This is a genomic window from Pseudomonas sp. HMWF032 (assembly GCF_003060885.1).
Lineage (GTDB): Bacteria > Pseudomonadota > Gammaproteobacteria > Pseudomonadales > Pseudomonadaceae > Aquipseudomonas.
In genome coordinates this window covers 511,012-559,010 of the sequence record NZ_QAIG01000005.1, presented here as the reverse complement: position 1 = coordinate 559,010, position 47,999 = coordinate 511,012, and the positions used below count along the sequence as shown (strand labels likewise).

General features: G+C 60.7%; 42 protein-coding genes and 1 riboswitch. Of the genes, 8 read left to right on the top strand and 34 right to left on the bottom strand.

From position 1 onward, the window contains the following. Positions 1-33: 33 nt before the first annotated feature. The 10 genes from DBR00_RS05350 to thiC form a co-directional block, all read right to left on the bottom strand. Positions 34-744, bottom strand: a complete 711-nt coding sequence (locus DBR00_RS05350; protein WP_108485775.1) for a membrane integrity-associated transporter subunit PqiC — start codon at positions 742-744, stop codon at positions 34-36. Positions 745-887: 143 nt separating this feature from the next. Beyond that, positions 888-3,146, bottom strand: coding sequence for a DNA topoisomerase IV subunit A (gene parC / locus DBR00_RS05345; protein WP_108485776.1), 2,259 nt, complete (start codon positions 3,144-3,146; stop codon positions 888-890). 7 nt (positions 3,147-3,153) lie between these two features. Beyond that, positions 3,154-3,678 (bottom strand): TIGR02281 family clan AA aspartic protease, encoded by a 525-nt coding sequence (locus DBR00_RS05340; RefSeq protein WP_108485777.1) that lies wholly within the window; start codon positions 3,676-3,678, stop codon positions 3,154-3,156. After that, positions 3,675-4,658, bottom strand: a complete 984-nt coding sequence (locus DBR00_RS05335) for an esterase-like activity of phytase family protein (RefSeq protein ID WP_108485778.1) — start codon at positions 4,656-4,658, stop codon at positions 3,675-3,677. Before DBR00_RS05335 ends, DBR00_RS05340 begins: the two co-directional genes overlap by 4 nt. After that, positions 4,658-6,556: a DNA topoisomerase IV subunit B gene (parE, locus tag DBR00_RS05330; RefSeq protein WP_108485779.1), complete on the bottom strand. Its 1,899-nt coding sequence runs from the start codon at positions 6,554-6,556 to the stop codon at positions 4,658-4,660. Before parE ends, DBR00_RS05335 begins: the two co-directional genes overlap by 1 nt. A 15-nt stretch (positions 6,557-6,571) precedes the next feature. Next, positions 6,572-7,183: a YqiA/YcfP family alpha/beta fold hydrolase gene (locus tag DBR00_RS05325; protein WP_108485780.1), complete on the bottom strand. Its 612-nt coding sequence runs from the start codon at positions 7,181-7,183 to the stop codon at positions 6,572-6,574. Positions 7,184-7,224: 41 nt separating this feature from the next. Then, on the bottom strand, positions 7,225-8,046 hold the full coding sequence (gene cpdA / locus DBR00_RS05320) for a 3',5'-cyclic-AMP phosphodiesterase (RefSeq protein WP_108485781.1): 822 nt from the start codon (positions 8,044-8,046) through the stop codon (positions 7,225-7,227). A gap of 171 nt (positions 8,047-8,217) precedes the next feature. After that, positions 8,218-8,682, bottom strand: coding sequence for a DUF1249 domain-containing protein (locus DBR00_RS05315; protein WP_108485782.1), 465 nt, complete (start codon positions 8,680-8,682; stop codon positions 8,218-8,220). Further along, on the bottom strand, positions 8,673-9,272 hold the full coding sequence (locus tag DBR00_RS05310; RefSeq protein WP_108485783.1) for an NUDIX domain-containing protein: 600 nt from the start codon (positions 9,270-9,272) through the stop codon (positions 8,673-8,675). Before DBR00_RS05310 ends, DBR00_RS05315 begins: the two co-directional genes overlap by 10 nt. A gap of 89 nt (positions 9,273-9,361) precedes the next feature. Further along, positions 9,362-11,245, bottom strand: coding sequence for a phosphomethylpyrimidine synthase ThiC (gene thiC / locus DBR00_RS05305; RefSeq protein WP_108485784.1), 1,884 nt, complete (start codon positions 11,243-11,245; stop codon positions 9,362-9,364). A 97-nt stretch (positions 11,246-11,342) separates the two neighbouring features. Continuing rightward, positions 11,343-11,449: riboswitch (TPP riboswitch) on the bottom strand. Positions 11,450-11,669: 220 nt separating this feature from the next. Between thiC and DBR00_RS05300 the strand changes: the two genes are divergently transcribed. Next, positions 11,670-13,112: a TolC family outer membrane protein gene (locus DBR00_RS05300; RefSeq protein WP_108485785.1), complete on the top strand. Its 1,443-nt coding sequence runs from the start codon at positions 11,670-11,672 to the stop codon at positions 13,110-13,112. 233 nt (positions 13,113-13,345) lie between these two features. Continuing rightward, entirely contained in the window at positions 13,346-13,945 is a 600-nt protein-coding gene (locus tag DBR00_RS05295) for a short chain dehydrogenase (RefSeq protein WP_108485786.1), read from the top strand. A gap of 168 nt (positions 13,946-14,113) precedes the next feature. On the opposite strand, the gene waaA is transcribed toward DBR00_RS05295, so the two are convergent. Next, positions 14,114-15,406, bottom strand: a complete 1,293-nt coding sequence (waaA, locus tag DBR00_RS05290; protein WP_108485788.1) for a lipid IV(A) 3-deoxy-D-manno-octulosonic acid transferase — start codon at positions 15,404-15,406, stop codon at positions 14,114-14,116. Positions 15,407-15,460: 54 nt separating this feature from the next. Beyond that, complete coding sequence (locus DBR00_RS05285; RefSeq protein ID WP_108538023.1) at positions 15,461-16,345, bottom strand: LysR family transcriptional regulator; 885 nt, start codon at positions 16,343-16,345, stop codon at positions 15,461-15,463. 87 nt (positions 16,346-16,432) lie between these two features. Here DBR00_RS05285 and DBR00_RS05280 point away from each other — a divergent pair, with 87 nt between their 5' ends. The 4 genes from DBR00_RS05280 (at position 16,433) to DBR00_RS05265 (ending at position 19,990) form a co-directional block, all read left to right on the top strand. After that, on the top strand, positions 16,433-16,765 hold the full coding sequence (locus DBR00_RS05280) for a multidrug efflux SMR transporter (RefSeq protein WP_108485816.1): 333 nt from the start codon (positions 16,433-16,435) through the stop codon (positions 16,763-16,765). Between the two features lie 289 nt (positions 16,766-17,054). Next, complete coding sequence (locus DBR00_RS05275; protein WP_108485815.1) at positions 17,055-18,227, top strand: FAD-dependent oxidoreductase; 1,173 nt, start codon at positions 17,055-17,057, stop codon at positions 18,225-18,227. After that, positions 18,227-19,045 (top strand): aldo/keto reductase, encoded by an 819-nt coding sequence (locus tag DBR00_RS05270; RefSeq protein ID WP_108485814.1) that lies wholly within the window; start codon positions 18,227-18,229, stop codon positions 19,043-19,045. The genes DBR00_RS05275 and DBR00_RS05270 overlap by 1 nt, the downstream gene beginning before the upstream one ends. A gap of 69 nt (positions 19,046-19,114) precedes the next feature. Further along, positions 19,115-19,990 (top strand): metal ABC transporter ATPase, encoded by an 876-nt coding sequence (locus tag DBR00_RS05265; protein WP_108485813.1) that lies wholly within the window; start codon positions 19,115-19,117, stop codon positions 19,988-19,990. 144 nt (positions 19,991-20,134) lie between these two features. Here the strand turns inward: DBR00_RS05265 and DBR00_RS05260 are convergent, their stop codons facing one another. The 7 genes from DBR00_RS05260 to DBR00_RS05230 form a co-directional block, all read right to left on the bottom strand. After that, entirely contained in the window at positions 20,135-21,343 is a 1,209-nt protein-coding gene (locus DBR00_RS05260; RefSeq protein ID WP_108485812.1) for an acyl-CoA dehydrogenase family protein, read from the bottom strand. 12 nt (positions 21,344-21,355) lie between these two features. After that, positions 21,356-22,639 (bottom strand): acyl-CoA dehydrogenase family protein, encoded by a 1,284-nt coding sequence (locus DBR00_RS05255; protein WP_108485811.1) that lies wholly within the window; start codon positions 22,637-22,639, stop codon positions 21,356-21,358. 110 nt (positions 22,640-22,749) lie between these two features. After that, positions 22,750-24,171, bottom strand: coding sequence for a bifunctional D-glycero-beta-D-manno-heptose-7-phosphate kinase/D-glycero-beta-D-manno-heptose 1-phosphate adenylyltransferase HldE (hldE, locus tag DBR00_RS05250; RefSeq protein ID WP_108485810.1), 1,422 nt, complete (start codon positions 24,169-24,171; stop codon positions 22,750-22,752). A gap of 64 nt (positions 24,172-24,235) precedes the next feature. After that, positions 24,236-25,636 carry a PIG-L deacetylase family protein gene (locus tag DBR00_RS05245; RefSeq protein ID WP_108485809.1) on the bottom strand — a complete coding sequence of 467 codons (1,401 nt, stop codon included), beginning with the start codon at positions 25,634-25,636 and terminating at the stop codon, positions 24,236-24,238. Positions 25,637-25,638: 2 nt separating this feature from the next. Further along, positions 25,639-26,535, bottom strand: a complete 897-nt coding sequence (locus DBR00_RS05240; RefSeq protein WP_108485808.1) for a GNAT family N-acetyltransferase — start codon at positions 26,533-26,535, stop codon at positions 25,639-25,641. Beyond that, the gene (gene msbA, locus DBR00_RS05235; RefSeq protein WP_108485807.1) at positions 26,535-28,373 is read right to left on the bottom strand and encodes a lipid A export permease/ATP-binding protein MsbA; all 1,839 of its coding nucleotides are present in this window, start codon (positions 28,371-28,373) and stop codon (positions 26,535-26,537) included. Before msbA ends, DBR00_RS05240 begins: the two co-directional genes overlap by 1 nt. Positions 28,374-28,376: 3 nt before the next feature. After that, entirely contained in the window at positions 28,377-29,534 is a 1,158-nt protein-coding gene (locus DBR00_RS05230; RefSeq protein ID WP_158271546.1) for an O-antigen ligase, read from the bottom strand. Positions 29,535-29,642: 108 nt separating this feature from the next. On the opposite strand from DBR00_RS05230, the gene DBR00_RS05225 reads away from it, so the two are divergent. Then, complete coding sequence (locus DBR00_RS05225) at positions 29,643-30,719, top strand: hypothetical protein (protein ID WP_108485805.1); 1,077 nt, start codon at positions 29,643-29,645, stop codon at positions 30,717-30,719. Positions 30,720-30,731: 12 nt separating this feature from the next. Further along, on the top strand, positions 30,732-31,343 hold the full coding sequence (locus DBR00_RS05220; RefSeq protein WP_108485804.1) for a toluene tolerance protein: 612 nt from the start codon (positions 30,732-30,734) through the stop codon (positions 31,341-31,343). Here the strand turns inward: DBR00_RS05220 and DBR00_RS05215 are convergent. From DBR00_RS05215 to glnE, 15 genes are all read right to left on the bottom strand, one after another. Next, on the bottom strand, positions 31,340-32,437 hold the full coding sequence (locus tag DBR00_RS05215) for a glycosyltransferase (RefSeq protein WP_146180667.1): 1,098 nt from the start codon (positions 32,435-32,437) through the stop codon (positions 31,340-31,342). The two genes, DBR00_RS05220 and DBR00_RS05215, sit on opposite strands and share 4 nt — an antisense overlap. Positions 32,438-32,462: 25 nt before the next feature. Further along, positions 32,463-33,425 (bottom strand): glycosyltransferase, encoded by a 963-nt coding sequence (locus DBR00_RS05210; RefSeq protein ID WP_108485802.1) that lies wholly within the window; start codon positions 33,423-33,425, stop codon positions 32,463-32,465. Between the two features lie 120 nt (positions 33,426-33,545). Further along, entirely contained in the window at positions 33,546-34,586 is a 1,041-nt protein-coding gene (locus tag DBR00_RS05205) for a hypothetical protein (RefSeq protein WP_108485801.1), read from the bottom strand. Then, the gene (locus DBR00_RS05200; protein WP_108485800.1) at positions 34,573-35,715 is read right to left on the bottom strand and encodes a glycosyltransferase; all 1,143 of its coding nucleotides are present in this window, start codon (positions 35,713-35,715) and stop codon (positions 34,573-34,575) included. The genes DBR00_RS05205 and DBR00_RS05200 overlap by 14 nt, the downstream gene beginning before the upstream one ends. Beyond that, positions 35,702-37,456, bottom strand: a complete 1,755-nt coding sequence (locus tag DBR00_RS05195; protein WP_108485799.1) for a carbamoyltransferase — start codon at positions 37,454-37,456, stop codon at positions 35,702-35,704. Before DBR00_RS05195 ends, DBR00_RS05200 begins: the two co-directional genes overlap by 14 nt. 14 nt (positions 37,457-37,470) lie before the next feature. Beyond that, a complete protein-coding gene (locus DBR00_RS05190) occupies positions 37,471-38,931 on the bottom strand; it encodes a lipopolysaccharide kinase InaA family protein (RefSeq protein WP_108485798.1) in 1,461 nt (486 codons plus the stop codon). Next, positions 38,931-39,674, bottom strand: a complete 744-nt coding sequence (locus tag DBR00_RS05185) for a lipopolysaccharide kinase InaA family protein (protein WP_108485797.1) — start codon at positions 39,672-39,674, stop codon at positions 38,931-38,933. The genes DBR00_RS05190 and DBR00_RS05185 overlap by 1 nt, the downstream gene beginning before the upstream one ends. Then, positions 39,671-40,405 carry a lipopolysaccharide kinase InaA family protein gene (locus DBR00_RS05180; RefSeq protein ID WP_108485796.1) on the bottom strand — a complete coding sequence of 245 codons (735 nt, stop codon included), beginning with the start codon at positions 40,403-40,405 and terminating at the stop codon, positions 39,671-39,673. Before DBR00_RS05180 ends, DBR00_RS05185 begins: the two co-directional genes overlap by 4 nt. Then, positions 40,402-41,367 carry a glycosyltransferase family 9 protein gene (locus tag DBR00_RS05175; RefSeq protein ID WP_108485795.1) on the bottom strand — a complete coding sequence of 322 codons (966 nt, stop codon included), beginning with the start codon at positions 41,365-41,367 and terminating at the stop codon, positions 40,402-40,404. The genes DBR00_RS05180 and DBR00_RS05175 overlap by 4 nt, the downstream gene beginning before the upstream one ends. Then, a complete protein-coding gene (gene rfaP, locus DBR00_RS05170) occupies positions 41,368-42,174 on the bottom strand; it encodes a lipopolysaccharide core heptose(I) kinase RfaP (RefSeq protein ID WP_108485794.1) in 807 nt (268 codons plus the stop codon). Then, a complete protein-coding gene (locus DBR00_RS05165; RefSeq protein WP_108485793.1) occupies positions 42,171-43,292 on the bottom strand; it encodes a glycosyltransferase family 4 protein in 1,122 nt (373 codons plus the stop codon). Before DBR00_RS05165 ends, rfaP begins: the two co-directional genes overlap by 4 nt. After that, positions 43,292-44,293: a lipopolysaccharide heptosyltransferase I gene (waaC, locus tag DBR00_RS05160; RefSeq protein ID WP_108485792.1), complete on the bottom strand. Its 1,002-nt coding sequence runs from the start codon at positions 44,291-44,293 to the stop codon at positions 43,292-43,294. The genes DBR00_RS05165 and waaC overlap by 1 nt, the downstream gene beginning before the upstream one ends. A gap of 1 nt (position 44,294) precedes the next feature. After that, positions 44,295-45,329, bottom strand: coding sequence for a lipopolysaccharide heptosyltransferase II (gene waaF / locus DBR00_RS05155; RefSeq protein WP_108485791.1), 1,035 nt, complete (start codon positions 45,327-45,329; stop codon positions 44,295-44,297). Between the two features lie 204 nt (positions 45,330-45,533). Continuing rightward, complete coding sequence (ilvE, locus tag DBR00_RS05150) at positions 45,534-46,457, bottom strand: branched-chain-amino-acid transaminase (RefSeq protein WP_108485790.1); 924 nt, start codon at positions 46,455-46,457, stop codon at positions 45,534-45,536. Positions 46,458-46,541: 84 nt separating this feature from the next. After that, positions 46,542-47,999: bifunctional [glutamate--ammonia ligase]-adenylyl-L-tyrosine phosphorylase/[glutamate--ammonia-ligase] adenylyltransferase (gene glnE, locus DBR00_RS20905; protein ID WP_256582929.1), on the bottom strand; the 1,458-nt coding region annotated here is incomplete at its 5' end.

Sequence of the window (47,999 nt, the reverse complement as noted above, 5' to 3'; positions counted from 1 at the left end):
CCCGCCGATCGGCGGGCTTTTTATGGGTAGGCTCTAGAAACGGAATACTTCGCCTTCACCACGAATCGGTTCAGCCACTGGAATCTGCGGCACATCCGAGGGCACCACCGGCTTGGCCGGTGCCGGCTTGCGCGCCGGAGCGGGTGTCGCCGGCACAACGGGCCTATTGTGAGTATTCACCGCCACAGCCAACTGCTCGACCAGTTGTTGCAGCACTCGACTCTGCGCTCGCACCTGATCCACGATGCTGCCACTGTGCGCCTCCTCCAGACGCACCAAGCGGCCATCAAGCAGCTTGCCGTCAGCGCCCGCCAGTCGCCACTGCGCCTCCAGCACAGCCGGGCGTTGCGGGCCAGAATCCAGACGGGTAATCGACAAGCCCAGACGCACCTGCGGGACAAACCCGGCGGTGGCCGGTGCCAGCACCAGACGCTGGCTGTCAAGGCGCGAGGCTAACTGACGCAGCACTTGTTGATCAATTTCAGCCGCCAGGCTACCCGCCCAACGCGCGTCTTCGGATGCAGTCAAACTGCCATCCATCTGACGCTGCAACAGCGCCTCACGCTGCAGATAGTCGGCAATCACCACCGGCCCGATCAGCACAGCAATGCCCTGCTCAGCCGCCGGCACGCGGATATTGCCACTGTCCAACTGGTACAGCGGCGTTTGCTGATGACGGGTACAACCGGCCAGGCCGAGCACCCCCGCCAGCAACAGAATTGCGGGGAAACGCAGTGCAGTCATCTCACTCATCCAGCCGGCAAGACCACCGGCGTGCATACCTATTAAGTGCCGGCGGGTCGCTTACCACGATCCGCCTTGCGGCTGCGTATCATCCTTGAAAGCCGCTCGCGACTCCAGCGCGGCACTGTAGCGGCATGCATCCGCTAGCCCTGAACCTCGACCAGCAGGCTGTCGACGCGCTGGAAACCACGCGGCAGCTTGTTGCCACGTCGACCGCGCTCACCCTTGTAATGCTCGAGGTCGTCAGCCTTGAGCGATAAGGTGCGCTTGCCGGCTTGCAACACCAACGTGGCACCGCTGGGCAGCACGGCCAGGTCGGTGAGGTACTCCTCGCGGCTGGCCACGCGCTCACCGGGAATGCCGATGATCTTGTTGCCTTTACCCTTGCCCAGTTGCGGCAGGTCGCGCACCGGGAACAACAGCAGACGACCTTCGGTGGTAACCGCCGCCAACCAGTCCTCTTCACGATTACCCAGCGGTTTCGGCGGCACCACTTGGGCGCCGGCCGGCAGGCTGAGCAAGGCCTTGCCGGCCTTGTTCTTGGCCTGCAGGTCTTCGCCCTTGACCACAAAACCGTAGCCGGCGTCAGAAGCGATCACGTAAAGCGCGCTGTCATCCGGCAACAGCACACATTCGAAGGTCGCCCCCGGCGGTGGCGTCAGGCGGCCCGTCAGCGGCTCACCCTGGCCACGAGCGGACGGCAAGGTATGCGCCGCCAGTGAGTAACTGCGCCCTGTGGAGTCGATAAACACGGCGTATTGGTTCGACCGGCCAGGAGCAGCGACTTTGAAGCCGTCACCCGCTTTATACGACAAGCCGGTGGCATCAATGTCATGGCCCTTGGCACAGCGCACCCAGCCTTTCTCGGACACCACCACGGTGACAGGCTCAGTCGGCAACAGTTCGGTTTCGGAGAGCGCACGGGCTTCAGCGCGGGCAACGATCGGCGAACGACGGTCATCGCCATAGGTTTCAGCGTCCTTGATGATTTCGTCACGCACCAGCTTTTTCAGCTTGGTTTCACTGCCAAGCAGGGCCAGCAGCTTGGCGCGCTCCTTGGCCAGCTCGTCCTGCTCGCCACGGATTTTCATCTCTTCCAGACGCGCCAGCTGGCGCAGGCGGGTATCGAGAATATAGTCGGCCTGCACATCGGTCAGGCCAAACCGCGCCATCAGCACAGGCTTGGGCTGATCTTCGGTGCGGATGATATGAATCACTTCATCCAGATTGAGGAAGGCCACCAACAAACCTTCCAACAGGTGCAAGCGTTTCTCCACCTTGTCCAGGCGGAACTGCAGGCGTCGGCGTACGGTGTTGACGCGATACTCCAGCCATTCGCGCAGCAGCTGGCGCAGGTTCTTCACCTGCGGCTTGCCATCCAGACCAATCACGTTGGTGTTGACCCGGTAGCTGGACTCCAGCTCGGTGGTGGCAAACAGGTGGGTCATCAGCTCATCGGCATCCACGCGGTTGGAGCGCGGGATGATGACGATACGGCACGGGTGCTCGTGGTCCGACTCATCGCGCAGGTCGGCGACCATCGGCAGTTTCTTGGCCTGCATCTGCGCGGCAATCTGCTCCAGCACCTTGGCCCCGGACACCTGATGCGGCAGCGCGGTGACCACGATGTCACCGTCCTCGATGCGGTACACGGCGCGCATGCGCACCGAGCCACGACCGGTTTCGTAAATTTTCAGCAGGTCGCTGCGCGGGGTGATGACTTCAGCCTCGGTGGGGAAATCCGGACCAAGCACGTGCTCGCAGAGCTGCTCGACCGTGGCATCGGGTTGATCCAGCAAGCGCACACACGCCGCCGCCACTTCGCGCAGGTTATGCGGCGGCACATCAGTGGCCATGCCCACGGCGATGCCAGTGGTGCCGTTGAGCAGCAGGTTGGGCAGGCGCGCCGGCAGCGTCGCCGGTTCATTCAGGGTGCCGTCGAAGTTCGGCACCCAGTCCACGGTGCCCTGGCCCAATTCGGTGAGCAGCACCTCCGAGTAACGCGACAACCGCGCCTCGGTGTAGCGCATCGCAGCAAAGGATTTCGGATCATCCGGCGCGCCCCAGTTGCCCTGGCCATCGACCAGGGTGTAGCGGTAGCTGAACGGCTGCGCCATCAGCACCATGGCCTCGTAGCAAGCGCTGTCGCCATGCGGGTGGAACTTGCCGAGCACATCACCGACAGTACGCGCCGATTTCTTGTGCTTGGAGTCGGCATCCAGACCCAGCTCGCTCATCGCGTAAATGATGCGTCGCTGCACGGGTTTGAGGCCATCACCAATATGTGGCAGGGCGCGGTCCATGATCACGTACATGGAGTAATTGAGGTAAGCCTGCTCGGTAAAGTCGGCAAGAGAACGGCGTTCAACGCCGTCCAGGCTCAAATCGAGGGGTTCGCTCATGCGTGCCTCATTGCAAAGTGGATTGGCGCAGCATCAAGGTGCCGCCGCGCTGGGTAAATTCGAGTTGTTTAAGGGCACTCATGCCCAGTAATACGTCATCGCCGCCCATGCCGGGGGCAATCAAAGCCTCTACGTCAGTCAGCACGATATCGCCCAGTTCCAGCCGGGCCAGACGGGTACGGTGCGCCGTAGCACGGCCATTGGCGGTGCTGATGGTGATCGCCGCTCCGGCTTGCAGACCTAGACGCTTCGCCACTGCAGTGGGCACCGCTACCTGAGAGGCACCGGTGTCGAGGAGAAAGGTCACGGCCTCACCGTTGATCTTGCCGCCAGCCATGTAATGCCCCTGCCGGCCGCTGGCCAGGTTCACTTCGACATAACCATTGCCATGCAGCGACTCAGGGGTACGGTTCGGGTTGCGGCGAGCCTCTTCCCAGTCGGCAAAGAACTGGGTGGCCAACAGCAAGGCAGCCCCCCAGGCCAGCACTAGCATCACTCGGCCGGCGCGCTTGCCCGCAGGCCGTTCACTCACGGCTTGCTGCCCCAGCCGCCTTTCGGCGCGGCAAACCGCCAGATGATCGGCCGCGACTCACCGTCGGCACGGCTGAAGCGGCCGTTGTCGACACCTATCCAGGCACTGTCCTGATCCACCCACAGCGCTTCGGCCAAACCATAGGACGGCGAATAGCGCCGCTCTGGAGTCAGCGCCTCGGCGGCAAACGACCAGCACTTCTCAGCCTGGCCATTGCTCAGGCTACGCCGACAGATACGGTGCGCCTGACGCTCAAGGGTGAAGAGTTTTTCGTTATGGAAGGCCAGCCCGGAAAAATCCCGCGGCTGTTCCTTGCCACCCAGCTGCTCAGGCCCCGCCTCACTGCCGGTCTCGTTGAACAACACACAACCGCCGGTGCAGCGCCAGATAGCCCGCTGCTTGTGCACCACCAAAAGGCCGCGGCGCATGCGCTCAGCAGCCAGGTACAGGCGCTCACCTGGCGGATCAACGGCAAGCCCTTCAAACAGCGAATTGTGATGCAGCAACATGCCGCTGGCCCGCGCCTGGCGCACCAGCCCCTGGGGCAGCTTGAGCCAGTTCGGCTCACCCACCACCGGTAATTGCAAAACGGCAGCATGGGTTTCACTGACCAGGTAGCGATTGCCCGCAGCGTCGCAACTCAGGCCTTCGAAATCCAGCTCGCCACCGCGCACCCGAGCGGCCAGCCAGCTACGCATGCGCAACCCCCAAGGCAACTGGGACTCCGGAGGTGGCGGTGCGACAAAGGGGTCAGCGGTGGCTTGCCACTGCGTAGCGTGCTCCGCGAGACGGTATATCTGCCGGTCATCACGGTCGGACACCGCCCACAGGACGCCGTCGCACCAGGCCAGCCCCGAGAGGTTTCCGCCACTGACGCCCTGCACCGGCCGCTCGTTGAGCAGCTGCAGCTCTTCCAACGCCGCAGCAGCACTCAGCAATGGCGCACACAGCAGCAGGCATGCAGCCAGCAGGCGCTGCATCAGAGCAGCACCTCGGCCAGGTTGCCCTTGGACTCCAGCCAGGACTTGCGGTCGCCGGCGCGCTTCTTGGCCAGCAGCATGTCCATCATTTCCTGAGTGCCGGGGTAATCTTCCAGGGTCAGTTGCACCAGACGCCGGGTGTTCGGGTCCATGGTGGTTTCGCGCAGCTGTGGCGGATTCATTTCACCCAGGCCTTTAAAGCGCGTGACCTGCGGCTTGCCACGGCGTTTTTCGGCCACCAGACGATCGAGGATGCCATCGCGCTCACCGTCATCAAGGGCATAGAAAATTTCCTTGCCGAGATCGATGCGGTACAGCGGCGGCATGGCCACGTAGACGTGCCCAGCATCCACCAGCGGGCGGAAGTGGCGGACAAACAAGGCGCACAGCAAGGTGGCGATGTGCAGGCCGTCGGAGTCGGCGTCGGCAAGAATACAGATCTTGCCGTAGCGCAGCTGGGTCAGATCGTTGGAGCCGGGATCGATGCCGATGGCCACGGCGATGTCGTGCACCTCCTGACTGGCCAGCACTTCGCTGCCATCCACTTCCCAGGTATTCAGGATCTTCCCGCGCAGCGGCATGATCGCCTGGAATTCCTTATCCCGCGCCTGCTTGGCCGAGCCGCCGGCCGAGTCACCTTCGACCAGAAACAGCTCAGAGCGCATCGGGTCTTGCCCGGCGCAATCCGCCAATTTACCGGGCAGTGCCGGCCCTTGGGTGATGCGTTTGCGCTCAACCTTTTTGCCGGCTTTTAGGCGACGGTTGGCGTTGCTGATCGCCAGTTCGGCGAGCTGCTGACCCACCTCGGGATGCGCGTTGAGCCACAGGCTGAAGGCATCTTTGACCACGCCGGAGACGAACGCGGCCGCCTCACGCGACGACAGGCGCTCCTTGGTCTGCCCGGAGAACTGCGCGTCCTGCATCTTCATCGACAGGACGAAGGCAATGCGCTCCCAGATGTCCTCCGGGGCAAGCTTAACGCCACGCGGCAGCAGGCTGCGGAACTCGCAAAACTCGCGCATGGCATCCAGTAAGCCCTGACGCAGGCCATTCACGTGGGTGCCCCCTTGCGCGGTGGGAATCAGGTTGACGTAACTCTCCTGCACCGCGTCGCCGCCTTCCGGCAGCCACAGCAGCGCCCAGTCCACCGCTTCTTTATTACCGGCCAGCGCGCCGCAGAATGGCTCGTCGGGCAGGCGCTGAAATTCCGTGACCGCATCCACCAGGTAAGAGCGCAGACCGTCTTCGTACAGCCACTCGACTTTCTCGCCACTGGATTTGTCTTCAAAACTGACGGCCAGCCCCGGACACAATACGGCCTTGGCCTTGAGCACATGCTTGAGGCGGCTGACGGAGAACTTGAAAGAGTCGAAATACTTGGCGTCCGGCCAGAAATGCACGCTGGTGCCGGTGTTGCGCTTGCCCACCGTGCCGACCACGGCCAGGTCGCTGGCTTTGAAACCGTCGGCAAAACTCATCTGGTATTCATTGCCATCCCGCTTGACCGTGACGATCACACGGGTCGACAGCGCGTTGACCACACTGATCCCCACGCCATGCAGGCCGCCGGAGAACTGATAGTTCTTGTTACTGAACTTGCCGCCGGCATGCAGTTTGGTGAGGATCAGCTCAACGCCCGGTACGCCCTCTTCCGGGTGGATATCCACCGGCATGCCGCGACCGTCGTCGAGCACTTCCAGCGAGTTGTCCTCGTGCAGGATCACCTGAATCGATTTGGCATGCCCGGCCAGCGCCTCGTCAACGCTGTTGTCGATGACTTCCTGCGCCAGGTGGTTAGGCCGGCTGGTGTCGGTGTACATGCCCGGGCGCTTGCGCACCGGGTCGAGGCCGGAAAGGACTTCGATGGCATCGGCGTTGTAGGTGTTCTGCTGGGCCATGGGGTCTCTTGATCGTCAATTGAGAGCGGAAAAGTCGATATCCTGCCACAGATGGCGTGGAATACCGGCGAAAGCAAAGAGCATCGGCAAGCGTTCGGCAAAGCCCTGAAAACCATGGTTGCCGCCCGCCTGAATACGCAGAGCCGCCTGCCGGTAGTAACATTCGGCATCCCGGTAATCGAGGGTTTCGTCAGCGGTCTGCAGCCACACCTGGTAGCGCGCGGGGTCCTGCAGGACGGCAACCTCCAGCTCAGCCAGAGCGGCGACGTGATCGTGAGTCAGCTCCCAGGTTTCAGCGCTGTAATGGTTCGTCTGCGCACCCAGATAGCCATCGAAACGCAGATGCGGGCGCACGGCAGGATTGATAAGCAACGCCGGTAATCCATGGCGCTCGGCCAGATGGGTGGCATAGTAGCCGCCCAGCGAGCTGCCAACCAGCACAGGCCGTCCCAGTTCGGCAATCAGGGCTTCGAGCTGGCCAATGGCTTGTCGTGGGTGGTGATGCAGAGCCGGCACCCGCAGATGCGCGGCCAGCCCCAACTGGCTCATGGCACGCTGCAAAAGGCTGGCTTTGAGCGATGCAGGCGAGCTGTTGAGTCCGTGTATATAGAGAATGGATGTGGTCATGGGCGCGAGGCTAACCGGTTAGCCGAGCAGCTGCAAAGGGCTTAGTAGCCCTTGATGGTGTAATCGATTTCGAACTTGATCCCGGTAACCCGCGAGACCCCGGTTTCCAGACGACCGTCATCGAACAGGCGTAACCAGCGATAGCCAGGTGCCGTGGTATCCACCTGAAACTCCTCGCTGCCCGGCGCGAACTGCACGCAGGTGGATGGCGAAGCCAGCAAGCGTATGGCACCACGCTGCAGGTCAAGCTCCTGATGAATATGCCCCCAGAGCACCGCGCGCGCCTGGCTGAAACGCTCCAGCACGGCAAACAGGGCATCCGGGTTGCGCAGGCCGATGGGCTCCATCCACTTGCAACCGATGGACACCGGGTGGTGATGCAGGCAGATCAGGTGATGGCGCTCTGGCGCCTCGCTCAGTGCGCGCTCCAGCAAGGCCAGTTGCTGCTCACTGAGATAGCCGGGCACGGCACCGGGGATCGATGAATCGAGCATGATCACGCGCCAGTTGCCCAGATCAACCACCGGCTCCAGCAGGTCACGGCCAACGCAGGCAGCCTGCATGGCTGGCACTTCATCATGATTGCCAGGAAACCAGCGCGCGGGGGCCGGAATAACCGAGGTAAGCTCACGGAAGCGCTGGTAGGACGCCGTGCTGCCGTCCTGCGAGAGGTCGCCACTGGCCAGGACCAAGTCGATCTGCGGCTGTTCCTGCAGCACTCGCTCGATCACCCGCTGCAGACTGTCCTGGGTATCCATACCCAACAGCTTGCCTGCCGCATCGGCAAACAGATGGCTATCGGATAACTGCACCAGCAGTACCGAGCGATCAACAGCTGTGGTTCTAGTCGGCACGCCCGGCAAGACCTTCTCCTTGAACGGAATGCATGAATTATGGTGGTTAGCCCTACGGGCGGTAAACCCGTGAAAGGGGAATAGATCACAGAACGCCTGTTGTAAATCTGGCGCATGCTTTAACGCAGGCACGAGAGATCAGTGCACCGCAGGCTAGTCGCCGACAGCCGCCCGATACATCTAGCGAACCGGCTCCAGCTCATGCCCACACGCCAGGCAGTGACTCAACCACTCGCCAAGAAACAGATTGAGTTGAGTCTTCTCATCGGGCTGGTGCATGGCTTCGTTGGGGTAGGGATAGATCCCGCGAAAACGCCGAGCGCGCTGCGCACCAACCACTTCCGCCATCCGCGCATCGTGGTACACGCGCACTTCCAGCTGCGGCACGGGCAACCAGGGCAGGCTATGCTCCTGGCGCACAGAGAGGGTCGAGGTGTATGGGCAGCTTTCCAACACCTGCAAGGCCAGCACACCTAACTGTTGCTCCCCCTGACTCAGCGCCACGCGCCGCAGCTGCTGCGGTGCATCAGCCCCGTCGCGCATGGCTGGCAGGAGCTGCATCAGACGCGCGTAGTTAGCTTCGCAAGCCGCCTGCAGCTCGACCAGATCGACCCGATAGCGCTCGCGCAGCAGATTCATGACCACAGCCCGCGGACTTCGCTGCGGTTCAGCGCCAGCCATTGCAAGGCAATGATGCTCGCCGCATTGTCGATACGACCGGACTTCAGTGCATCCAGAGCGTCCTCCAGTGGCAAGACATGCACGCGAATATCCTCACCCTCCTCCGCCAGTCCATATACGCCACCGGCACCGTCACTGTCACAACGGCCAATAAACAGATGTACGCGCTCATCCGAACCACCGGGTGAGGGGTAGTACTGAGTGATCGGCCACAGCGAAGTCAGCTGCAAATTGGCCTCCTCGATGGCTTCGCGGCGGGCGACCTCTTCGGGCTTTTCGTCTTTGTCGATCAACCCAGCCACCAGCTCCAACAGCCAGGGATTGGCGCTCTTGTCCAACGCCCCAACACGGAACTGCTCAATCAGCACCACGCAATCGCGCTGCGGATCATAAGGCAGTACGCACACGGCATCGTGGCGCACGAACAGCTCGCGGGTAAGCGCAGGCCCCATACCGCCGGCAAACTGGCGATGGCGCAAACGCAGCCGATCGAGCTTATAGAACCCGCTAAAACAGGCCTCACGCGCGATCACTTCGACATCTTCTCGTTGCATAACGCCCCCCGTAATTAGCAGAAACGGGCCCGAAGGCCCGTCCTGGTTACGCTCATACTGCTACGCAAAACTGCCTAGCAAAAGCCCCTTCACACTTTCTGATACAGCTGGCTGCCCTGCGCCTTGAACTCCTGCGCCTTGGCCTGCATGCCCGCTTCGACTTCCAGGTCGACAGCGGCGATGCGCTGTTCTTCAGCATAGACGCGAACTTCCTGGGTGATCTTCATCGAACAGAATTTCGGCCCGCACATGGAGCAGAAGTGTGCCACCTTGGCCGAGTCTTTGGGCAGCGTTTCGTCGTGATAGCTGCGCGCGGTGTCCGGGTCGAGGCCGAGGTTGAACTGGTCTTCCCAGCGGAATTCAAAGCGCGCCTTGCTCAAGGCATTGTCGCGAATCTGCGCGCCCGGATGACCTTTGGCCAAGTCGGCCGCGTGGGCGGCAATCTTGTAGGTGATGATGCCGGTCTTCACGTCATCCTTGTTCGGCAGGCCCAGGTGCTCCTTGGGCGTGACGTAGCAGAGCATGGCGCAACCGAACCAGCCGATCATCGCCGCACCGATGCCGCTGGTGATGTGGTCGTAACCCGGGGCGATGTCGGTGGTCAGCGGGCCAAGGGTGTAGAACGGCGCCTCGTCACAGCACTCCAGCTGCTTGTCCATGTTCTCCTTGATCAGCTGCATCGGCACGTGACCGGGGCCTTCGATCATGGTCTGTACGTCATGCTTCCAGGCGATCTTGGTCAACTCGCCGAGGGTTTCCAGCTCACCGAACTGCGCTTCGTCGTTGGCGTCGGCAATCGAGCCCGGACGCAGGCCATCGCCCAGCGAGAAGCTGACGTCGTAGGCCTTCATGATTTCGCAGATTTCCTCGAAATGGGTGTAGAGGAAATTCTCTTTGTGGTGCGCCAGGCACCACTTGGCCATGATCGAGCCGCCACGGGAAACGATGCCGGTGACGCGCTTGGCGGTCATCGGCACATAACGCAGTAGCACGCCGGCATGGATGGTGAAGTAGTCCACGCCTTGCTCGGCCTGCTCGATCAGGGTGTCGCGGAACAGCTCCCAGGTCAGGTCTTCGGCAACGCCATTGACCTTTTCCAGCGCCTGGTAGATCGGCACGGTGCCAATCGGCACCGGCGAGTTGCGGATGATCCACTCGCGGGTTTCGTGAATGTGCTTGCCGGTGGACAGGTCCATCACCGTGTCCGACCCCCAGCGGATGCCCCAGGTCAGCTTGGCCACTTCTTCTTCAATCGAAGAACCCAGGGCGGAGTTGCCGATATTGCCGTTGATCTTCACCAGGAAGTTACGGCCGATGATCATCGGTTCCAACTCGGTGTGATTGATGTTGGCCGGGATGATAGCGCGGCCACGGGCGATTTCTTCGCGAACGAATTCGGCGGTGATTTCCTTGGGAATACTCGCGCCGAAGCTGTGCCCGGCATGCTGCTCTTTGAGCAGACCGGCGGCACGAGCTTCCTGCAGTTTGAGGTTCTCGCGGATGGCGACATATTCCATTTCCGGGGTGATGATGCCCTGGCGCGCGTAGTGCATCTGGCTGACGTTCTTACCCGCCTTGGCGCGGCGCGGGTTGCGCACGTGGGCAAAGCGCATGGCCGTCAGTTCAGGACTGGCCAGACGCTCCTGACCGAAGTGCGAGCTCAGGCCGGCGAGCAGCTCGGTGTCACCACGATCATCAATCCATGCCGAACGCACATCAGGCAGACCTTGGCGCACATCAATGGTGACATTCGGGTCGGTGTACGGGCCGGAGGTGTCATAGACCAGCACAGGCGCATTGATCTCCCCGCCGAAGTCAGTGGGGGTGACATCCAGGCTGATTTCGCGCATCGGCACGCGAATGTCCGGGCGCGAACCCTGGACATAGATCTTCTGTGAACGCGGGAAGGGTTGGATGGATTGCTGATCGACCTGAGCACTTTCACTCAGGTTCTTTTGTTGTTGTGCACTCATCGGCGGGCTCTCTCCAGGGCTGAATGTCGGAGCGAACCTGTAAGAAACGAGCGGCGCATGGCGCACCTTGGGCGGTGCCAGAGGCTCGCCAGAGGACGGGCGAGCACATCTTGTTCCCTACGCAGGCCTTAACCTGATCAGGTTCAACGGGATCCGGCAGCTGCCAATCTCAGCCCCGCAATTGGGGCACCCCGACAAGAACGCGGCCAGTCTAATCAACCCCAGCCAATAAAACCAACTCGGGAGTCAATTTCTCATGACCCATGCGTTGGAAAGTGACGAATGCAGCCGCCACAAATAACCCGACACATAGAACACGCCATGGATTGTTGCAATCTACACTCATTCAGCTCCAGACAAATCTTGACCCCCTCGGCAGCGCCCCTTAGCCTTGCCGATTACCGCCAAAATCAGGATCACCCTCATGTTGCGCAGACTCTCTCTGGCTCTCGCTGTGGCCGCCGCGTCCAACGGAATGGCCTGGGCTGCTGAACAAGCCCCGCTGTCCACCAAAACTGACCTGGTCACGGTTTACCAGGAAGCCGCCGCCAATAATGCCGACCTGGCCGCCGCCCGCGCCGATTATGAAGCGCGCAGCGAAGTGGTCCCCCAGGCCCGCGCCGGCCTGCTGCCCAACCTGTCTGCTGGCGCCAACCTGAGCGACACTCGTACCCAGGTCGACTCGCCGGCCAATACCAGCTCGCGCAGTGGTACCGTGTACCAGGCCAACCTCAGCCAGCCGCTGTTCCGTGCGGATCGCTGGTTCCAGTTGCAGGCGGCCAAAGCCAGCAACGAACAAGCTGTACTGGAGCTGTCGGCCACCGAACAGAACCTGATACTGCAGAGCGCTGAAGCCTACTTCGCAGTACTGCGCGCCCAGGACAACCTGGCCTCGACCAAGGCCGAAGAAGCCGCCTTCAAGCGCCAACTGGACCAAGCCAATGAGCGTTTTGATGTCGGCCTGTCGGATAAGACCGATGTGCTGGAAGCCCAGGCCGGTTTCGACACCGCACGTGCCAACCGCATCATCGCCCTGCGTCAGGTGGACGATGCCTTCCAGGCCCTGACCACCCTGACCAACCGTGACTTCAGCGCCTTGGAAGGTCTTGTACACAGCCTGCCTATCCTGGCGCCTACACCCAATGATGCCAAAGCCTGGGTCGATACAGCTGCCGCACAGAACCTCAACCTGCAGGCCAGCAACTACGCCGTCGACGCCGCCGAAGAAACTCTGCGCCAGCGCAAGTCCGGCCATGCGCCGACCCTGGATGCCGTTGCCAGCTACCAGAAGGGTGACAACGACAGCCTCGGTTTCAGCAACAATGCCGCTACCATCAACCGCTTCAGCGGCGACGTTGAGCAACGCTCGATTGGCCTGCAACTGAATATCCCGCTTTACAGCGGCGGCCTGACCAGCTCACAGGTGCGCGAGTCCTACCAGCGCCTGAGCCAGACCGAACAACAGCGTGAAAGCCTGCGCCGTCAGGTGGTGCAGAACACCCGCAACCTGCACCGCGCGGTGAACACCGACGTGGAAACCGTACAGGCACGCAAACAGTCGATCATCTCCAACCAGAGCGCGCTGGAAGCCACCGAAATCGGCTACCAGGTCGGTACGCGTAACATCGTTGACGTGCTGGATGCCCAGCGCCAGCTGTACAGTTCGGTGCGCAACTACAACAACGCGCGCTACGACTACATCCTCAACAACCTGCGCTTGAAGCAAGCCGCCGGTACCCTCAGCCCGGACGACCTGGCTGCACTGGAGCAGTACCTGAAATCCGACTACAACCCGGACGAAGACTTCCTCCCGCCGGACCTGGCCAAAGCCGCCGAAGCGCAACTGCGCAGCAACTCGCAGTACTGAGTTGAGTGACACGAAAAGCCCTGCGGGTTCTGCCCGCAGGGCTTTTTATTGGCCGCATGTTCTTCAATGCACGTCGTGACGCAAGCCCGCAAACATTTGCACAATTCACGTGTCTCAATCGTTGCCAACGACAACCGAGGTAAACAGTCATGGCAGGACGCTTGCCTGCGCCTCTCTGGCGGCTCGTTCTAGACTGCACACACTGAACCCTCTTCCTGCAACAGGAGCAGCACATGAACGTTATATTGCTGGGTGCCAGCGGCACACTTGGAAAGGCCATCGCCCATGAACTGCAGGCGCGCCACACGATCATCCGCGTGGGCCACAGCAGCGGCGAGTTTCAGGTGGACATCACCCAACCCGACTCGATCCGTCGCTTGTTTGAGCAAACCGGCCCGTTCGACGCGTTGGTCAGCGCCACCGGCAAGCTGCACTTCGGGGCATTCAGCGAGATGAGTGCCGAACACTATGCCATCGGCTTGCAGGACAAGCTGATGGGGCAGGTCAATCTGGTGTTGATAGGCCGCGAATACGCCAACGATGGCGCGTCCTTTACACTGACATCGGGCATTTTGAGTGACGACCCGATTCGTTTCGGCAGCTCGGCCAGCATGGTCAACGCCGCGATTGATGGCTTTGTGCGCGGCGCGGCGATCGAACTGCCACGCGGGTTACGGATCAACAGCGTCAGCCCGACGGTGGTCGAAGAGTCACTCTCAAGCTACGGCCCTTATTTCAGAGGCTTTAAGCCGGTACCGGCGGCCATTGCAGCGCTGGCGTATGCGAAAAGTGTTGAGGGCGCACAAACCGGGCAGGTCTACCGCGCGTACTGAGACGCTGCGAGCCGTGCACTCGCCGTTGCCCCACTCAACAGCAGCGCAACCTGTGGGAGTCGCTTAAGCGGCGACACATAAAGAATCCCCGTAGGTTGGTGTTGAGCGCAGCGAAGCCCAACGACAGTTGACTCCGTCGCGGCTGAAGCCCCTCCCAGGGCGCTGGCATCAGGGCTGAGGGTTGATCAACCGCCCCAAGCCCGCCAGCAGCCGCGCCAATGCGCCTTGGTTGGCCTGCATCACCGCCAGCCCTGCGCTACGCATGGCCTGCGCCGTCTCGGGCTCGCGCCAGAGGTGCGCGATGCGCTGCGCCAAACCGTCAGCATCGGCCGTCTCGCTCAGGGCGCCCGCCGCGCGCAACTGCGCGGCGATCTCCAGAAAGTTGAACAGGTGCGGGCCGCTGAGCACCGGTTTACCCAGCGCGGCCGGCTCCAGCAGGTTGTGCCCGCCATTGGCGACCAGGCTGCCGCCGACAAAAGCGATATCGGCCAGCGCGTAAAGAAACAGCAACTCGCCCATGGTGTCGCCGAGCAGCACCTGATCCGCCGCCTGTACGGCCTCGTCCGTTGAGCGACGCCGCGTAACAAAGCCTTGCCGCTGACACAGGTCAAACACCGCATTGAAACGCTCAGGATGGCGCGGCACCAGAATCAGTAATGCATCAGGGTGTTGCTCAAGCAACTGACGATGGGCGGCGAGGATGATTTCATCTTCACCGGCATGGGTGCTGGCCGCGATCCAAACTGGGCGTCGTGTGGCCTGCCACTGCTCACGCAAGGCAGCTGCACGGGTCAGCAGGGCCGGATCAATGCTCAGATCAAATTTGATCGAACCCGTGACTTCAACACACTCAGGCCGCGCACCGAGACTGCGAAAGCGCTCAGCCTCCACTGCCGTTTGCACGGCAATCAAATCCAACTCGGCCAGCATCGGCGCCGTCAGTTTGGCGAAGCGCGCATAGCCGCGTGCCGAACGCTCGGACAGCCGCGCATTGGCCAACGCCACAGGGATGCCACGTGTGGCGCACTGGTGAATATGGTTGGGCCACAGTTCGGTTTCCATGATCACCGCCAACCTGGGTTGCACGCGATCGAGAAAACGCGCGGCGGCCCAAGGCAGGTCATACGGCAAGTAGCAATGCTGCACGCGACCGGCGTACTCCAGGCCGCCGAACATGGCTTGAATGCGCTCCGAACCGGTCGGCGTCATGCAGGTGATGGTGATCGGCAACTGCGGGTAGCGCGCCAGCAGCTCACGTACCAGTGGCGCAGCGGCAATGCTCTCGCCCACCGACACGGCGTGCAGCCAGATACCGCCGCGTTTGAACATCGGTAAGCCGAACGCGAAGCGCTCGCCAATACGCTTGGCATAGGCCGGCGCTTGCCAGGCACGCCACGCCAAGCGGCCGGCCACCAGCGGTAGACCGAGATGAAACAGCAGGGTGTAGAGGTGTCTATTCATGGCGCGCAGCTTATGCACTTTGGCCACTATCGTCGAGCCAGGCGCAGGTTCGACTCACGCTGTGACCTGCAGATGCCGGGCAAAACAATCGGCCAGCCACAAGGCCGCCGGGCCTAACGCTTCATCGCGGCGACAGACCAATTCGACCACCAGCGGTGGCGGCGTCCAGTCGCTGCTCAGTTCCACCAGCTGGTTCTGATACGTCGGGTACTGCACCACATGGCGCGGCAGCCAGGCCCACCCCAGGTTACGCATCAACAATTCCGCCATGGTGTAGAAACTGTCGGTACGCCACACCGATGGGCTGATTTGCTCACCGCCCGGATAGTGACTGTCTTGCGGGGTCATCAGCAGTTGCCGGTGACGGGCCAGCTCACGCCGATCCACATGCCCCATACTCGCCAATGCATGCCCGGCCCCACACACGGTAACCATCTCGATGGTGCCCAAGCGCTGACGCTCCAGCGCATCGGGCATGTGTTCGTGGTGGAACAGCAAGCCGAGGTCGGCGCGGTGTTCCAGCAGCTTGCGCGCCACATCGCCCTGAGCACCGCTGGCCAACTGCACCTCCAGCAGCGGAAAGTGCTGCGCCAGTGCTTCCAGGCTGTCGAGCACCGGCTGGTAAGGCATGGCTTCATCCTGCGCCAGACGCAGGCGCACCTCCTCCCCACGCACCAAACCCAATGCGCGCCCCTCCAGCCGTTGGCACTGGCGCAACACCTCGCGAGCCTCCTCCAGCATGGCCATACCGGCTTCAGTCAGGCGTGGCTGGCGGCCACTGCTGCGCTCAAACAGGCGCACGCCCAAGTCTGTCTCCAGCAAGGCAATCGCATTGCTCACGGCCGATTGCGCACGCTGCATCTGTCGCCCCACGGCGGAGAACGACTGGCCCTCGGCCACGCTGACAAACAGGCGAATCTGCTCCAGGCTCCACTGCATAACCCATCTCCATTCCAGATAGGTAATCACTTTATCCCATCCGCCAGAGCACTAGAATTACCGCCAGACCACCAAGGAGGCCATATCATGGGCGGCTATCTCTATCTCGCTATTGCCATCACTGCCGAAGTCATCGCCACTACCTCGATGAAGGCCCTGGATGGCTTCAACAAACCCCTGCCCCTGCTGCTGGTCGTGGTCGGCTACGCCATTTCGTTCTGGATGCTCAGTCTGGTGGTGAAGACCATCCCGGTCGGCGTCGCGTACGCGGTGTGGGCGGGCATGGGCATTGTGCTGGTAAGCATCGCCGCCGTATTCCTCTACCAGCAGCGCCTGGATCTGCCGGCCATGCTGGGCATGGGCCTGATCGTCAGCGGCGTGGTGGTGATTCAGGTGTTCTCGCAAAGCGCCGGCCACTGAAAAGCAGCCCAACACATCTGCTGCGCGTCGGCCCTGCTGCGTTAAAAACAGGCTCAGCAAGCCGCTTGCGGCTAACGCGCCTTAGCGCGGCCCCAAGGACGAATGCAACGCGTCATGCTCATTTACACCCGTAAACTCCACCTCCTCACCTGTTTTGACCAGCCGGAGGCTGTTACCTAGCGCAGTGCCTTGCATGGCTCTAGCTCGCGAGACGTTGAGCAGGTTCAGAGGTAAGGCGCTAGCGCGGACGGGTTATACTGCGCACCTGTTTTCCCGGTGAGACACCTGCATGTCCCAGGCATTAAGCACTGATGTTTTGATCGTCGGCGGCGGTATCGCCGGCCTTTGGCTGAACGCGCGCCTGCGCCGCCAGGGTTTCGCCACGCTGCTGGTGGAAAGCGCCCAGCTTGGCGGCGGGCAGAGTGTGAAATCCCAGGGCATCATCCACGGCGGCGCCAAATACGCCCTGCATGGCGCACTGACAGGCGCCTCCGAAGCGATTGCCGACATGCCGCGGCGCTGGCGTGAAGCCCTGGCCGGTAACGGCGAGCTGGACCTCTCGGGCGTGCGCCTGCTGTCCGATGCCCACTACCTGTGGTCGCCCGGCAGCCTGGCCGGCAATATCACCAGCTTCTTTGCCAGCAAGGCCGTGCGCGGCCGGGTCGATCAGGTCAAGGGCGAGCAGCTGCCACCCGCCCTGCAACACCCCACATTCAAAGGCAAGGTTTACCGCCTGGCTGAGCTGGTATTGGATGTGCCGAGCCTGATCAGCCGCCTGAGCGAGCTGGCTGGTGATGGTTTGCTGGCCGCCGAGCGCATTGAGCCGCTGCAGGAAAATGGCGAACTGATAGGCCTGCGCATCGATGGCCGCGAGATTCGCGCACAGCGCATCATCCTCAGCGCCGGGCGCGGCAATGCCGAGCTACTTAGCGCCCTCGGCCTGACTCAGCCGGCCCAGCAATTGCGCCCGCTGCATATGGCGCTGGTCAAAGGCCCGACACTCAAACCGCTGTACGCCCACTGCCTGGGCGGCGGGCCGAAGCCGCGCGTGACCATCACCACCCACCTGGCGGCCGATGGCCAGTGGGTCTGGTACCTGGGGGGCGATCTGGCCGAAGCCGATGGCGTGGCCCGCGATGAAGCGGCGCAGATCAAGGCCGCGCAGAAAGAACTCGGCGAGCTGCTGCCCTGGGTCGACCTGTCCGCCGCGCAATGGGCGACGCTGCGGGTGGAGCGTGCCGAGCCAGCGCAATCCGGCCTGGTGCGCCCGGACAACGCCTTCTTGCATGAGCAAGGCAACCTGATGGTGGGCTGGCCAACCAAACTGGCCCTGGCGCCGGACTTTGCCGACCGCGTACTGTCCGCCCTCAATCGTGACGGCATTCAGCCGCACACCCATGCAGCGCTGCCTGCCCTGCCGCGCCCGAGCGTCGCACCAGCCGTCTGGGAGGAGTTGTTCTGATGCATCCCCTGCAGAGCCTGCACACCCTGCACCGCCCACTGGGCAACACCGGCCTGCGGGTTTCACCACTGGGTCTGGGCACGGTCAAACTGGGCCGTGATCAAGGCGTGAAGTACCCAACCGGCTTCACCATCCCCGATGACACCGCCGCCCGAACCCTGCTGGCTCAGGCCCGTGATTTGGGCATCAACCTGATCGACACTGCGCCAGCCTACGGCACCAGCGAAACCCGCCTCGGCCCGCTGCTGCGCGGCCAGCGCCACGATTGGGTGATCGTCAGCAAGGTCGGTGAAGAGTTCGACAACGGCCAGTCGCATTTTGATTTCAGCCCGGCGCACACCCGCCGCTCGGTGGAACGCAGCCTCACGCGCCTGGAGACGGACTTTATCGACCTCGTGCTGGTGCATTCCGACGGCAACGATGTGGCCATCCTGCGTGACAGCGGCGTGTACGAAACCCTGGCCGAACTGAAACGCGAGGGCAAAATTCGCGGTTTCGGCCTCTCAGGCAAAACCGTCGAGGGCGGCCTACTGGCCCTGGCCACGGGTGATTGCGCCATGGTCACCTACAACCTCAATGAGCAAGGCGAACGCGCTGTGCTGGACTACGCCGCACAACAGGGCAAAGGTATTTTGATTAAAAAAGCCCTGGCCAGCGGTCATGCCTGCCTAGCCCCCGGTATTGACCCCGTGCGCGCCAGTTTCGAGCTGATCTTCAGCCACCCGGCCGCGTGCAGTGCAATCATCGGCACCATCAACCCGCAGCACCTGGCGCATAACGTCGCCACGGCCGCCGCTGTAATTCAGGATATTGCCTGACAGGTCTTACCCGCCGATCTGTGCCAAGCTCTCAGGCCATGCCCACGCCGAAACCCGCGAGGAGTTGCCATGCCGCGCACCCTGATTCGCAAAGACCCCAGCCGCTTCAAGACCCTGCAACTGTTTGTTGAAGCCAGCCCGGAAGGCCTGAGTTACCAGGGTCTGGGCATGCCGCTGAACTTTGCGCAGATGCTGGAAAAGCGCCGCCCAGTGGCGGTGGCCGACAGCCAGCGCTTTGCCGTGGAACTGGCCAATCTGGGCGTTTCGGTGCGTTTAACCCTTTGCTGGCAAGGCCGCGAATACTGGGTGCTGGTGCGCCAGCGCCGGGCAGATCGTGGCGATGTGGTGCTCAAGCTGATTTCCGGTTATGTACCGGCCCACGAACTCAACCTGCCACTGCTCACCGCGATCCAGGAAGTGGCCGAAGAATGCCTGCTGGAAACCCCGGAAGGCTGGCTTAGCGGACGCTTTGGCGACACTTGGCTGCCCACGCCCTACCAGAGCAGCTTGCGCTACCGGGAAAACGCGCACTTCAGCCTCAGCCCGCAGCAAGGCGCGACCCGCACCGTGCAATGCGGCAGCCTGAAACTGCTCGAGCGCCCGCACGCCTATGTGCACCTGCCCACCGCCTCCTTACAGCTGGTGTATGACCTGCGCCTGGAGCTGCCCAAAGCGGCACGCGAATTGAGTTTGCTGCATGTAGATGAATGCCTGGAGCAAGGCACCCTCGTCGCCCGGCTTAACCGTGAACGACCCGACCTGTTCCTGCTGGCACTCGACCAAGGCCGCCCGACAGCCGAACTGCTGACCCTCACCCAGGGTGAACTCTCAGCGGCCAGTACACGCGGCCTGTGGCTGGCCGAAAGCTTTGCCCCACAAGACGGCTGGCTGGTGCGCGATGAACGCATCCGCTGGAAAGAGTGGCTAAGCCTGCAAGGCATGTGAATGCAGCTGCGGATGCCATCCGCAACGGGCCAATCCGCAGAGTGGATGACGCTCATTTCATCCACCACAGCCACGCAATCGGTGGATGGGTGAAGCGCCTTCCACCCTGCAACGGCAGCCCGTAGCCCGGATGCAATCCGGGGGTTACTTCAACTCGCTAGAGCTTTTGCCCAGCAAACGTCGGGCGACGATCAACAATTGGATCTGCTGGGTGCCTTCGAAGATGTCGAGAATCTTCGAGTCGCGCGCCCATTTCTCCAGCAACTCATCCTCGCCGTAACCCAGCGCACCGGCCAGTTCGACGCATTTCAACGTCACCTCGTTGGCCACCCGCCCGGCCTTGGCCTTGGCGATGGAGGCTTCCTTGGAGTTGGGCAGTTTGTTGTCGGCCATCCAGGCGGCTTTCATCGTCAACAGGCGCGCGGCTTCCCATTCGGCCTCCAGACGATACAGCGTCGCTTCGGCATGGCTGACGCTGAGCAGCGGCGTGCGGTAATCCAGCGTGCAGACTTTCTTCAGCAGTTCGCGGGTGCGATCCAGCGAGGCCTTGGCTACGCCCACCGCCATACCAGCGACCAGCGGGCGGGTGTTGTCGAAGGTTTCCATCACCCCGGCAAAGCCCTTTTGCACGTCGATTTCCGGGTTGCCGAGCAGGTTGGCCGCTGGCACGCGGCAATCGCTGAAGCTGATCGCGGCGGTGTCCGACGCCTTGATGCCGAGCTTCTTTTCCAGCCGCGTCACGCTCATGCCCGGCGTGCCGTGCTCCACCACAAAAGACTTGATCGCTGCGCGGCCGAGGCTTTTATCCAGCGTGGCCCACACCACCACCGAGTCGGCACGCGCGCCGGAGGTGACGTAGATCTTCTCGCCGTTAAGCACGTAGTGATCGCCGTCCTTGATCGCCGTGGTGCGGATCGCCGCCGAGTCCGAGCCGCAGCCCGGCTCGGTAATCGCCATGGCCGCCCAGGTGCCGCTAAAGCGCGCCAGTTGTTCATCGTTGGCCACCGCCGCAATCGCGGCGTTGCCCAAGCCCTGACGCGGCATCGCCAGCAACAAGCCAACATCGCCCCAGCACAGTTCCATCACCCCGAGCAGGGCGGACAGATTGCCGCCATTCTTGATGCCTTCCTGCTGCTCACGGGCTGCGCCACGCTTGCTGGCGGAAGTGGCGCCAATGGCGTCCGGCGAGCCGGCGTTCATGCCATCGAGCAGCGCCGCGAGCAGGCCCAGCTCCTTGGGGTAGGCGTGTTCGGCCTTGTCGTATTTACGTGAAATCGGCCGGAAATAGTTTTCCGCCACCTGATGGGCCTGATTAACCAGGCCACGGAATTTCTTGGGGGTTTCTAAGTTCATGGTGATGTGCCCTTAGAGCTGTAAGCCGCCGGCCATAACTGCCAGCGCACGCAAATCGCGGTACCAGCGCTCGGCTGGATGTTCTTTGGTAAAGCCGTGGCCGCCGAGCAACTGCACAGCGTCGGTGCCGATTTTCATGGCCTTTTCGCTGCACAGCAGGCGTGCCAGATAGGCTTCGCGCTGGAACGGCAAACCCTGCTCAGCCCGCGAACACGCGCGCCAAACCATCAGGCGCATGGCGTCGAGTTCCACCGCCATGTCCGCGACCATAAAGGCCACGCCCTGACGATGGCTGATCGGCTCGCCGAAGGCCACGCGCTCGTTGCAATACGGCACCACATAGTCCAGCGCCGCCTGCGCTGTGCCCACGGCCAATGCACACCAGGCCAGCCCGGCATAATCGAGAAAGCTCTGATAATTAAACGACTCAGCAGCCAATCGCGCCTCAACCGGCACCTTCACGCCATTAAGCCGCACGCGCGCCGTGCTGCCGGCCTTGAGGCCCATGGCCGGTTGCGGGCTGCGTTGCAGGCCCTTGGCCCCGGCCTCAACCATAAACAGCGCCGGTCCATCGGCCGCGTGCGCCGCGACGATCAGCTGGCTGGCATCCATACCACGCAACACCAGGCACTTCTCACCGCTAAGGACGTAATGCTTGCCACGCTTACGCGCACGGGTCGCCAGCTTCTGCGGATCAAACAGCGGCGTCGGTTCATTCACCGCAATGGCCATCACCGGCGCAGGCTCCTCACCGACAAAGGCCGGCAACCAGCGCGCCTGCTGCGCCGCATTGCCCCAACGGCGAATGCAGTTGGCCGCTGACAAGGGCACCAACAAGGCCGCAGCCAAGGACAAATCGCCCTTGCCCAGCGCCTCGGCAATCAGCGCATTGCTCAGGGTGGTGCGCTCACCGGCCATGCCACCCTGCGCTTCAGTCACTGCGTAATGGGTCAGCCCTAACTCGTGCGCCTGGTTGAGCAACGCCGCCGGTAGCGCGGCCTGTTCATCGGCATCGTGGGCGAGCGGGCGCAGCACTTCACTGGCGAAGGCTTCGAGCATCTCCACCAGCATCTGCTGCTCATCAGACAGGGACAGATCGAACAAGGCATCCGGGTCAGCCGGGCGCGGCAACTTGGCCACGTTGCCCGCACGCTGCGCCGCCGCACGAAAGCTTGCACGGCTGCCGGTGTAGATCAGTTTTTCGAAGGGTTTGCGCAGCTTTAAACGGTCCGGCCAGTCAGCCTGGGCGACTCGATTCAGCACTGCCAGGGCACGGCCCTGTACGTCGGAACTCATGGCATCTCACTCCATACGGGGGATGCCACGGATCATGCGCGCGGTCAGGGCAAGCGCCTATGACCGCGCCGACGCGCTTGACTGGCAAAGCAGCCAGTCAGTGTGCAGGGTTACTTGCTGCGGATCTTCTCGACAATCGCGGTGGTCGAGCTGTTTTCCACCAACCCCAGCACGCGCACTTCGCCGCCGTAGGCGCGGACAATATCGCCGCCGACTACGCCTTCAATACCGTAATCGCCGCCTTTGACCAACACGTCCGGCTTGACCGCGCGAATGAGATTCTCCGGAGTGTCTTCGCCAAAGCTCACCACCCAATCCACCGCGCCCAGCCCCGCCAGCACGGCCATACGCCGATCCACGGCGTTGATCGGCCGACCCGGCCCTTTCAGGCGGCTGACCGACGCGTCGTCATTCACCGCCAGCACCAGTCGATCGCCTTGCGCGCGCGCCTGTTCCAGATAGGTGACATGGCCGGCATGCAGGATGTCGAAGCAGCCATTGGTGAAGACAATCTTCTCGCCATGGGCGCGGGCGTCTTCGATGGCCAGCAGCAGTTGATCCAAGCTCAGCACACCACGCTCGGAGCCGGCATCACGCTGGATCGCGCGGCGCAGTTCCGGCGCGCTGATCGCGGCAGTACCTAGCTTACCGACCACAATACCGGCAGCCAGATTGGCTAAAGCGACGGCATTTGGCAGCTCTTCGCCCGCCGCCAGGCTGGCCGCCAAGGTGGAAATCACCGTATCACCGGCACCGGTCACATCGAATACTTCACGGGCACGCGCCGGCAGGTGCAGCGCCGGGTGCGCGGGGCGTAGCAAGGTCATGCCGTGTTCGCCACGGGTCACCAGCAGCGCGCCCAGCTCCAGCTCCGCCATCAAGGCCGCGCCCTTGGCCACCAATTCGGCCTCGTCACGGCAATGGCCGACGATGGTTTCGAACTCGTGCAGGTTCGGTGTAATCAGGCTGGCGCCACGGTAGATGGAGAAGTCCTTACCCTTGGGATCGGCCAGCACGGCAATGCCTTTGCGGCGCGCCAGTTGCACCAATGCCTGATGGTTCTGCAGCGCGCCTTTGCCGTAATCCGAGAGAATCAGCACCTTGATGCCGTCCAACTGCGCTTCGACGCTGGCGGCCAAGGCGGCGCTGTCGGTGCGGAACGGCTCTTCGAAATCCATGCGCAAAAGCTGCTGATGACGGCTCATCACACGCAGTTTGACGATGGTCGGCTGGTCTTTAATCGTCTGAAAGAAGGTCTTTACGCCGACTGCCTGCAGGCTGTTGCGCAGGCTCTCAGCGGCTTCATCCTGTCCAGTAACTCCGACCAATGTGGCCGGCGCGCCGAGGGCGGCGATGTTCAAGGCAACGTTGGCCGCACCGCCGGGGCGGTCTTCGATTTGCTCGACCTTGACCACGGGCACCGGTGCTTCGGGAGATATCCGCGAGGTGCCGCCATGCCAATAACGATCGAGCATGACATCGCCCACCACCAGAACGGCGGCCTGGTCGAAACGCGGCATGGACACTTTCATAAACACTCCAGAAACGGCAGAACAGATTGCCGGGGATCATAACATTGGCAGGCCACTGCGCTGGCTAACCGCCGAGCGTGCGCACCCAGAACAGTTCATGGCGGCGCACCGCCTTGCGGAAGAATTCATCTTCACCGGTGGCCGGCCAGCGCCGCCCAACCAACACATACTGAATCCAGCGGCGGATACGCCGTTTAAGCGGCAACGGGCCTTGTAAATCGTGCTGCATGGCCAGCGCCATGGCTTTATCCAGTTGTTGCGCAGCATCCAGGCACGGGCTCCACAGCCCATCAGCCGGTAGCGCCTCAATGGCCGGCGGCAACGCGATGCCAAAACCCGCCGGCCCCATGGGCCAGCGGTCGTTGTCGTGCAGGTGGTTGGCATACAGCAGCAGGGTTTTCGGCTTCCAGCCACTAAGCTCAATCGCGTCTAGCAGCGCTTGGGTGCTGGCAACGTGGTCGCTGTGCGGGTCCAATTGCGGATGCGGGGTGACAACAACCTCGGGCTGATAGTGCTCAAGCGCAGCCACCAGATCCGCCAGCAGATTGCGCCAGCTGGGCACGCCATCGGCATCACCGGGCAACGGCAGGGCATTGTTCCCCCGCACGCTACGAACATCCGTTTCACCGGACTCCCGCGAACCGAACGCCTGCTCAGGCTGCGCCTGCATCGCCGGTAGCTGCAGGCAGTAATAGCCCAGCTGCAGGCACTGGCTTTGCGGCACACCGCCCCACAGCGGCACCGCCAGGCTGTCCCAGGCGCGCAAACGGCCCTTGAGCTGCGCGGCAGCCGCTTGCTCCAGCCCGAGGGCTTGATAAGCCTCGGCTTCGATTTCGCCCTGCGTGAGGGTCAGGATACTGACCTCGCGCGCCCGGCTGTACAGGCCAAAGGCGGCCAGTTCGGCGTCGTCGGCGTGCGGCGCGATAACCATCAGGCGCTGCTCGGCGTAGTCCGGGTTGCGCTGCGCATGGAGCGTGACATGCGGATCAAGGCGGCAAAACCGGCCACGCAGCGACAACTTGCCCCGCGCCAATAGGTCGCCCTGCCCAGACAGATTCAGGTAGCGCCGCCCGTTCACACCGCGCTCAAAATCCTGACGGTCGTTGCCGATCAGCACATAAGGATCAAACCAACGGCCCAACCAATTGGCGTTTATCTGCACCTGCAGAATCAGGGTATCCGCCACCCCAAATTCGCCGTCCAGCCTCACGCAACCGGCATCAATACGACCGTTAATGGCGCGGACCGACGGCGCAAAGGCGTAGCTGTAGTCATCACAAGGCGCATAAAACAGGTGATCGGCAAACCAGGCCTCATGGGCGACCCAGCCGAGCAATAAGAGGAGCGGCACCCACCACCAGGCGACCAGAACGCCGACGAGCGCCAAGACAATAAGAGCCAACAGCAAGGCAATACGCTTTTGTCGGCGATGGCGTTTGAGCAGGATCTGTTTGCGGACCGACATGTTCAAACCTGATAAACCGCAACGCGGTTACACCAGCGGTCTTTGTATTCGCGGTCAGCCCTGCCAAAGGAATAGCGCAACGGCTTGCCCAGCGCACGCGCCTCGCTCCAGGCAGTCTGCGTATTGATAAAGCTCAACACGCTGCCAGGGCTGAACTCGCGGTTTTGCGGGTCCACGCCGCCATTGATGTATTCCAAGCTGACCCACTGCGGCGCTTCGACGCGGTACAACACTTGAATCGCCACGGGTTGATCACTCAGGTAGATCAGCGAGCCGGTCATAAAGTCGCGCATCAGGCTGAACACCTCCGCCAAATGCGCCTTGCCGGTGGCCTCAAAACCCCAGCGACGCTGGAACAGATCGGCATAAATCAGCGCCTGCTCGGCAGCACAAAGCTCGAGCATGGGCCGAATCACCCCGCCGGCCTCTTCCAGTAACCGCTGCTCACGGCGCTGGTTGTAGCGAAATTTCTTGCTGTATTCCTCAGGTTCACGGGCCAGAGCCAACCCTTCGGGCTGCTCACGCAGGGTGCTGATCGCATCGGCATTGAGCCTGGAAATATACCGACCGCGATGGCGCAGCGGGACGCTGACCGAGGGCGCTGCCGGAAGAATCAACTCGGCATTGCCAAGGTCGAACAGGCCGCGCTTGCCCTGCTGCTTGAGCACATCCTTGGACAGCGCCAGATGCCGTCCCCAGGTCGGAATCGCCGCCTGCAACTCGCCACCCGCGAACCAGCCGAGATAACGCACCGGCAGGCCCGCTAAGCCCGCCAGCCGCTCGACCACCTGCGGATGCGTGGCCACACTGCCGCCAAAACGTTGCCAGGCGGCGGCGTACTCAGATGCCTCGATGACCGTCCAGCCTCGCTCGCGCCAAGCGCGCCAATGACTGAGCATCAGGCACTCGGCTCAGCATGCAGGTCAGCATCATCCGCAAAATCGCGGGCATGCAGACGCGCGTAGTAACCGTTGAGCGCTAATAACTGCACATGGGTGCCGCGCTCAACAATTTCGCCTTGCTCCATGACCAGAATCAGGTCAGCTTTCTCGATCGTACTCAAGCGATGGGCAATCACGATGGTGGTGCGCCCCTCAACCACCTTGTCCAGTGCGGCTTGAATATGCCGTTCGGACTCGGTGTCCAGCGCCGAAGTGGCTTCATCGAGAATCAACAACGGCGCATCTTTGAGCAGCGCACGAGCAATTGCCAAGCGTTGACGCTGGCCACCCGAGAGCAGCACACCGTTCTCGCCCACCAGCGTGTCGTAGCCCTGTGGCATCTTCTCGATAAACTCGGCAGCGTAAGCGTCCTCAGCGGCACGCTTGACAGCCTCCAAGGGCGCCTCGATCAAATCGCCATACGCAATATTGTTGCGCACGGTGTCATTGAACAACGTGACATGCTGGGTCACCAGAGCAATATGGCGACGCAGATTACGCAGCCTGTACTCCTCTACATCCAGGTCATCGAGCAGAATTTGGCCTTGCTCATGGTGGTAGAAACGCGGAATCAGACTCGCCAGCGTGGATTTGCCGCTGCCCGAACGCCCCACAAGCGCCACCATCTGACCGGGTTCGGCAACAAAAGAAATATTGTTGAGCACCGGCTTTTCACTGGTCGGATACTGGAAGCTGAGATTGCTGACCTGCAGACGCCCAGTGACTCGCTCACGCTCCTGAATGCCTACATCGACCTCCGAGGGCTCATCCAACTGCTCGAAAATACTCTCGGCACCGGCCACCCCTTTCTGGATAGTCGAACTGACCTCCGACAGCTGACGAATCGGCTTCGGCAAAAGACCAGCCAGCGTGATGTACGCAACTAAATCGCCCGCACTGGCATCACCGCGCAACAACAGAACCAGGAACATCAACACGGCCATGGCGCTGTAGATCACCAATTGCAGCGAAGGGGTGTAGACCGCACCTGTTTTAACCATTTTCAGCTGCTTGAGGCGATTATCCTCACTGGCGGCCTGGAACCGTTGCTGCTCATAACGTTCGCCGCCAAAACTACGGACGACTCGATAGCCCTGAATGGTTTCCGAAGCCACATGAGTGACATCCCCCATCGCCACTTGGATCTTCTTGCTTTGTTTACGAAATTTCTTGCTGGTGCTGGATACCATTAGTCCAATGATCGGCAATATCGCAACCATGACCAACGTCAGCTTCCAGTTCATCCATAGCAAGGTTGCAAAGAGAAAGACCACCGTCATTCCCTCACGCACCACCACTTTGATGGCATCCGTAGCAGCACCAGTGACCATGGTTACGTTGTAAGTAATTCTGGAAATCAGGTGACCTGAGTTATGGCTATCGAAATAGCGATTGGGCAACGTCAGAAGATTATTGAACAACGCGATACGCAGGTCTTGAACCAGCCCCATGGAAACTTTTGCGAGGTAAAAGTTGCCGAGAAACGAACCAATGCCCTGCCAGAGTGCGATAAGCACAATAAGCAGGGGAACAGCCTGCAGCAATTTAAGCTCTGCAAGCCAAGGGGCATGTGCCTGCACCCACGGAACCCCGGCAAAAAGCCCAACATTCGAATTATTGAGGCCATCCACGAAGAACTTCAGGATGTAACCAAGCATTGGCTGAGTGGAGGCGAAGATCAGAAATCCGAAGATACTGATCAAAAACATACCGATGTACGGCTTAACGTATCCCAGTAACCGAAGGTATATTTTCAGACTGCTTGGCTGGGCCACGTCATCTCTCACATCACTCATGAATCAGCTCACTTCAATACAGGCGGGCCGCAGTCTAGCATTCTGCGGTTGTGCGATGAGAGCAAGCGTGAGGGCCAGAGGAAGCCAGACGACAAACCACTCAGCCCTTGGAGTCCCCCATAGACTGGCCGCATCGAACTGAAGTGCCGCCAGCGACACAACCAAGGTCCCGAATACCAGCCGCCCTTCGGCGGAGAAGCGGCGCTGCCAAACAGTGTGAAAGGCACTCAACCACAAGCTGATCCACAAAACCACGCCAGGAAAACCCAACTCAACAGCAACATGGGTGAAGCCATTGTGTGTGTGATCGAACCCCTCGGGATAGTTGAACGTGACAACCCGATAATCCGTACCGACGCCTAACCCGAGTAAGGGATTTTGCATAAACATATCGAGACTGGCCTGGAAAATTTCTGGCCGATACGAAAAACCACGCGCGAGAATCAACGGCGCGAACAATTCATAAGCCCCCCAGCAGACAAGTATGATTGCTGCGCTACCGCCCCACACTGCGCGCCCGCCACGAAGTAAGAGCAAGGCAAAAATACCCGCGACTAACGCCAGCGTAGCCCCGCGACTCTGGCCTAACAGAATAAACATTAGAGCAGACAGCATCAGCGCCCCCCATAGAAGGCTCTGCCAGATGCCAGAAGGTTTAAACCGTGCGCCCCAAATCACCACAAGCGCCATCACATAGGCACCAAGAATTGGATGCCCCACCTGCCCGATGCCATAAAGCCGAGCAGTGAGTGGCTGCATATCGCGGATATAAAAGAGGCAGATACTCGCTAAACACGCAAGAGCCAAGCCTACAAAGGCAACAGCCAACCCTTGCCAGATCCGCTCAGGGTGCTGAGAAGACAATAACGCCAGAGAAACAAGAAAAAGCCCTACATAAAAAACACGTTTCAATTCTCGCAGCGGCTCATCCGCACCAGTCCACAAGGTACTCAGCGCAGCCCAGCCCAAGAAAAGCAATAAAAACGAACAGAACACCCGACTGCTGCACCATATATCAAGCAAACGTCGATGAAAGATAAACATTGCCAGAATGCCCGGCAGCCAGAGCAAGGCTACTAACGCTTGCTGATAAATCTTATTGCTCGGTGCCCATGCAATCCCCATTAGAAACCACAAATAGCCACAGGTTATCAGCAACATTATTCCTGTCGCCTGCATTCTCAACATCAACATCTACTCCCAACGCCCGTGCACACAGCGGGCGGCTCAGCCTGAAAAAGGGGTATTCTATGCTTTATCTACCATTCGATGCCTGACGCAATGAAGAGCACGCCACAACTTGTCTATCTCGCCTTCGGCACAGACATCTATCAACGCGAGGCGGTTTTCAGCATCGTCAGTGCACTCGCCCACTCAACCGCTCACACAGACGCTCGCCAGTTCGATATCCAAGTGTTCACCGACGACCCTCAGTTTTACGCAAAACTGCCGGTCACCACGCACGTCATAGATCCGACCTGGGATGGCCCTCATCACTACCATTTCAGAATCAAGCATGCTGCATTGCTTAGCGTACTCAATGAGTATGAAAAAGCTGTGCTGATTGACACGGACACGTTCTTCCGAGCGTCACCGGATATATTGCTGGCACGCGTTACCGGTGGTCGCCTGCTCTGCAATGCTATCGGGGCACCGCTGGGAGAATCACCATCGCTTCCAAGCCAGTCAATCGCCCACATCAGACAGGTTGGGCTTTTGGAAGCAAGCTTACGCCAAACAAACTCTGGGGTGATCGGCCTGACCACGGCCGACAAGGGCATTCTTGAACACTCCATTAGATTGATGGATGACCTGCGCCCTCTAGCTCCGGAACTCTACACGCTGGAGGAGCTTTGCTTGGCTCTGGCAGCACATGGCACGCTGCAACTCGGCGCCTGCACCGACCTCATACACCACTACTGGAGCCGCAAGGCTCAGTTCAGAGCCAAGATCCAAGCATGGCACACTAAACACCACGGTGAACCGCTAAGCACAGCCGCACGCGCAGATGTACTACTTGTGAATGATCGCTTACCACGACCACCACAACCTTACCGGGGCTGGCAAAAAGCGGTGACGGCTCTAATCGCCAAAGAACGCAGACAATTTATACGAGAGCTGCTTTATGGGTGCCATGACTACTCAAACGAGTTTGATCGCGCCTGCGCCACCGCTTGGTGGGACAAAGCATTAGTCAATATTGAGGAGCGACTGGGAAAACCGCTTAGCGCCGAACAAATGACGCTATGGCTGGCTGATCCGTTGTTGAAGCTGTTGGCAGGCCGCCACTACCCCACCCTGCACGCCCATCTGCTTGGCCGCCTCACCTCCAAGCAAGTCGTATAAGGCAAAGGACACATGATGCTCAGCACGAAACACCTGAACGATAGCGCATTGGCAACACTGACCGCTGACGCGAAAGTGCTCGAAGAAGACAGCCTGGGACCCAAGGTTTATCGCCTCGCCAACGGCCACTTCCTCAAGCTTTTCCGGCGCAAACGCTTGATTTCCTCAGCCCTGCTCAGGCCGTATTCCGTACGTTTCTATCAAAACGCAGAACGCTTGGCTGACCTAGGCATTCCAACGCTAACGCCTATCACGCTGTACACCTTTGCGGAAAAGCAGCTCAGTGCCGTTCTCTATACACCGCTTCCAGGCCAGACGCTCAAGGAGCTGTACCTGCAGAATCCCGAAAGTTTTATCACGCGCCTGCCGGCTCTCTGTGACTTCATCCGCGAGCTTCACAGAAAAGGGATTTACTTCCGCTCACTCCACTTGGGCAACATCGTGCTGACCCCACAAAACACCTTGGGACTAATTGATGTTGCCGATCTGGCCTTTCACCGTCGATCGCTGTCAAAAGCCAAAGCGGCACGCAACCTCAAGCACTTTGCCCGCCTGTTGCGGCAAATGGAGATTGCCGGACGCTTTCCCATGGCCGAGCTATCGGCTGCGGTTTTAGCAGACTAACGCGCAAGCAAGCCCTGATAAAACGCCCCGAAGCGCGTCCAAACACCGTCGGCATCCAAGCCCGCACGCTGCACATCAGCCAGTGCAGCGAGGTCTTCTTTCAGCACAGTATTGAGCGCATCGCGCCACGCCTCAGCAGCGCATGGCAAAAGCCCTGCAGCACCATTGAGCTGTTCACGAAAGACCGCTAAATCGTTCGCCAAAACTGGTACGCCTGCAATCACCGCCTCAGGCAAGACCAACCCTAACCCTTCCTGCTCCGATGGAATGCATATCAAATCAAAGGCCGAGTACAGTCGGGGGGCTTCGGCATGATGACCGGTCAAATGAACCTGCCTGAGCACACCCAACTTTTCAGCAAGGGCTGTCAATTGCTGGCGCTCAACCCCTTCTCCGACAATCACAAGACGATCCTCGGGGTTGTTCAGGAGCCAACCCGCGGTAGCAGTCAGCAGATGGCTAAAGCCTTTTTCTGGCACCAAGCGACCCACCGCGCCAATGGTTCGCCCGGCGCCTGGCGGAATTCCAAGGGCTCGCTGCGCGATTTCTCTCGCCAAAAGCGAGGATCGAAATGCCACGGGCTCAATCGCTACACGCCCGCTCAACACCTTTAACCCGACCTGCGCTTCAAGCTCAGCGGCCAACGTGGCCGAAACCGCAACCAGATCCAGACGATCCGCAGGAAAGCCTCTCAAGAGAGCAATCTGTGCCGCTTTCAGCCGTTTCGAACCATGAAACATCACTACCGCTCGTGTAGCGGTCAGCTTTGCCAACAAGGGGAGAATGAACGCTGCCACACCAATGCCGTCAATAAGCACCACGCGGGGCGGTTGCTGCATCAGTCGCTTAGCCAGTCGCCGCCGATCCAATACACGCTGGAGCGCCCCAAATAGTCCAGCACCTTTGATTCGAGCAGAAGAAAGATCTAGCGAGGTAACGCGCCCAACGTCAGACAAAGGCGCGGCATCTCCCGACTGCAATAACAACGTCTCTATAACCTCATCGGGCTCACACAACTGAAGAATCTGACGATGAACCTTGTGAACGGATACGAAGGCTGCACCACCACTCCACATAACGTTTAGAACGCTCACGTTCACTCCTTGGCAGGGCAGGCACTCAGATCAAATTCATTCGAGCCAGCAGGCGAGGCAACCACGGCAACGTTTTTTGAGCACGTAATGAAGGGCGCATGGCGTCGGTGATTGCATGCCCTAGCGCTGCAAAACTGTAACGCTGCTCAACTAGAGCCCTACCAGCCTCAGCAATCGCCTGTGCTTTTTCCAGATCAGCGCGCAATATGCCAAGCTTTTCACGCAGTTCAGGAATATCGCGGTAAAGCACGAGGTTCTGCATATCGACAAACCCCAACGCCGCATTTTCTTCGGCACCCTGGTCATAGGCGAGCAATACACACCCCACGGCCATCGCCTCAAAGTTCTTGATCATGTATTCACCCATCCCGACATCAGCGCTTACGAAGAAGCGGATACGGTTGAGTGTGTCGTTATATTCCTGGCCTGATCGCGTCTTGGTAACCAACAGGTTCTCGACACTCGCCAACTCATCCAGCAGCGCCTTGCGCCCGCTATACGCCACGCTCTTGGTGCTACCAATAAAGGCCAACTCGATATCACGCGCCAGACCTTGATAGGTCATCAGGCCCTGGTCGTAGCCTTTGGGTACGAAAACAGCATCGAACCCCTCCGCACTTAGACGCTGGCTGACCTGGGCACCGGAGCTGATGATGCGCACCCAGGGCATACGCCGGTAGTGGGCGCTGAACTTCCCCGTGTATTTGCACGGAATATAGTTCTGGTAGGCGTCGTGCTCGAGAATCACTAGGTTGGGCAAGGTGCGAATGAAGCGCCACTGGCGCATCTCTTTCTTGAAGCGCAGGAAGAAAAGAACCCTGTCGTAGCGGGACAGATCAACGTGTTCGCGGAAATAGCGCTTCAGATTGGCCTGCTCATCGCTACTCAGCCAACGAATGTCGCAGCTGTCGCATGACGCGGCGATGCCGTCATACAGCCTGTCTAATATTGCACGCTGCTCGGCTTGGACCAGAAAAAGCACGTTCACTGACACACCTCAAAAACGGTACCCATAATCGCCTATGAGAACAGCGCAATAGCTGCCCCGAAGCATCTATACAGCGAGCAACCGCAACGAAGGCAGAAGCAGAGCCTGTCGTCGAATCCGCTAGAGCGTCCCATCTGGTAGCTGCAACAGCTCGGCCAAACGCTGCTTATGCCGCCGGCTGAGTACTTTACTCCAGGGTTGATGGCTCAGCGCGTCGCCTTTGGCTAAGACTTTTCGCCTTAGCTCCTCGGCGTATCCACAACCGCAGGCCTCAGCATAAGGATCGGCGCGCATTACAGCGGCGTAATACGCCAGCTTGGCAAGCGAACGGGCTGTGCCAGGAACCAATAAACTTCTCATGCGATAGTCGAGACGCTGCCACCAGGCTGGCCTGGGTTTAGAGGTCGGCACCTCGCGCACCGCCTCTACGGCCTGCGCAGAAAATGCCTCTCCATAGCGCTGAAAAAACGCAGCGATCATGTGGCGCCAGTAATTCTTACCCGAGAAGTAATGCATGACTACACCTTGCGCCTGCGCAGGTCGGCCCAAGTGCCTGGCAGCTACACCCACGGCAAATTGCTCGATCACATGGATCTTGGGGACCATCGGATGCAGTACATCGATCAAGGCCAGAGTCGCATTCATCAGGTGTGACGCCTCGACCTGAAAGCCCAGAACACCCGAATTGATCAGCAACATCTGCTGATCAACACCATGATGTTCTGCCAGGTATGGCGCCAGGACGTCATGCATCACATCGCCCTTGTACTCTTTCCAGACACCTTCAATTTCGTCGACCAGCCAGGATGACCCCGCGAGACGCTCGAACAGCTTAAGCGGAGAAGCCAGAAAGAAAGTATCGGTATCAATGAATATGCTTTGATCTGCGTACGCCAGCGCATCACGAATAGCCGCCGCCTTGCGTCGGTGCAGATATGCTGCAGGCCCCGTCCAGCTCGCCAAGGTTGCTGCATCAAGCGTGATCAGATCGACGGGCCAACCGCTGAACTGTGCCGGCTCATCGGTGTAAAGCAAAATTCGCGGACACTCGCCACGTGCGTGATGCAAGGCGGAAAGGATGCTGAACTTGGCCTCACGGTGATACTCAGGCTTGCCCCCATACACGAGGTAAACAAGCTGCTTAGGCTCACGACTGACCATTACCGGCCTCCTGCACGATGCGACTCACACCAGGCCATGACCAGAAATGCGTGCGCGCAATCTCATCCGTAAAACCGGCCTTTACGCGTTCGGTACCAAGCGCGCCAAGCCTGCCCACGGCAGCAGACCGCAGTCGAGCGGCCAGCACAGTGTGACCACCCAGCGCGAACAATGCCGCAGACTCGCCGACCACCTCAGGCGCGCCACCACAATCCGTAGCCAGAACCTGCACATCGGCCGCCATAGCCTCCAGTAACACCATCCCAAATGGTTCGTGATCTGAAGTCAGGGCAAACACATCAAACGCTTTGAAATAGTTACGCCCATTGGCCACTTGACCGAGAAAGCGCACCGACGCGTCCACACCCAGCTCGCGGGCAAGCGCTTTTAACGGTGCCTCAAGTCGACCGCTGCCCATAATCGCCAGCAGACTGCCTTCCGGTAACTGCGGCAAGGCCTCGGCAAAGCCACGAATCAAGGTAGCTTGATCCTTGTCAGGGTGCAGGCGCCCGACATTGCCGACCACCCAAGCATCTTGCGGTAAACCAAGATGCTCACGCGCCACTTCGCGTGAAACCTGAGCCGCCTGAACGGCGTGAAGATCAATGCGGTTGTACAGCGTTTCGATACGCTCGAACGGCCAGCTCGGCAGGCAGGCCCGCATGTCATCGCGCACCGCATTGGAAACCCCGAGCAAGGCCAGGCGCTTGCGGAAGAAGTTGGCAAACAGCTGGCGCGTTCGCCGCTTGTAGTCGCCAAACGCATGGTGCACACCGATCACTGGAAGATCGCTACCCAGCAGGGCGACGTAGATAGGTTTAAAGCGATGGGCGATACAGAACTTAAAGTCGCGCGAAGCGGCAATACGCGTGAGGTCGCGGATCGCCTTGAGCTTGAGCCCGCGCACGTCGCGACTCGAGTAGTCGAGGAAAAGCACCTCGTCAGACGCCGAGCCTTGCTCGACCGCAGCGCTCGGTTTACCCGTCAGGTACACCGTGCACATTTTATAAGGCGTACCAACAAACAGCGCGGCGTACTGCCGCGCGCAATCGAGGAAGGGGCCGTCATAGCCGTGACAGAACTGCAGCACCCACGGCTGAGCAGACTCCGCGACCTCAGGCGTTGTCATACCAATCCTTGCCGTCCTTGACCACCAAGATGTCTTCCATGATCAGGTACTGCAGGTCCGAGCCGTAGAACATGTTCAGCGCGTCGGTCGGCGAGCAGATCATCGGCTCGCCACGGCGGTTCAGCGAAGTGTTCAGCGACACGCCGTTGCCGGTGAGTTTTTCCAATTCCAGCATCATGTCGTAATAGCGCGGGTTGTATTCGCGCTTGAGCACTTGGGCACGCGAGGTGCCGTCTTCGTGCACCACTTCGCCGACGCGGGTCTTCCACTCGTCGTTGACTTCAAAGGTGAAGGTCATAAACGGGCTTGGGTGATCGACCTTGAGCATCTGCGGGCCAACGGTGTCGAGCATCGACGGGCAGAATGGCCTCCAGCGCTCGCGGAACTTGATCTGTTCATTGATGCGATCAGCCACACCGGCCACGCTCGGGCAGCCGATGATCGAACGACCACCGAGGGCGCGCGGACCGAACTCCATGCGCCCCTGGAACCAGGCCACTGGGTTGGCGTCGACCATGATCTTGGCAATGCGCTGCGGCATGTTGTCGATCTGTTTGAACACCGGCTTGCTCGGGTGGCGAGCACAGGCGGCGATCACGTCTTCGTTGCTGTAGGACGGGCCGAGGTAGACGTGTTCCATCTTTTCCACCGGCACGCCGCGCTGGTGCGAAATATAGGCAGCCGCGCCAACCGAAGTACCAGCGTCGCCGGACGCCGGCTGGACGAACAGTTCTTTCACATCATCGCGCGCGATGATCTTCTGGTTCAGTTTGACGTTCAGCGCGCAACCACCGGCGAAGGCAATCTTGCCGGTCTCGCGGATAATGTCACCGAGGTAGTACTCCATCATCTCCAGCGCCAGCTTCTCGAACAGCGCCTGCATGCTGGCGGCGTAGTGGATGTAAGGATCGTCCGCAATGTCGCCCTGGCGCTTCGGCCCCAGCCACTCGATCAGCTTGGGCGAGAAGTAGTAGCCCTTGCCGTTTTCCTTGTAGCGGCGGAAGCCGATGACGTTGGCATAGTCGGTGTTGATGATCAGCTCACCGTTCTCGAACTTGGCCAGGCGCGAGAAGTCGTACTTGGCCGCGTCACCGTAGGGCGCCATGCCCATGACCTTGAACTCGCCGTCGAGCATCTCGAAGCCGAGGAATTCGGTGATCGCGCCGTACAGGCCGCCGAGCGAATCCGGGTCGTAGAATTCCTTGATCTTGTGGATCTTGCCGTTCTCGCCGTAACCGAAGAAGGTGGTGGCGTACTCGCCCTTGCCGTCGATGCCGAGGATCGCAGTCTTCTCGGTAAAGCCCGAGCAGTGATAGGCGCTGGCGGCGTGAGCCAGGTGATGCTCGACCGGCTCAATCTTGATTTTCTTCAGGTCGAAACCCAGCTGCTCCAGGCACCACTGAATCTTCTTGTGGTAACGCTTGTAGCGACGATTGCCCATGAGGATCGCATCGAGGGCGCGATCCGGTGCGTACCAGTAGCGCTTGGCATATTGCCAGCGGGCTTTCTCGAAGATACTGATCGGCGCAAACGGAATAGCCACCACATCAACGTCGGACGGTTTGATCCCGGCCTGTTCCAGGCAAAACTTGGCCGACTCGTAGGGCATGCGGTTCTTCGCGTGCTTGTCGCGCACAAAGCGCTCTTCTTCGGCGGCCGCGATCAACTTGCCGTCGATATACAGGGCGGCGGATGGATCATGGCTGAGGGCGCCGGAAAGGCCGAGAATCGTCAATGCCACTGGTTGTGCCTCTTTTAGTCTGCTGAGCCGACGACGGGCGTCAGCGGTAAACGTTGGTTGAGCAACTGGTGCAGTGCCGAGTCGGCGGGCCAGTTACGCAGAAAACGGGCGCGGTCGCGGGCATAGGCCCTGGCGAAACTGCGCGCACTGCGGTGCTGCTGCATGGCGTCGAGGTCAATCAGTGACCAGCACGCCAAGCGTTCATCCCAAAACAGGTTATGCCCCTTGAAATCACCGTGGCTGATGCGTTCGCGCAACAAGGCAGCGAACAGACGATCCAGAGCCAACAGGTCGCTTTCTGGGGGCGATCCATCGTGGAACGCCTGAAAACGCGCGATTATATCCTGCCCGCCGCAGTATTCGGTAATCAGGTAGGCACGCCCACGCAGCCAGCACCAGCGCCGCTCTAGCACGGCCAGTGGCTGTGGCGTAGCGATGCCCAGCAACTGCAGACGATTGCCTTCGACCCAACTGTGCCAGGCCCGGCTGGGACGCCAGAAGCGCTTGAGCCAATGCGCCAGGTTCTTCACGTTATAGCGCTTGACCACCAGCGGCCGACCTTGCAGTTGCACTTGCGCCACGGTGGCCGCACCGCCGGTTTTGTAGATATGGCCCTGCTCGGTGAGCTGATCCAGATTACTCAATAGCGGCTGCAGCTCAGCCTGTTTGTCGCGGCGAACCACCTGAAGGCCGAACGCACCGACTTTCGCGGCGAACAGGCTGCAATCGCGGGCGATTTTCTTCAAATAATCGCGCAAACGCCATTGGCGCACTTTTTCCACTTCTTTGAGCAACGCTTCCAGCGGCAGAGCATGCTCGCCGTTCGTCAGCAGGTAATGCACCAGCAGCTCTTCGATAAAAGGCGTCAACTCGGCAGGTAGCTGGGCGAAGAACACCCCAAGGTTTTCCAGCACCTTAGCGCGCGACAGCGGTTTACCTGCCGTCTCAACCTGCACGCCACCGCCGTCGATAACGAACAACTGGCCGTTATGCCGCAACAGGTTGTCCAAATGCAGGTCCGCCTGCCACACCCCCTTGAGGTGCATTTGCGCGATGCTGACCAACGCCTCGGCCAGCACCACCTGCTGATCGGCACTCAGCAGCGGCTGATGTTCCACCGCACGCCAGGCCTCCCACAGGCTCTCGGCACCCTGCAGGTACTCGAACAGCAGCCAGCCGCCCTCACCGTCACGCAGCCCATCCGCCAACAGCTGTGGCGTATGCAACCCCTGCTCGGCGAGCAGAAGGGCACCGTCACGCTCGCGCTGAAAATGTCGCGCAGCCTTGTTTCCCACCAGCAGCTTGGCCAGCACTGGCTGGCCGCACCATTCGGCTACGCCGACATAGCGCTGGCCTGGAAGTACACGCAACCAACGCTGCACTCGCAGGCCAGTGAGGCCATCCGCCCCCGTCACGTCAACAGTCAGTGGCAAGGTGGGCGCACGACCGGCCTGCACGAGGCTCGCCAGGCTCATCAGCGTGACTCCTTATTACGCCGACGCGCACCGACTCGTGCACCCCAACGCTCGATATCCGCATCAGGACCGAGGTAGGCAGCCAGCACGATCTGAATATCCGCCGCCCCCCAGACACTCGCGCGGCGCAGCAATGGCTCCAAGTCCTTAATCCGATCGCGCTCGCCAAACAACAGCGGCCGGGTTTTCTCCAGGTCGATCAACTGCGCGTCGAAGCCAACCGGCGTTTCGCGCAGGAAAATATGCTTGGGATAAAAACAGCCATGCATCTGCCCAGCCTGATGCAGGCGCCGCGCCAGTTCACCACAGGCTTTGAGAATGGCCACACGACGGGCCTCTGCCAGCGCATGCCAACTGGGTAGCCAAGTATCCAGATCCTGCCAACCATCCAACGCGCGGGTCAGCAGCACTGCTCGCTGCTCGCCAGGCAATTTACGCTCGGCAAAAAATGCTGCCTGCAATGCGGGAATCCCCAACGCCGTGTAGCGCTGAATATTGCGGAACTCACGGGCAAAGGTTGGTTCACCCAACGGATGACGCAGGGTGCGGGTCAGGTGATTGCTCTGGCGCTTGAGGTAGAACGCCGCATCGCCCAGTTCGAGCCGGTAGACGCTGCTCCAGCCGCCACGCTCCGTATTGGGCTCATCAACGGCTTCGAGCTTCAGCGCCCACAGCGCCTCAAAACTGGCAAGACCGTGGTGCTCCAACAGGGCACGGTCCTGAGCAGCAATAAAAACACTCATTCCCGCCCCTCAAAAAACGCAATGACCTGACGGATGCGCTTCTTGTCGGAAGTATTCAAGCGCTGACGACCACGGTACTGAAGGTAAAAACGCAACCGCTGGGAACGTGAAAGCACCTTGTGAGCGACTTTATCCAGGCATGCCAGATCCTTGATGATGCGGTAACGCAGCAAAGGCCCCCACCAAAAGGTTCCAGTCGGGCAATCAATGAAGAACAGCTCACCGCGCTCATTGACCAGCAGGTTGCGCCACTTCAAGTCATTGTGGGTGAAATGGTGATCGTGCAGCGCACGGGTGCCCTTGGCTAACTGCTGACTGACCTGCAAAACCCAACGGGGGTCGCTCAACCGCGCATCCTGCCGATTGGCAATTTCGGCCAAATCAAGCGTGCCCTCAAGTTCGCGGGTAATGAGCGCCCCACGGACAAAAGCCCCCACCTGGCGCTCAAGCCCATAGGCCACAATCGGCGCAGTGGGGATGCCCCACTTGGCGAACAACTTGAGGTTTTGCCACTCCGCTTTAACCCGAGGACGGCCAAGGTAACGCCGTAAACCTTTACCAGCGCCCCAGTAGCGCTTGACGTAATAACGCACCCCGCCGAACTCCACACGAATGACCTCAGACAAGGGGTCAGAGGTCAAACGCTCACCTTCAAGTGCAAATACGGCCTCAAGGGTTCCGAAAGCGCCGAGCAGAATCGGATCGTGCAGGTCATGTTTCCACGCTGTCATACCTGCGTCCTGTTTAAGTCAGACAGCGCCCTGACGATGCGGCGCAACGGAATGAACGGACGCCAGACTGTTTTGCCCAGCCATTTGAAGCTCAGAACCGGATTGATCACGCTATTGAGTTCATTGAAGCCGGGCCGCCAAGTGAAATCGGTACGCCGGCGCGTAATGGTGAATGTCCGCAAACCCAGCAGTGAACCAAGGTGCCCGCCACCCGAATCATTGCTAATGACGATGGCGCATGTCAGCAAGAAGTCGACCAGCCCTTTCAAGTCACTGAACGCATGAACATGATGGCCTGGGTACTGTGCCTTTAAGGCTTGCTGCTCGGCCGGGATACCGACGAACTCGACCCGCCAGCCCCGGGCAACCAGATGGCGAGCAAGGCGGCGAAATCCAGACGTTGAGAAATTCTTACTGGCATGTGGCGTGGTCGGAAAAATGGCCACACGTCGCACTTCCGCGCCGGTATCACGGGACGGGATCTGTAAGCCCGCAATAGGCATAGACAGATCAAGCCCGAGGATCTCTTCAGTGTACAGGTCGATCCACTGCACCATGGTCTTTCCGGCCTTCGGGTCACGACAGATCACGTTGTGCGCTCCCTCAATGCGGCAATCACCAAGCCATACAGGTGGCGGCTCGGACCTGAGCTTGACGGGGAGTTTCTTACCGGCGAGGTACGCCACATTGCTCAGCGGAACATCGACGTACCAATCAATCGCACAGATAACCAAATCGTTACAGCCCGCCAGTACAGGCACATCCGGCGTGCCCCCGAGAATGTCCAGCCCAGGCAGGTACTCGCTCACCGAAGACAAGGATACTGAAGCCAGGGTGACCTTCGCACCCGCAGCCTGGAGACGCCAGGCAAGGCGCAAGAACAGCGTGGTGTCGCCCAACGCAGGGCATGGAACCAGTGCAACCCTCACTCCCGGGCCGATCAACGCCTTCTTCTCCGACATCTAGAGTCGATCTCCATAACGCTGTTTACGGCCATACAATTTGGCCGCCTTGGATTCCAGCCAAGCGAGCAAACGACCTTCTTCCTGAAGGATCTGCCGCAAGGGTTGTTGAAAATAACCACGCAGAAAGCGCAGCTTGTCGCGCCGGGTCAGGCCGATATCCAGCACGGAGAAATACAACGCGGCCAGGTCCTTGTTGCGCCAGCGCAAGGGCAGCTGATGGCGGACTTGGGCGCGGTGCAGGTCGATCACTGACAGGCGGAAATCGTCCGCAGTGACTGGTTTATCGGTGTGCAGCAGGAAGTGGCAGATGTAGCAATCGCGGTGGTTGACCCCGGCGCGGTGCATGTTGCCGACCATGTTGGCCACTTCCTTGATCAGCGCCCACTTCAGTCGCGGTTCGGGAGCTTCCTTGGCCCAGTTCAGGCTGAGTTGTTCCAGATCGGTGGTCGGTGCCAGCTCTTCGGTAACGATAAAGGAATGCTGCGCCGCCGGATTGCTGCCGCGTTCGCCGTAGGCCACGGCGGTCATGGTCGCCACACCGACCTCGGTCAGGCGCTGAATGGCTTGCCACTCCTGGCGCGCACCGAGCACCGGCAACTTGGCGGTGAGCAGGTTTTTGACGATCTCCCCCCAACCAATACCGCGGTGGATCTTGACGAAATAGCCGCGTCCATCGACTTCGGTACGCAGCGTGCGGCGGCCTTCCAGCTCGCGGTAAACCTGCCCCTGCAGCGCCTCGACAGCAGCAAAGGCATCACGCCCGACCCACAGGGTTTTAAAGGGTTCAGCCAGTACCAGTCTCATGGACGTGCCGCCAGGATGATGTCGGCCGCGTGTTGCGGCATGGAATACAGGTCAGCGCTGTCGGCGTAGGCCAAACCATTGCGCGCCCAAAAGACGCGGCGCGCATCGTCGGCGAGCATGTCGGCGAGCAGATGATTGAGGCGCTCCTGCTCGAACGGACTGGCCAGCACCCGGCCGGCATCCGCTTCGGCAATGTAGTGGGCGTAGCCGCACACGTCCGTGACCAGCACCGGCAAACCGGAAACCAACGCTTCCAGCAGCACGGTGCCGGTGTTTTCGTTGTAGGCCGGATGAATCAGCAGATCAGCACCCAGCAGGAAACGCGGAATATCGCTGCGCCCCTTGAGAATCTGCACCTGATCGGACACGCCCAGCGCCTTGGCCTGCAGCTGGAACGAACGTGGGTCGTCCTGACCAATAGCGATCAGCCGGGTGCGTTGCTTCAGCTCGCGCGGCAAGGCGGCCAGGGCTTTGAGGCTGCGATCCAGCCCCTTGGTCTTGAAGCCGGAGCCGATCTGCACCAGCAGCAGGTCGCTATCCGACAGATTGAACTCGGTGCGGAATTCGGCACGAAGTTCGGCGGCATTGGCCGGCGCGCGGCGGTCTGCGGCGATGCCCGGCGGCAACAGGTGAAAGCGCTGCAGCGGGGTGTGGTAATGCTTGATAAACAGCGGTTGCTGCACTTCGGAGATCATCAGAATCTCGGTCTTCGATTTGGGGGCGAATACCGCCCGCTCGTAGTCGGCGAAGTGCTTGTAACGGCCCCAGCACTTGTAAAGCGGATTGCGCAGGGTTTGTGCCTTGTCTTCATAGCAGCCGTCGGCGGCGTAGTAGACGTCCAGGCCGGGCATCTTGTTAAAGCCGATCACCCGATCCACGGGACGCTTGGCCAAGTCAGCCTCAACCCAGGCAGTGAGCTTTTCATTACGTTTGTGGTTGAACAGCGCCTTGACCGGCACCACCACCACCTCGAAGCCCACCGGCACCTCACCTTCCCAGATCGGTGTGTAGACGCGAATGGCATGACCGCGCGCCTGGCACTCCAGGGCGATGCGCATAAAGTCGCGCTGCAGGCCGCCGAAGGGGAAGTATTTGTAGAGGATAAACGCGAGCTGCATCAGACAACGTCCTCGGCCAGCAACAGGGCCTGCAATTGTGTGGCCACACGCTCGGCATCCAGACCGTCGAAACAGGGCTTGTGGCGATCGCCCGAGCCGGCATTCGGGCCCGTGGCACACAGGTGCACCTGGCTACGGCCATAGGCACCTACACGCCCCGGCAAGGTTGGGCCGTACAGAGAAATACTCGGCACATCCAGCGCAGCGGCCAGATGGCCCAGTCCGGTGTCGACGGCGACACAGGCACTGGCGCCGGCAATGACCTTGGCCACACCTGCCAGGTTAAGTTTGGGCAACACCGCGACGTTTTCAATGCCTGCAGCAATTCGCTCGGCGCGCGCTTTCTCAGCCTCATTGCCCCACGGCAGGCGTATGGCCCAGCCTTGCGCGCTCATCTGTTCAGCCAACGCCCGCCAGTCGGCTTCCGGCCAGTGCTTACTCAGCCAGGTGGTGCCGTGCAGAAACAGTAGATAAGGCTGCAGCGCCTGATCGGCCAATTGCGCGCGATTGAGGCCGTAATCGCCGACACCGGCAGGTAGCGTGTAACCCAGTGCCTGGGCAAACAGCTGACGGGTACGTTCCAGGGCATGCTGCTCGCGCGGCACGGCATAGCGTCGATCATAGAAGCGACTGGCCAGCGGCTCACGCGCGGAATCACGATCCAGGCCGGCAATCGGTGCCTTGACGTAACGGGTTAGCCAGGCGCTTTTCAGCAGGCCCTGGGCGTCAATCACCAGGTCGTACTGGGTCTCACCAAGGCGCTGCTTGAAGCGCGTCCACTCACCGCTCTTGAGCGTTTGCCACAGGTGCTTGCGCCAGCGGCGAATCGCCACCGGGATCACCTGCGCCACGGCCGGGTGCCAAGCCGGAATCTCGGCGAAGCCCTCCTCCACCACCCAGTCGAACTGAATACCGGGAATCGCCCGCGCCGCATCGGTGAGCGCCGGCAGGGTGTGCACCACATCGCCCAACGAAGAGGTTTTGATCAACAGAACGCGCAAGCTATTCAACCTCGACCGGGTCGGCCACCAGGCGATCCAGCGCCTCAATCACCGGGCGCGGCTTGAGCTGGCCCAAGCAGTTGTAATGACCGAAACGGCAGGTGCGGTCGAAGCACGGGCTGCATTCCAGGCCCAGGCGGACAATTTCCACCTGCTCGGCCAGCGGCGGGGTAAAGCCCGGCGAGGTCGAGCCGTAGACCGCCACCAGCGGACGGTTCAGCGCTGCCGCCACATGCATCAAGCCGGAATCGTTGGACACCACAGCGCCCGCGCAGGACAGCAGGTCGATGGCTTCAGCCAGGCTGGTTTCGCCGGCCAGGTTCACCGCTTCCTCGCGCAGCCCCGGAATCAGTCGGCTGCGAATGTCCTCACCGACCGGGTGATCGTTCTTCGAGCCAAAAATCCACACCTGCCAACCGGCGCGGATCTTCAGCTCGGCAACCTTGGCGTAATGCTCGCTCGGCCAGCGCTTGGCCTCACCGAACTCAGCCCCCGGACACAGCGCCAGCACCGGGCGATCCAGGCTCAGACCGAACGTGGCCAGGGCGGCGTCGCGGCTCTGCGCGTTGATTTGCAAGGCGGGGCGCGGATAAGGCTGCGGCAGCGCGGCGCCTGGCTCGAAGGCCAGCGCCATAAAACGCTCGATCATCAACGGGTAGCGCTGCTTATCCAGGATGCGGATGTCGTTGAGCAGGCCGTAGCGCAGCTCGCCCTTCCAGCCCGTACGTTTGGGGATACTGGCGAAAAACGGCACCAGGGCCGACTTAAGCGAATTAGGCAACAAAATCGCCTGATCGTACTGGCCAGCCAGCGACTTGCCGATCTTGCGCCGCGTGGCCAGTTCCAACACGCCATGGCCGAGCGGAAAGCTCAGGGCCTGACGCACTTCGGGCATGCGCTCGAGAATCGGCCGGCTCCACTCGGGGGCCAGCACATCGATTGCACAACCGGGATGACGCTGTTGCAGGCACTGGAACAGCGTTTGCGCCATCACCATGTCACCCACCCAGCTGGGGCCAACGATCAGTATTTTCATGCCTATTCCAGAAACGACCGGGGAGGCTTATCAGACTGTTTGGAAGCTACTGCGCTTGGCGGTGCGGCGTCAAAAACTGACTCGCTTGCTCATTGACTAGAGTCAACTCCGCCACTCGCCAATTTTTGCCTTGCCTTGCCTCGCCGTCGCTCGCGACGCTTCCAAACAGCCTGATCGCCTCCCTCGCTTTACCTAATTCAGGCCTTATTTAACCAGCGTACGCCACTCGGCATGGGCATCGGTCTTGCCGGTGACCAGATCGAAATAAGCGGTTTGCAGCTTCTCGGTGATCGGCCCACGGCGGCCTGCGCCGATCTGCCGGCCATCGACTTCACGGATCGGCGTCACTTCAGCGGCAGTGCCGGTAAAGAACGCTTCATCAGCGATATACACCTCATCGCGGGTGATGCGCTTCTCAACCACGTCCAGGCCATGCTCGGCGGCCAGGGTCAGGATGGTGTTACGGGTGATACCGTTCAGGCAGGAGGTCACTTCCGGGGTATAGATCACGCCGTTCTTGATCAGGAAGATGTTCTCGCCCGAACCCTCGGCCACGTAGCCTTCCGGATCCAGCAGCATGGCCTCGTCGGCACCACCGGAGATGGCTTCCTGCAGCGCCAGCATCGAGTTGATGTAGTTGCCATTGGCCTTGGCGCGGGTCATCGAGATGTTCACGTGGTGGCGGGTAAAGGAGCTGGTACGCACCTTGATGCCCACCTGCAGGGCTTCGTCGCCCATGTAGGCACCCCAGCTCCAAGCCGCGACGATCACCTGAGTTTTCAGGCCGCTGGCGCGCAGGCCCATGGCTTCAGACCCGTAGAACACCATCGGACGGATGTAAGCGCTTTCCAGGTTGTTCTCACGCACGGCGGCGCGGGTGGCTTCGTTGATTTCGTCTTTGCTGAAGGGAATCTTCATGCCCATGATGTGGGCCGAGTCGAACAGGCGGTCGGTGTGCGCTTGCAGGCGGAAAATCGCCGTGCCTTGCGGGGTGTTGTAGGCGCGTACGCCTTCAAACACACCCATGCCGTAGTGCAGGGTATGGGTCAGCACGTGGGTGGTCGCGTTGCGCCACGGCACCAGCTCGCCGTCATACCAGATCACGCCATCACGATCGGCCATCGACATAGTTGCCTGCTCCTCACATTCGATTAGTACAGCATTGGCCGGCCACCCTATGTGCCCGACGCCCTCATATTCAGCTCAGCCTGTTCAGCTCAAGCCCAGCACCTGCCAAATGCGCATCACCGTGCGCCGCTCATCGGCAAACTGCTCGCCACTGACCACCCCAGGCTGCTTTTGCAGGGCCTGACGGTGCGCCGCTGAACGGTAGGCTTTGTAAATCGCCTGCAGCAATTGGGCATCCTCACCCGGCAGCAAACCCACCCGTTCCAGCCCTTCCAGAATGCGAATATTGTCAGTGAACTCAAGCAATTCCGGGTACTGGCGCGACCAAGCCAGGGCCGCGTATTGCACCATAAATTCAATATCGACGATACCTCCGGCGTCCTGCTTGAGGTCGAACGGCACCGTGGCCTCGAAGGCATTCGCCGCTGTCCCAGCCGCCGTGACCTTGCTGCCAAGGTTGTCGCGCATCTTCGCGCGCATCTCGCTGACCTCGGCGCGCAGCGTGGCCAGGTCGCGTTCGCGGCCCAGTACGGCGGCGCGAACCGCCTCGAACGCCTGGCCAACACGCGGACAACCCACCAGCACCCGCGCCCGCACCAACGCCTGGTGCTCCCAGGTCCAGGCTTCGCCCTGCTGATAACGCTCGAACGCGCCAAGCGAGCTGACCAGCAAGCCTGCCGCACCGGACGGACGCAGGCGCATATCCACTTCATACAATTGGCCGGAGTTGGTTTGCGTGGTCAGCAGGTGAATGATGCGCTGGCCCAGGCGATTGAAGAACTGCGCGCCATCGATGGATTTTTCGCCATCGGTTTCCGCCTGCGGGTCGCCGTCGTGGATAAACACCAGATCGAGGTCCGAGCCATGCCCCAACTCGATACCGCCGACCTTGCCATAGCCGACAATCACAAAATCCGGATCGCAGATGCTGCCGTCAGCCCGCCGCGGCGCGCCGTAGCGGCTCACGGTGTGACGCCAGGCCAGGGCCAGCACTTCATCAAGAATGGCCTCAGCCAGCCAGGTCAGGTAATCCGACACTTTCATCAGCGGCAGCGTACCGGCAATCTCCGAGGCCGCCACACGCAGGCGATGGGCCAGCTTGAAGTGACGCAGGGCCTCCATCTGCTGCTCCAGATCCTCTTCGGGAATACGCATCAGCCGCTCGCGCAGCTCAGCGGCCAGTTCCGGCGCCAGTGGCGGCTTGAACAGGCGGCCTTCGTTAAGCAGCTCATCAAGCAGCAGCGGGAAGCGGGTGATTTGCTCGGCGATCCACGGGCTGGCGGCACACAGGGTCAGCAAGCGCTGCAAGGCGCTGGGGTTTTCCGTGAGCAGCACCAGATAGGCCGAACGCCGTGCCACGGCTTCGATCAGTGGCAGCACGCGTTCCAGCACCAGGTCCGGATTGTCATGCTCCACGGCTTGTGCCAGCAGACGCGGGATAAAGGCATCCAGACGCTCGCGACCGAGACGTTGCATGGCACGGACCTGATTACCGTTGCGCAGCCCTGCCAGACGCTGCCAGGCCGATTGCGGCTCGGCAAA

Excerpts from the sequence above, each read along its gene's own strand:
- waaA (WP_108485788.1), bottom strand. The coding sequence starts at position 15,406 with ATGAATAGACACCTCTACACCCTGCTGTTTCATCTCGGTCTACCGCTG.
- DBR00_RS05335 (WP_108485778.1), bottom strand. The coding sequence starts at position 4,658 with ATGCAGCGCCTGCTGGCTGCATGCCTGCTGCTGTGTGCGCCATTGCTG.
- DBR00_RS05245 (WP_108485809.1), bottom strand. The coding sequence starts at position 25,636 with ATGTCGGTCCGCAAACAGATCCTGCTCAAACGCCATCGCCGACAAAAG.
- DBR00_RS05310 (WP_108485783.1), bottom strand. The coding sequence starts at position 9,272 with ATGCAACGAGAAGATGTCGAAGTGATCGCGCGTGAGGCCTGTTTTAGC.
- DBR00_RS05270 (WP_108485814.1), top strand. The coding sequence starts at position 18,227 with ATGCATCCCCTGCAGAGCCTGCACACCCTGCACCGCCCACTGGGCAAC.
- DBR00_RS05285 (WP_108538023.1), bottom strand. The coding sequence starts at position 16,345 with ATGCAGTGGAGCCTGGAGCAGATTCGCCTGTTTGTCAGCGTGGCCGAG.
- thiC (WP_108485784.1), bottom strand. The coding sequence starts at position 11,245 with ATGAGTGCACAACAACAAAAGAACCTGAGTGAAAGTGCTCAGGTCGAT.
- DBR00_RS05260 (WP_108485812.1), bottom strand. The coding sequence starts at position 21,343 with ATGAACTTAGAAACCCCCAAGAAATTCCGTGGCCTGGTTAATCAGGCC.
- DBR00_RS05325 (WP_108485780.1), bottom strand. The coding sequence starts at position 7,183 with ATGACCACATCCATTCTCTATATACACGGACTCAACAGCTCGCCTGCA.
- DBR00_RS05165 (WP_108485793.1), bottom strand. The coding sequence starts at position 43,292 with ATGCAGCTCGCGTTTATCCTCTACAAATACTTCCCCTTCGGCGGCCTG.
- DBR00_RS05240 (WP_108485808.1), bottom strand. The coding sequence starts at position 26,535 with ATGCTCAGTCATTGGCGCGCTTGGCGCGAGCGAGGCTGGACGGTCATC.
- parE (WP_108485779.1), bottom strand. The coding sequence starts at position 6,556 with ATGGCCCAGCAGAACACCTACAACGCCGATGCCATCGAAGTCCTTTCC.
- DBR00_RS05230 (WP_158271546.1), bottom strand. The coding sequence starts at position 29,534 with ATGTTGCTGATAACCTGTGGCTATTTGTGGTTTCTAATGGGGATTGCA.
- hldE (WP_108485810.1), bottom strand. The coding sequence starts at position 24,171 with ATGAAAGTGTCCATGCCGCGTTTCGACCAGGCCGCCGTTCTGGTGGTG.
- DBR00_RS05200 (WP_108485800.1), bottom strand. The coding sequence starts at position 35,715 with ATGACAACGCCTGAGGTCGCGGAGTCTGCTCAGCCGTGGGTGCTGCAG.
- DBR00_RS05190 (WP_108485798.1), bottom strand. The coding sequence starts at position 38,931 with ATGAGCCTGGCGAGCCTCGTGCAGGCCGGTCGTGCGCCCACCTTGCCA.
- rfaP (WP_108485794.1), bottom strand. The coding sequence starts at position 42,174 with ATGAGACTGGTACTGGCTGAACCCTTTAAAACCCTGTGGGTCGGGCGT.
- DBR00_RS05300 (WP_108485785.1), top strand. The coding sequence starts at position 11,670 with ATGTTGCGCAGACTCTCTCTGGCTCTCGCTGTGGCCGCCGCGTCCAAC.
- DBR00_RS05275 (WP_108485815.1), top strand. The coding sequence starts at position 17,055 with ATGTCCCAGGCATTAAGCACTGATGTTTTGATCGTCGGCGGCGGTATC.
- DBR00_RS05280 (WP_108485816.1), top strand. The coding sequence starts at position 16,433 with ATGGGCGGCTATCTCTATCTCGCTATTGCCATCACTGCCGAAGTCATC.
- waaF (WP_108485791.1), bottom strand. The coding sequence starts at position 45,329 with ATGAAAATACTGATCGTTGGCCCCAGCTGGGTGGGTGACATGGTGATG.
- msbA (WP_108485807.1), bottom strand. The coding sequence starts at position 28,373 with ATGAGTGATGTGAGAGATGACGTGGCCCAGCCAAGCAGTCTGAAAATA.
- ilvE (WP_108485790.1), bottom strand. The coding sequence starts at position 46,457 with ATGTCGATGGCCGATCGTGATGGCGTGATCTGGTATGACGGCGAGCTG.
- DBR00_RS05350 (WP_108485775.1), bottom strand. The coding sequence starts at position 744 with ATGACTGCACTGCGTTTCCCCGCAATTCTGTTGCTGGCGGGGGTGCTC.
- parC (WP_108485776.1), bottom strand. The coding sequence starts at position 3,146 with ATGAGCGAACCCCTCGATTTGAGCCTGGACGGCGTTGAACGCCGTTCT.
- DBR00_RS05295 (WP_108485786.1), top strand. The coding sequence starts at position 13,346 with ATGAACGTTATATTGCTGGGTGCCAGCGGCACACTTGGAAAGGCCATC.
- DBR00_RS05220 (WP_108485804.1), top strand. The coding sequence starts at position 30,732 with ATGATGCTCAGCACGAAACACCTGAACGATAGCGCATTGGCAACACTG.
- DBR00_RS05185 (WP_108485797.1), bottom strand. The coding sequence starts at position 39,674 with ATGAGTGTTTTTATTGCTGCTCAGGACCGTGCCCTGTTGGAGCACCAC.
- DBR00_RS05180 (WP_108485796.1), bottom strand. The coding sequence starts at position 40,405 with ATGACAGCGTGGAAACATGACCTGCACGATCCGATTCTGCTCGGCGCT.
- DBR00_RS05175 (WP_108485795.1), bottom strand. The coding sequence starts at position 41,367 with ATGTCGGAGAAGAAGGCGTTGATCGGCCCGGGAGTGAGGGTTGCACTG.
- DBR00_RS05225 (WP_108485805.1), top strand. The coding sequence starts at position 29,643 with ATGCCTGACGCAATGAAGAGCACGCCACAACTTGTCTATCTCGCCTTC.
- DBR00_RS05255 (WP_108485811.1), bottom strand. The coding sequence starts at position 22,639 with ATGAGTTCCGACGTACAGGGCCGTGCCCTGGCAGTGCTGAATCGAGTC.
- DBR00_RS05265 (WP_108485813.1), top strand. The coding sequence starts at position 19,115 with ATGCCGCGCACCCTGATTCGCAAAGACCCCAGCCGCTTCAAGACCCTG.
- DBR00_RS05205 (WP_108485801.1), bottom strand. The coding sequence starts at position 34,586 with ATGGTCAGTCGTGAGCCTAAGCAGCTTGTTTACCTCGTGTATGGGGGC.